Annotated in this window: 46 protein-coding genes, 1 other RNA gene and 1 pseudogene (2 of these 48 only partly in view); 23 read left to right on the top strand and 25 right to left on the bottom strand. The window is 41.0% G+C overall.

Going from position 1 to position 57,671, the window contains the following annotated elements:
* On the top strand, nucleotides 1-3,424 hold the 3' portion of the coding sequence (locus ACM0OW_RS09120; RefSeq protein ID WP_414549723.1) for a hypothetical protein. The gene continues 62 nt to the left of window position 1, outside the view; 3,424 of the gene's 3,486 nt are visible here — the last part of the coding sequence; the start codon falls outside the window, past its left edge; it ends in the stop codon at nucleotides 3,422-3,424.
* Nucleotides 3,425-3,579: 155 nt separating this feature from the next.
* On the opposite strand, the gene ACM0OW_RS09115 is transcribed toward ACM0OW_RS09120, so the two are convergent.
* Nucleotides 3,580-3,786 (bottom strand): hypothetical protein, encoded by a 207-nt coding sequence (locus tag ACM0OW_RS09115; RefSeq protein ID WP_414549760.1) that lies wholly within the window; start codon nucleotides 3,784-3,786, stop codon nucleotides 3,580-3,582.
* A 55-nt stretch (nucleotides 3,787-3,841) separates the two neighbouring features.
* On the opposite strand from ACM0OW_RS09115, the gene ACM0OW_RS09110 reads away from it, so the two are divergent.
* Complete coding sequence (locus tag ACM0OW_RS09110; RefSeq protein WP_414549722.1) at nucleotides 3,842-4,081, top strand: UPF0175 family protein; 240 nt, start codon at nucleotides 3,842-3,844, stop codon at nucleotides 4,079-4,081.
* 2 nt (nucleotides 4,082-4,083) lie between these two features.
* A complete protein-coding gene (locus tag ACM0OW_RS09105; RefSeq protein ID WP_414549721.1) occupies nucleotides 4,084-4,572 on the top strand; it encodes a DUF3368 domain-containing protein in 489 nt (162 codons plus the stop codon).
* 42 nt (nucleotides 4,573-4,614) lie between these two features.
* Here ACM0OW_RS09105 and nifJ read toward each other — a convergent pair whose 3' ends face one another.
* Entirely contained in the window at nucleotides 4,615-8,205 is a 3,591-nt protein-coding gene (gene nifJ, locus ACM0OW_RS09100) for a pyruvate:ferredoxin (flavodoxin) oxidoreductase (RefSeq protein ID WP_414549720.1), read from the bottom strand.
* 270 nt (nucleotides 8,206-8,475) lie between these two features.
* The gene (locus ACM0OW_RS09095) at nucleotides 8,476-8,916 is read right to left on the bottom strand and encodes a YidH family protein (protein WP_414549719.1); all 441 of its coding nucleotides are present in this window, start codon (nucleotides 8,914-8,916) and stop codon (nucleotides 8,476-8,478) included.
* A gap of 142 nt (nucleotides 8,917-9,058) precedes the next feature.
* Here ACM0OW_RS09095 and ACM0OW_RS09090 point away from each other — a divergent pair, with 142 nt between their 5' ends.
* From ACM0OW_RS09090 to ACM0OW_RS09080, 3 genes are all read left to right on the top strand, one after another.
* Nucleotides 9,059-9,292 (top strand): hypothetical protein, encoded by a 234-nt coding sequence (locus ACM0OW_RS09090; RefSeq protein ID WP_414549718.1) that lies wholly within the window; start codon nucleotides 9,059-9,061, stop codon nucleotides 9,290-9,292.
* Nucleotides 9,293-9,894: 602 nt separating this feature from the next.
* Nucleotides 9,895-10,635 (top strand): cytochrome c biogenesis protein CcdA, encoded by a 741-nt coding sequence (locus tag ACM0OW_RS09085; RefSeq protein ID WP_271923179.1) that lies wholly within the window; start codon nucleotides 9,895-9,897, stop codon nucleotides 10,633-10,635.
* A gap of 3 nt (nucleotides 10,636-10,638) precedes the next feature.
* Complete coding sequence (locus ACM0OW_RS09080; protein ID WP_414549717.1) at nucleotides 10,639-12,012, top strand: cytochrome c biogenesis protein; 1,374 nt, start codon at nucleotides 10,639-10,641, stop codon at nucleotides 12,010-12,012.
* Nucleotides 12,013-12,112: 100 nt separating this feature from the next.
* Here the strand turns inward: ACM0OW_RS09080 and queF are convergent, their stop codons facing one another.
* From queF to ACM0OW_RS09055, 5 genes are all read right to left on the bottom strand, one after another.
* Entirely contained in the window at nucleotides 12,113-12,499 is a 387-nt protein-coding gene (gene queF / locus ACM0OW_RS09075; RefSeq protein ID WP_414549716.1) for a preQ(1) synthase, read from the bottom strand.
* A 68-nt stretch (nucleotides 12,500-12,567) separates the two neighbouring features.
* Nucleotides 12,568-12,975, bottom strand: coding sequence for a hypothetical protein (locus ACM0OW_RS09070; protein WP_414549715.1), 408 nt, complete (start codon nucleotides 12,973-12,975; stop codon nucleotides 12,568-12,570).
* A gap of 115 nt (nucleotides 12,976-13,090) precedes the next feature.
* Nucleotides 13,091-13,492, bottom strand: coding sequence for a phasin family protein (locus ACM0OW_RS09065; RefSeq protein WP_414549714.1), 402 nt, complete (start codon nucleotides 13,490-13,492; stop codon nucleotides 13,091-13,093).
* 27 nt (nucleotides 13,493-13,519) lie between these two features.
* Nucleotides 13,520-13,616: signal recognition particle sRNA small type (gene ffs, locus ACM0OW_RS09060), an RNA gene on the bottom strand.
* A gap of 38 nt (nucleotides 13,617-13,654) precedes the next feature.
* The gene (locus ACM0OW_RS09055) at nucleotides 13,655-13,921 is read right to left on the bottom strand and encodes a YciI family protein (RefSeq protein WP_414549713.1); all 267 of its coding nucleotides are present in this window, start codon (nucleotides 13,919-13,921) and stop codon (nucleotides 13,655-13,657) included.
* A 188-nt stretch (nucleotides 13,922-14,109) separates the two neighbouring features.
* Between ACM0OW_RS09055 and ACM0OW_RS09050 the strand changes: the two genes are divergently transcribed.
* The 3 genes from ACM0OW_RS09050 to ACM0OW_RS09040 all read left to right on the top strand — a co-directional run bounded on the left by ACM0OW_RS09050 (nucleotide 14,110) and on the right by ACM0OW_RS09040 (nucleotide 18,143).
* Nucleotides 14,110-14,658, top strand: a complete 549-nt coding sequence (locus tag ACM0OW_RS09050; protein ID WP_414549712.1) for a 2'-5' RNA ligase family protein — start codon at nucleotides 14,110-14,112, stop codon at nucleotides 14,656-14,658.
* Nucleotides 14,659-14,782: 124 nt separating this feature from the next.
* Nucleotides 14,783-16,186 (top strand): glycoside hydrolase 100 family protein, encoded by a 1,404-nt coding sequence (locus tag ACM0OW_RS09045; RefSeq protein ID WP_414549711.1) that lies wholly within the window; start codon nucleotides 14,783-14,785, stop codon nucleotides 16,184-16,186.
* A gap of 76 nt (nucleotides 16,187-16,262) precedes the next feature.
* A complete protein-coding gene (locus ACM0OW_RS09040; protein WP_414549710.1) occupies nucleotides 16,263-18,143 on the top strand; it encodes an ABC transporter ATP-binding protein in 1,881 nt (626 codons plus the stop codon).
* A 142-nt stretch (nucleotides 18,144-18,285) separates the two neighbouring features.
* Here the strand turns inward: ACM0OW_RS09040 and ACM0OW_RS09035 are convergent, their stop codons facing one another.
* From ACM0OW_RS09035 to ACM0OW_RS09000, 8 genes are all read right to left on the bottom strand, one after another.
* Entirely contained in the window at nucleotides 18,286-19,263 is a 978-nt protein-coding gene (locus tag ACM0OW_RS09035) for a sucrase ferredoxin (RefSeq protein WP_414549709.1), read from the bottom strand.
* 1,026 nt (nucleotides 19,264-20,289) lie between these two features.
* On the bottom strand, nucleotides 20,290-20,829 hold the full coding sequence (locus tag ACM0OW_RS09030; RefSeq protein ID WP_414549708.1) for a hypothetical protein: 540 nt from the start codon (nucleotides 20,827-20,829) through the stop codon (nucleotides 20,290-20,292).
* 60 nt (nucleotides 20,830-20,889) lie between these two features.
* A complete protein-coding gene (locus ACM0OW_RS09025) occupies nucleotides 20,890-21,513 on the bottom strand; it encodes an exopolysaccharide biosynthesis protein (RefSeq protein WP_414549707.1) in 624 nt (207 codons plus the stop codon).
* 305 nt (nucleotides 21,514-21,818) lie between these two features.
* A complete protein-coding gene (locus tag ACM0OW_RS09020) occupies nucleotides 21,819-22,952 on the bottom strand; it encodes an SAM-dependent methyltransferase (protein ID WP_414549706.1) in 1,134 nt (377 codons plus the stop codon).
* 227 nt (nucleotides 22,953-23,179) lie between these two features.
* On the bottom strand, nucleotides 23,180-24,106 hold the full coding sequence (gene murQ / locus ACM0OW_RS09015) for an N-acetylmuramic acid 6-phosphate etherase (protein WP_414549705.1): 927 nt from the start codon (nucleotides 24,104-24,106) through the stop codon (nucleotides 23,180-23,182).
* Nucleotides 24,107-24,164: 58 nt separating this feature from the next.
* The gene (locus ACM0OW_RS09010) at nucleotides 24,165-24,617 is read right to left on the bottom strand and encodes a DUF3110 domain-containing protein (RefSeq protein ID WP_414549704.1); all 453 of its coding nucleotides are present in this window, start codon (nucleotides 24,615-24,617) and stop codon (nucleotides 24,165-24,167) included.
* 272 nt (nucleotides 24,618-24,889) lie between these two features.
* The gene (locus ACM0OW_RS09005) at nucleotides 24,890-25,921 is read right to left on the bottom strand and encodes a DUF1350 family protein (RefSeq protein WP_414549703.1); all 1,032 of its coding nucleotides are present in this window, start codon (nucleotides 25,919-25,921) and stop codon (nucleotides 24,890-24,892) included.
* A 228-nt stretch (nucleotides 25,922-26,149) separates the two neighbouring features.
* A complete protein-coding gene (locus ACM0OW_RS09000) occupies nucleotides 26,150-26,860 on the bottom strand; it encodes a hypothetical protein (protein ID WP_414549702.1) in 711 nt (236 codons plus the stop codon).
* Between the two features lie 363 nt (nucleotides 26,861-27,223).
* Here ACM0OW_RS09000 and ACM0OW_RS08995 point away from each other — a divergent pair, with 363 nt between their 5' ends.
* The gene (locus ACM0OW_RS08995; protein ID WP_414549701.1) at nucleotides 27,224-32,878 is read left to right on the top strand and encodes a translocation/assembly module TamB domain-containing protein; all 5,655 of its coding nucleotides are present in this window, start codon (nucleotides 27,224-27,226) and stop codon (nucleotides 32,876-32,878) included.
* 456 nt (nucleotides 32,879-33,334) lie between these two features.
* On the opposite strand, the gene ACM0OW_RS08990 is transcribed toward ACM0OW_RS08995, so the two are convergent.
* Entirely contained in the window at nucleotides 33,335-34,420 is a 1,086-nt protein-coding gene (locus ACM0OW_RS08990) for a Rieske 2Fe-2S domain-containing protein (protein WP_414549700.1), read from the bottom strand.
* Nucleotides 34,421-34,769: 349 nt separating this feature from the next.
* Here ACM0OW_RS08990 and ACM0OW_RS08985 point away from each other — a divergent pair, with 349 nt between their 5' ends.
* Nucleotides 34,770-35,180, top strand: coding sequence for a heavy metal-responsive transcriptional regulator (locus tag ACM0OW_RS08985; RefSeq protein ID WP_414549699.1), 411 nt, complete (start codon nucleotides 34,770-34,772; stop codon nucleotides 35,178-35,180).
* Nucleotides 35,181-35,425: 245 nt separating this feature from the next.
* Here ACM0OW_RS08985 and ACM0OW_RS08980 read toward each other — a convergent pair whose 3' ends face one another.
* Both ACM0OW_RS08980 and ftsH read right to left on the bottom strand, forming a co-directional pair.
* On the bottom strand, nucleotides 35,426-36,124 hold the full coding sequence (locus ACM0OW_RS08980; protein WP_414549698.1) for a BON domain-containing protein: 699 nt from the start codon (nucleotides 36,122-36,124) through the stop codon (nucleotides 35,426-35,428).
* Nucleotides 36,125-36,438: 314 nt separating this feature from the next.
* Nucleotides 36,439-38,307, bottom strand: a complete 1,869-nt coding sequence (gene ftsH, locus ACM0OW_RS08975; protein ID WP_414549697.1) for an ATP-dependent zinc metalloprotease FtsH — start codon at nucleotides 38,305-38,307, stop codon at nucleotides 36,439-36,441.
* 367 nt (nucleotides 38,308-38,674) lie between these two features.
* Here ftsH and ACM0OW_RS08970 point away from each other — a divergent pair, with 367 nt between their 5' ends.
* Complete coding sequence (locus ACM0OW_RS08970; protein WP_414549696.1) at nucleotides 38,675-39,220, top strand: NADPH-dependent FMN reductase; 546 nt, start codon at nucleotides 38,675-38,677, stop codon at nucleotides 39,218-39,220.
* A 197-nt stretch (nucleotides 39,221-39,417) separates the two neighbouring features.
* Here ACM0OW_RS08970 and ACM0OW_RS08965 read toward each other — a convergent pair whose 3' ends face one another.
* Nucleotides 39,418-40,377: a glycosyltransferase family 9 protein gene (locus ACM0OW_RS08965; protein ID WP_414549695.1), complete on the bottom strand. Its 960-nt coding sequence runs from the start codon at nucleotides 40,375-40,377 to the stop codon at nucleotides 39,418-39,420.
* Between the two features lie 245 nt (nucleotides 40,378-40,622).
* Between ACM0OW_RS08965 and ispD the strand changes: the two genes are divergently transcribed.
* From ispD to ACM0OW_RS08950, 3 genes are all read left to right on the top strand, one after another.
* Nucleotides 40,623-41,363, top strand: coding sequence for a 2-C-methyl-D-erythritol 4-phosphate cytidylyltransferase (gene ispD, locus ACM0OW_RS08960; protein WP_414549694.1), 741 nt, complete (start codon nucleotides 40,623-40,625; stop codon nucleotides 41,361-41,363).
* A gap of 34 nt (nucleotides 41,364-41,397) precedes the next feature.
* Nucleotides 41,398-41,937 (top strand): SMC-Scp complex subunit ScpB, encoded by a 540-nt coding sequence (gene scpB, locus ACM0OW_RS08955; RefSeq protein WP_414549693.1) that lies wholly within the window; start codon nucleotides 41,398-41,400, stop codon nucleotides 41,935-41,937.
* A 157-nt stretch (nucleotides 41,938-42,094) separates the two neighbouring features.
* Nucleotides 42,095-42,442 carry a DUF760 domain-containing protein gene (locus ACM0OW_RS08950; protein ID WP_006195363.1) on the top strand — a complete coding sequence of 116 codons (348 nt, stop codon included), beginning with the start codon at nucleotides 42,095-42,097 and terminating at the stop codon, nucleotides 42,440-42,442.
* 12 nt (nucleotides 42,443-42,454) lie between these two features.
* On the opposite strand, the gene ACM0OW_RS08945 is transcribed toward ACM0OW_RS08950, so the two are convergent.
* Nucleotides 42,455-43,663 (bottom strand): HhoA/HhoB/HtrA family serine endopeptidase, encoded by a 1,209-nt coding sequence (locus tag ACM0OW_RS08945; protein ID WP_414549691.1) that lies wholly within the window; start codon nucleotides 43,661-43,663, stop codon nucleotides 42,455-42,457.
* Between the two features lie 333 nt (nucleotides 43,664-43,996).
* On the opposite strand from ACM0OW_RS08945, the gene ACM0OW_RS08940 reads away from it, so the two are divergent.
* Complete coding sequence (locus ACM0OW_RS08940; RefSeq protein WP_414549690.1) at nucleotides 43,997-44,875, top strand: peptidoglycan DD-metalloendopeptidase family protein; 879 nt, start codon at nucleotides 43,997-43,999, stop codon at nucleotides 44,873-44,875.
* A 41-nt stretch (nucleotides 44,876-44,916) separates the two neighbouring features.
* Here ACM0OW_RS08940 and ACM0OW_RS08935 read toward each other — a convergent pair whose 3' ends face one another.
* Nucleotides 44,917-45,942, bottom strand: coding sequence for an isochorismatase (locus tag ACM0OW_RS08935; RefSeq protein ID WP_414549689.1), 1,026 nt, complete (start codon nucleotides 45,940-45,942; stop codon nucleotides 44,917-44,919).
* Between the two features lie 160 nt (nucleotides 45,943-46,102).
* On the opposite strand from ACM0OW_RS08935, the gene ACM0OW_RS08930 reads away from it, so the two are divergent.
* The 4 genes from ACM0OW_RS08930 (at nucleotide 46,103) to ctpC (ending at nucleotide 50,756) form a co-directional block, all read left to right on the top strand.
* Nucleotides 46,103-47,161: a ParA family protein gene (locus ACM0OW_RS08930; protein WP_414549688.1), complete on the top strand. Its 1,059-nt coding sequence runs from the start codon at nucleotides 46,103-46,105 to the stop codon at nucleotides 47,159-47,161.
* Nucleotides 47,145-47,894, top strand: coding sequence for a HEPN domain-containing protein (locus tag ACM0OW_RS08925; RefSeq protein ID WP_414549686.1), 750 nt, complete (start codon nucleotides 47,145-47,147; stop codon nucleotides 47,892-47,894). Before ACM0OW_RS08930 ends, ACM0OW_RS08925 begins: the two co-directional genes overlap by 17 nt.
* Before the next feature lie 114 nt (nucleotides 47,895-48,008).
* Nucleotides 48,009-49,235, top strand: coding sequence for a (E)-4-hydroxy-3-methylbut-2-enyl-diphosphate synthase (ispG, locus tag ACM0OW_RS08920; protein ID WP_414549685.1), 1,227 nt, complete (start codon nucleotides 48,009-48,011; stop codon nucleotides 49,233-49,235).
* Between the two features lie 234 nt (nucleotides 49,236-49,469).
* Entirely contained in the window at nucleotides 49,470-50,756 is a 1,287-nt protein-coding gene (ctpC, locus tag ACM0OW_RS08915) for a carboxyl-terminal processing protease CtpC (protein WP_414549684.1), read from the top strand.
* 363 nt (nucleotides 50,757-51,119) lie between these two features.
* On the opposite strand, the gene ACM0OW_RS08910 is transcribed toward ctpC, so the two are convergent.
* Together ACM0OW_RS08910 and ACM0OW_RS08905 are read right to left on the bottom strand one after the other, a co-directional pair.
* Nucleotides 51,120-52,262 carry a cytochrome P450 gene (locus tag ACM0OW_RS08910; RefSeq protein WP_414549683.1) on the bottom strand — a complete coding sequence of 381 codons (1,143 nt, stop codon included), beginning with the start codon at nucleotides 52,260-52,262 and terminating at the stop codon, nucleotides 51,120-51,122.
* 181 nt (nucleotides 52,263-52,443) lie between these two features.
* Complete coding sequence (locus ACM0OW_RS08905; protein WP_414549682.1) at nucleotides 52,444-53,103, bottom strand: TetR family transcriptional regulator; 660 nt, start codon at nucleotides 53,101-53,103, stop codon at nucleotides 52,444-52,446.
* Between the two features lie 124 nt (nucleotides 53,104-53,227).
* On the opposite strand from ACM0OW_RS08905, the gene ACM0OW_RS08900 reads away from it, so the two are divergent.
* The gene (locus tag ACM0OW_RS08900) at nucleotides 53,228-54,235 is read left to right on the top strand and encodes a zinc-dependent alcohol dehydrogenase family protein (RefSeq protein ID WP_414549681.1); all 1,008 of its coding nucleotides are present in this window, start codon (nucleotides 53,228-53,230) and stop codon (nucleotides 54,233-54,235) included.
* Between the two features lie 81 nt (nucleotides 54,236-54,316).
* On the top strand, nucleotides 54,317-56,536 hold the full coding sequence (locus ACM0OW_RS08895) for a pentapeptide repeat-containing protein (protein ID WP_414549680.1): 2,220 nt from the start codon (nucleotides 54,317-54,319) through the stop codon (nucleotides 56,534-56,536).
* On the opposite strand, the gene ACM0OW_RS08890 is transcribed toward ACM0OW_RS08895, so the two are convergent.
* Nucleotides 56,524-57,354: a hypothetical protein gene (locus ACM0OW_RS08890; protein WP_414549679.1), complete on the bottom strand. Its 831-nt coding sequence runs from the start codon at nucleotides 57,352-57,354 to the stop codon at nucleotides 56,524-56,526. The two genes, ACM0OW_RS08895 and ACM0OW_RS08890, sit on opposite strands and share 13 nt — an antisense overlap.
* A gap of 69 nt (nucleotides 57,355-57,423) precedes the next feature.
* Between ACM0OW_RS08890 and ACM0OW_RS08885 the strand changes: the two are divergent.
* Nucleotides 57,424-57,671: pseudogene (locus tag ACM0OW_RS08885) on the top strand (pentapeptide repeat-containing protein) (its annotated part continues 584 nt past the right edge of the window); the annotation flags it as partial.

Here is a 57,671-nt window from a genome sequence, read left to right as displayed (position 1 = left end):
TTACACTCTAGATTTAGCCACAGGTAAAACTAGTTTAGTTGGCGAGATAGTTACAGAAGTATCTGACATTGCTTTTGTCGGGAATGAACTATACGGACTAGATGCAGAAGGCGATAAAACAACATTAGTCAAAATAGACTTCAATACAGGGGATGCCGTCTCAATTGGTAATATTGGCTTTGCCACAGTAGGTTTAGCATACAATCACCAGCGTCAGACACTCTACGCTACAACTGCCAAACAACTGATTACCATTGATATCAAAACCGGAAAAGGTAAGCCAGCCTTCACGGTCGCTGATAAAGACCACAACTGCGGTGAAGTTGCCTTAGATGCAGAGGGTAAAGCTTACATAACATTGATTGGTTACGACAAGAAAAAGTTGTTAGCAACCTGCAACTTAGATACAGGCAAGGTCAATATTATTGGTGATATAGGCTTTCCCGATGTTGCCAGTATTGAATTTGTAGATGGAATACTATATGGAGTCACAGGCAACTTCTTCCAATTAGGTAAAGACGGTCAGTTAATCCGGATAGATATCAAAACCGGTAAAGGAACCTTAATAGCCATGACTGATCCTATCGGTCGTTGGGCAGGTATGGCTATTTATGCACATAAAACAGCAGGAGTAAGCGTAACTACTTCAAAATCAAAACCAGGCAAAAAATCAGAAAATATCAAGGTTTCTCAAGTATCCCAAGTCACTAAAACTAGCAAAAAAGAGGAATTGATGAGTACTTTAACAATCGATACCAAAACAAATTGTTATGTTATTGATGCTAGTCAAATGAATCATTTGCAAGAGAAAGTTGCAAGTGCTTTTACCTTTGAAAAAGGTACTTTTGAGATCAGAATTACTGGAGGTCAGTATACCTATAGTAAGACAAAAAGTACAGGTGAACCTTTTGTTTTACTATGGATATACGGCGATAACAACACTACTTTTATCAACAAAAATACAGGATTTGAAGTAGGTGCCACCTGGACAACTTTAAATGGATATAACGATAAATTGACAATAGAAGTCAAAGAAAGAACAGTTCTTAATGCCTTGTTCTTTGATTTTAGCAATGAAGATAATGGCGGTTCAATTGACTTATTAATTACCAGCACTAAGCCATTTTTTAATCCTGTAAGTTTAACAGTAGATAGTAAAAAAAATTGTTATTTACTAGATGAAAACCATTTATCTAGTATTAGCCAATCAGGAAATAATCTCATTGAAGTGAACCCTGGTAATTATCGAATTAAAATTCGTGAAGGTAATGCCAGCTATTGGTCAGATAATAAGAAATTTGATGTAGAACCTTGGTCTATTATTTTAGTCAAAGGCGGCAAATTTATTACAAAACTGACTGGTATTGAAGTTGAAAAAACTTGGTTTTCATTAAACGGTTTCCAAGATGAAGTAATTTTAGAAGTCAAAGAAAAAACTACATTAACCGGGTTATTCATTGACACCTACAAAGAAGATAATGAAGGCCAAATTATTTTGGCAATAGAACCAGTACAGGCAGCCGAAATAACTGAAAGATATAAACAGTACGGAACAACTGTTATCAACGAATCTCTCACTGGTGTCACTGTTCAGAATGTTAGCAGTAGTCAAAGCAGTAGTCAAAGTAGTAGTGCATCTACCCAAACTGGTGTAGCAGCATTTCAAAATAGTGGTAGTTCTACACAATTCTCCTTCCGTCTGAATGAAGAAGAATTTAAGAAAAAGTGGGAGGAACAGTTACAGCAGATTAATGCTTCTATCAAAGTAGTGGATAAAGCCGATGTCGCTCTAGAAGCTAAGTACTGGGATCAACTGGAACAATGGTTGCTAAAAAACTATGAAAAGCACTTCAAGAACCTATCTGTAGAAGTTGCGAAAGTTCGATTTTCAATGGATGCTTATCAACAGCAAATAGAGTTTAGCTTAAACCAGCATCTACAAGGTTGGTCTAGTTATCTAGAGCGGATGCTGGAAGATAAGATTAACGTTGAAATATCAACTAGAGTTAACCAGCAAATTACCCAATACGTAGACCAAATCTTTGAACAAAGAGTCCGTAACGTTGTTGTTAATCGTCAGGAAATTAGCCAAATTGTCAATCAGCAAATTGATAGCCTATTTGAGCAAAATATCCGCAACAATATTGGTCTCCTGACTCAGAATATGATCAATAACAACACTGAGCTAAATCAGTATGTGAGTCAGCAAATCGGACAAAACTTTGAGCAGAACATTCGTAACAACATCACTCTGCTAACCCAAAGCATCGTCAATAATAATACTGAGCTAAATCAGTATGTTGACCAGAAGATTGACCAGAGCTTTGATCAAAACATCCAAAATCACATTCAAGTGATTACCCAAAACATCATCAATAATAATGGAGTCTTCAACCAGTACTTTGAGCAACACTTACAACAGGTTGTTAACAACAACACAGAAGTTAACCACAATATTGTGAATATCGTTGCCAATAGTACTGAAATTAACAACAAACTAGAACACATCCGTAACGAATGGAAACAATCATTCATCGGTTTAGTTACAGAGCGAGTTAATGAACTGATTAACGTTTTTGGTGAAAGAGAGGAATTTAACCAACTAATCACGCAGAAAATCACTGAGAACAATACAGCAATTAATGAGTACGTAAGTCAGCAAATTGATCATACCTACGAACAAAAATTACACAGCTATGTCACTCTTATAACTCAAAATATTATCAACAACAACGAGACATTAAATCAGTACGTTGACCAACGCTTACAGACTAATGTAACTAACAACAATATTGTCATTCAGCAAATTTTTAATAATGAGCAAATGACTCAGAAGATTCAAAACCTCTTGGTTGAGAATTCCCAAATTCATCAAAAGATTGAAAGTGTTGTCATCAACAGTGCGGAAATTAACAACAAGATTCTCAACTTTGTGGTGAACAGTAATGAAATCAACAACAAGATTAGTAATGTCTACAAAGATATAGATGTTAAAGTTGAGAACCTCCGCAACGAGTGGAATCAGTCATTTATCACCTTGGTAGGACAGTATGTTGATGAACTGATTAATATCATCGGCGATCGCGAGTCATTTAACCTGCGAGTTGCTAACATGATTAACATCAAGGTGGATGAACTGCTCAACCAAATCTTGAGAATCAGAAACGAACTAACTGTAATCATTAACAACTCTGATAGACATCTTTATGAGTGGACTTTAGGCGAACTCATGGCTATCAAAGGATGCTTAACAGATCGACAAACTTTAGTAGAACAGTTAGTTACTTTCAGTTCTGAACTCAGAACCAAGTTAGATAGTACTGTTTGTGTAGATATCAACACCTTCCAGCCGTTCAAACCACTTTCAGCGAATCCTGCTCAATTTGCTCCCGTGCAACCACCGCAGTTACCAGAAACCAAATAATGAGATAGATTCAAGATTCAAGATTCAAGTTAAATTTTCCCTACTCTCGATTAACTAAAGAGAGTGGGGATTTTATTTATAGCGTTTCTCTCTTTAGTTAGGTACAGAAACCCCCTCCCCGCAAGCGATGAGGGGGCTATGACATACCTTAAATATTACCTATTTGCCAAATATTGATACATTTTCCAACGTGCATCTACTTCGGCTTGGGCTTGTTCTAAGAGACATTTAGCCACTTCTGGCTTACTTTTCGTCAACATTTTGAAGCGGTTTTCTTGATACATCGATTGTTCAACTGATTGCGTAGGCGATCGCGTTTGCGTAGCGTGTGCTTTGCACTCAGCGCTCCGTAGGAATCGCATATCCAATTGCCGAGGCGTTATAATTGTTTTAATCTCTATTTGTGGGAAAATAACCATGACTTTAGTCATTTCTGATGAGATTGTGCAAGCAAGTGGATTATCAGAACAAGAGTTAATGTTAGAATTGATTATTCTGTTATTCCAAAAAAATAATATTAGTATTGGTAAAGCATCGCAACTGGCTCAAATGCCTTTATTGCAATTTCAAAATGAATTAGCTCAGAGAAATATTACTATTCATTATGATGAAAGTGACTTGGAAATTGATTTACAAAACTTGGGTATGATTGAATAATTATGCCAATAGTTAGCAATACCTCACCTATTACTAATTTAGCTGCTATAGGCAAACTTGATTTATTAGAACAACTTTATGGGGAAATTATTATCCCATCAGCAGTTTTTCAAGAATTAACGCAATGGGGTGATTCTATCCCCGGAGCCAAAGAAGTCAAGACATTGAATTGGATTGAAGTTCAACCAATTAATGATAATAGTTTAGTAGAATCATTAAAAACTCAATTAGATCCAGGTGAGTCTTCAGCAATCATTTTAGCCTTAGAATTAAACGCAGATTGGTTGATTATCGATGAACAACTCGGCAGAAAAATAGCAATTGGATACGGCTTAAAAATTACTGGGATTTTAGGTATTTTGATTGATGCAAAGCGTCAGGGATTGATTCCATTAGTCAAACCCAGCCTTGATGATTTAATCTATACAGCTAAATTTTGGGTTAATCCGTCTCTCTACAATCGTATTTTATCAATTGTTGGAGAATCATGAATGATTATAGGTAATAGGTGAGAACCCATTACCCATTAAAAATTACCGATTTGCCAAATATTGATACATCTGCCAACGTGCATCTACTTCGGCTTGGGCTTGTGCTAACAGATGTTTAGCAACTTCCGGTTTACTCTTAGTCAACATCTTGAAGCGATTTTCTTGATACATTGATTGTTCTACTGATTGAGTAGGCGATCGCATATCTAATTGCAACGGATTTTTACCTTGATTTTGCAACTCTGGATTGTGGCGATACAACAACCAACGACCTGATTCTACCAGAGATTGTTGATGTTTCATCCCTGTAGTCATGTTAATGCCGTGGGCGATGCAATGGCTATAAGCAATAATCAATGAAGGACCATCAAAAGCCTCTGCTTCTAAAAATGCCTTTAGGGTATGTTCATCTTTTGCACCCAAAGCTACACTCGCTACGTAGACATTTCCGTAGGTCATAGCCATTAAACCTAAATCTTTCTTGGGTGCTGGTTTACCACTGGCGGCGAATTTTGCTACTGCGGCTTTGGGTGTGGCTTTGGATGATTGACCGCCTGTATTAGAATATACTTCTGTATCCATCACCAATATATTCACATTGCGTCCACTGGCTATTACATGGTCAATACCGCCAAAGTCAATATCATACGCCCAGCCATCACCACCGACAATCCAGACGCTTTTTCTCACTAAGTAGTCAGCGAGGGATTTGAGGTTTTGAAACGTCGATAAACGCCGATGAACGCCGATGTTTTTTGATTCTATGGTTGTGTGGCTGAGTTCATTGGTGGTGATTATTTCATCTAATTTTTGTTTGAGTAGCGCTACTCTTTCCCGTTGTTCCCAGATATCGGCTTCGGTTTTTTGTTCAGCAGTCAGGATAGAAGAGACTAGTTTTTCATCGAGTTCACTCCCCAATGTTTGCAATAATTCCGCCGCAAACTCAGCTTGTTTATCCAGCGATAAACGGTAGCCAAAACCAAATTCGGCGTTATCTTCAAATAAACTATTAGACCATGCGGGGCCTCGTCCTGCGGCGTTGGTTGTCCAAGGGGTGGTGGGGAGGTTTCCGCCGTAAATTGAGGAACAACCCGTAGCATTGGCAATAACTGAGCGATCGCCAAACAATTGTGTTAATAATTTTAAGTAGGGTGTTTCTCCACAACCAGCACAAGCACCGGAAAATTCAAATAATGGTTCTTGCAGTTGTTGTTGGCGAATTTGGTTGACTTTTAACTGTCTGCGGTCAGGATTGGGTAAACTTAAGAAGAAATCCCAGTTTTGGCGTTCTTGTTCCCGCAAAGGTAACTGCTGCGCCATGTTAATCGCTTTCTGGGATGGCTGAGATTTATTCTTAGCCGGGCAAATATTTACACAGATAGCGCATCCTGTACAATCTTCTGGGGCGACTTGAATCGTAAATTTTTGATTGCTAAAACTCTTGTCTTTAGCATCAATTGATTTAAAGCTACTCGGTGCATTAATTAACTCATCTGGTTGATAAGCCTTGGCGCGGATAGCAGCGTGGGGACAAACCATAACGCACTTACCACACTGAACGCAGACATCAGCTTCCCATACAGGTATCTCTTCTGCAACATTACGTTTTTCCCATTTCGCTGTACCTGTGGGAAATGTGCCATCGGCTGGTAATGCACTCACGGGTAAATCATCACCATGCCATACCATGATTTCACTGAGAACATCCCGCACAAATTCCGGCGCACTGTCTAATAATTGTGACTTTTGACTTTTGATTTTTGACTTTTGACTTGTTTTGGGGATGTCTACTTTATGTAAGTTAGTCAGGGTGTTGTCTACTGCTTGCAAGTTTTTCTGGACAACATCTGCGCCTTTTTTACCGTAAGTTTTTTCAATGGCTTTTTTAATTTTAGTAATTGCTTCTGCTTGGGGTAAAACACCCGCTAAGGCAAAAAAGCACACTTGCATAATGGTGTTAATTCTGCCGCCCATACCACTTTCACGGGCGACTTGGTTCGCATTAATGATGTATAATTTTAGTTGTTTATCAATAATTTGCTGTTGTACTTTTGGGGGTAAATATTCCCAGACTGTATCCGCATCATGAGGACTATTTAACAACAAAGTTCCCCCACAAATCGCATCTTTCAAAATATCTATGCGTTCCAGAAAACCCCAGTGATGACAACCAATAAAGTTAGCTTTGTTAATTAGGTAAGTTGAGCGAATTGGCTGAGGACCGAAGCGCAGATGAGAAACTGTCATTGAACCGGATTTTTTGGAGTCGTAGACAAAATAACCTTGGGCGTAATTGTCTGTTTCTTCCCCAATAATTTTGATAGAGTTTTTATTAGCACCCACTGTCCCATCGGAACCTAAGCCATAGAACATGGCGCGAATTACGTTTTCTGGTTCGGTGGAAAAGTTGGGGTCAAATTTGAGTGAGGTGTGAGTAAGGTCGTCATTAATACCCACAGTAAAGTGATTTCGCGGTTGTGTTTGGGCGAGATGATCAAAAATTCCTTTCACCATTGCTGGGGTGAATTCCTTGCAGGAAAGACCATAACGACCACCAATGATTTTAGGCTTTTTTTCCCAGGCTTCATGGATAGCAGCGACTACATCTAAATATAAGGGTTCGCCGGCGCTTCCTGGTTCTTTGGTGCGGTCAAGGACTGCGATCGCCTGTACACTGTTTGGTAAGACTGCCACAAATTTATACACATCAAAGGGGCGATATAGTCGCACTTTCACCACTCCCACCTTTTCCCCTTGGGTGTTGAGATAATCTACTGTTTCATGGACTGTTTCACAACCTGAACCCATGAGAATAATTACCCGTTCCGCATTACTTGCGCCGTGGTATTCATAGATTTGGTAATGTCTCCCTGTGACTTCTCCAAATTCATCCATCAGGCGTTGGACTATGGCGGGAGTGGCTTGGTAGTAAGGGTTAGCAGCTTCACGTCCTTGGAAGTAGACATCAGGGTTTTGGGCTGTTCCCCGCAATAGGGGACGGTCTGGGGTGAGGGCGCGATCGCGATGAGCTAAAATTAGATTTTCATTAATGAGCGATCGCAATTGCTCATCTGACAATAACTTGATTTTTTGGACTTCATGTGATGTTCTAAAGCCATCAAAGAAGTGCATAAATGATACACGCGTTTCTAAGGTAGCAACTTGGGAAATCAGCGCAAAATCATGGCTTTCCTGGACTGAAGCAGAACACAGCAACGCAAACCCTGTAGCACGGGATGCCATGACATCGCTATGATCACCGAAAATAGATAAGGCGTGAGTGGCGAGGGAACGGGCGGCGACATGAACCACGGCGCTAGTTAGTTCACCGGCGATTTTGTAGAGGTTGGGAATCATTAATAATAATCCCTGGGACGCTGTGAAGGTGGTACTCAGGGAACCGGTTTGCAATGCGCCATGTACCGCAGCAGCAGCGCCTCCTTCACTTTGCATCTGGACGACGCTGGGGATAGTATTCCACAGGTTGGGCTGGTTTGCGGCTGACCAAGTATCTGCCCATTCACCCATTGCTGAGGAGGGGGTGATAGGATATATGGCAATTACTTCGTTTAATTTGTAAGCAACACGGGCTACGGCTTCGTTCCCGTCAATGGTTGCAAAGGTTTTGTTCATGTTTTTTGGGTTTTTGTTTGTGGCGGTCGCTTGGTTGCAATAAAATTAAATATATTAATTAGTAGCCAGTTTTTATATTTTATGTCTGAGGGATTTTTCTATCTATTTAATATTAGTTATGTACTCAGGATTTTTGGGCTTTTGTTGGTAAGGGTTTGAGGGGGGTTTTTCTGGTTTATGGGGTGGGGGGATGAGTGTTTTTTAAACGCAGAGGTTCGCTGAGGGAAGCGCAGAGGTACGCGGAGAATTTTTGAGTTTCTTTTGGAGAATTTAACGAAGATGGCGCGATTGTGGTTGATTGGGTGTAGAGGAGGGAGACGGAGAAATTGGATTTCGTAATAAGAGTAAGGGTAGGCTGAGAATACCGAGAATTATCACTACTCCGGTCATAATCCATACGGGTAAACGGTGAGGTCGATAATCGGCGCGTTCAATTTCCCAGAATACTTGATTGTATCGCCATGCTGCTAAGGCGATCGCGACAATTCCAAAGACTACAAACACAATTCCCAAGTTTTCGGAGTTAAATATGGGGTTGACTAAAGGTTCTTGTTGTGTAAGGGCAACATTTAATTGTCGCATAAATAAACCAAATCGGGCGATCGCAAACCCAAAACCAATCAATGAGATGGATGTACGTAGCCATGCTAAAAATGTTCGCTCGTTGGCTTGATGTTCCCTTTGACGGTCAATTTTGGGGATTCTACTCATAATTAAACGGCAGTTTCAGGACATAGGACTTTTTGCTAAAATGGTATATAACCTCAAAAATATGGGATTAAAAATATGCCTGAGATATCTTTTCAAACAGAACCAGCCTTTAAACGCATTTCCGCAATTATAAAAAATTTGATTGCTCATAACAGTTTGTATCAGGCAGGAAAAATTAGATCAAGAGCAGATGATTAATAAAATTTATAATTTGTTCATTCAGTCAAATTCAGCAGATGATGTAGATACCATTACTGAAGATGACTTAGCTAACCGCATTAATAAAATATTAGTGGTAGAATCAGTTTCTGGTTTATTAAACGATTTAACGCCAGAAGAAATGAGAATTTTTGATGAAGCAGTCAAGCGTAAATAAATGGGATATCTACTGGATACAAATATAGTCACAGCAATTATTAAGCAAAACGAAAAAGTTACTACTAAGCTAGCAAGTTTAAATCGTCAAAATCAGGGTGTTTTAATTAGTGCTATCACGTACTATGAAATAAAAAGGGGACTTTTAGCGATCAAAGCTAGTAGAAAGTTAGTTGATTTCTAGAAGTTATGCGATGAATACCCTGTTTTACTATTAGATGATATGGCAATATTTAAAAAAGCCACCGAAATTAATGCTGATTTAAAATTAGAGGATTGGTTGGAAGTGATTCAATGAAGTAAAAAAGAATTTATGTTGTAGAGACTTTCCATGTAATACCAATTGTATGAGAGGCGGTACATAATCCAGAAATACCTTGGCTAATCCATCTTTATCTGCGTCCATCTGTGTCCATCTGCGTTCAATTATGCTTGATATTTTATTCCATGCAGCTTCATACTAATTTAATATAACGTCTCTACAAGTGTTTTGAAAAAAGCATATTTAAATTCGGTCGATATCTATTCCCATCCTGTTTAAATATCTCTCAAAAATACGTTAGAATTCTAAATATAACAAGCATTTGCCGCTTAGAAATTCCCATGCTGGAGACTCTACAAACACGACTTTACGAACTAGAACAATTTGCCAACACTCTAGTATCTAACCAACTAACGCACCTCAGCTTACTCAGTATTGGCATTATTTTCACCGCCGGCTTACTCACCAGTCTTACCCCTTGTATGCTGTCCATGCTACCAATTACCATTGGTTACATCGGGGGTTATGAAGCCAAAGGTCGTCTCCAAGCAGCCGCACAATCGACATGGTTTGCTTTGGGTTTAGCAACTACTCTAGCAGGGCTGGGAATTATAGCAGCTTTTGTGGGAAAAGTCTATGGCCAAGTGGGAATCGGCTTACCAATTATCGTCAGTATTATCGCCATTCTCATGGGGCTGAACTTACTAGAAGCCTTACCTATACAATTTCCTTCCCTGGGCGAAACTAATTGGATTTCCCCAGATTTACCGCCGGGTGTGCGTTCCTATTCCCTGGGGTTAACTTTCGGCTTGGTCGCTTCTCCTTGTAGTACCCCGGTTTTAGCCAGCTTACTGGGTTGGGTTGCGAGTACACAAGATTTAATTCTGGGCGCTATTTTGTTACTATCCTATACGGCAGGGTATGTAGCACCATTGATTTTAGCTGGGACTTTTACGGCTTCAATTAAAAAGCTGCTAGAACTGCGACGTTGGTCTGGTTGGATTAATCCAGTTAGCGGTGTGCTATTAGTCGCATTTGGTGTATTTTCTTTAATTTCTCGATTCCCTTTGGGAAGTTTTTAAGCAATGACTGTAGAAAATTCAGCGTCCACAGAATTAAATTGGTGGTCATTACCTGGGCGATTCTTACGCAGGGAGATTTTACCTGTACTGACTAATTTACGACTAGCGATCGCACTCTTATTAATTATCGCTGTTTTTAGCATCAGTGGCACGGTCATTGAGCAAGGTCAGTCACCAGCATATTATCAGTCTAACTACCCCGAAAGTCCAGCTTTATTTGGTTTCCTGACTTGGAAGGTAATTCAAGTAGTTGGGTTAGACCATGTATATCGCACTTGGTGGTTTCTCGGTTTATTAATTTTATTTGGTACGAGTCTCACAGCTTGTACATTTACCCGTCAGTTACCAGCTTTAAAAACCGCCCGACGCTGGAAATATTACGAAGAACCCCGGAAATTCCAAAAATTAGCCTTGAGTGCAGAACTAGATACTGGTTCCCTCAATTCTTTAAACGAACTCTTACAAAATCGCCGTTATAAAATCTTTCAAGAACCAGAAAAAGAAAATATTCTTTACGCGCGGAAGGGAATAATTGGACGTATCGGACCGATTATTGTCCATGTGGGTATTGTGACTATTCTCCTGGGGGGAATTCTCGGCGCGATGACTGGATTTATGGCTCAAGAAATGATATCTAGTGGTGATACATTTCAAGTCAAGAATATTATAGATGCTGGTCCCTGGGCAAATTTCCAAATTCTCAAAGATTGGTCTGTGCGTGTAAATCGTTTTTGGATTGATTACACACCAACTGGTGGAATCGACCAATTTTATTCAGATATGTCAGTCTTGGATAAACAGGGAGAAGAAGTTGACCATAAGAAGATTTTCGTTAATCAACCCCTGCGTTATCATGGCGTAACTTTTTATCAAACTGATTGGGGAATCTCCGCAGTTCGTATCCAATTTAATAACAGCCCGATTTTTCAGTTACCGATGGCTTCATTAGACACCAACGGTAAAGGACGCATTTGGGGAAGTTGGATTCCCACCAAACCTGATTTGAGTGAAGGCGTTTCTGTGATTGCCAAAGACTTGCAAGGAATGGTATTAATATATGATTCCGCCGGGAAGTTAGTAGACACAGTACGCACGGGAATGTCAGCCAAAGTCAATGGCGTGAATCTAAAAATTGTCGATGTTCTGGGAAGCACTGGCTTACAAATCAAATCTGATCCAGGTATACCCCTAGTTTATACAGGATTCGCCTTATTAATGTTAGGCGCAACCATGAGTTATTTCTCACACTCGCAAATTTGGGCATTAAAAACAGGCGATCGCTTGTATATTGGTGGTAAGACTAACCGCGCCCAAGTTGCATTTGAACAAGAAGTTTTAGAAATCTTAGATGGTCTGAGTTCTCAATCTGGAGTTTAACGCCAAGGTACGCGGAGAATTGCAAAATTACAGGTATTTTCAAAATATACCACGCGGTAGGGGCGCAAGGCCTTGCGCCCCTACTTCTATGCGTTGACATCTATTTCTGATGACGCACTTCCACTACAGTATGGACATTACCACGGGGAGTAAAATCTGCCTTGACTGTGACTTCTAAAGGATCACAAGCAGCCACAAAATCATCTAAAATTTGATTTGCAGATTCTTCGTGAGAAATATAGCGATCGCGATAACTATTAATATACAGCTTCAAAGCCTTCAATTCTACCACACGCTCATCAGGCATATAGGTAATATAAATTGTCGCAAAATCAGGATAACCCGAAAAAGGACACTTACAAGTAAATTCCGGTAAAGAAATACTCACATCATAACGCCTACCCACACGCGGATTAGGGAAAGTAATTAACTTACCCTCAGTAATCTCACGTTCACCATACTTCATCTCAGGAGAAGAACTACTCATACTTCTTTTTTCAATATATAAGCTTTTAAATCAAAAAAAAATCCGCTTACCTTAGCGCCCCTCTGCGTTTAAAACCTTTCCTCTTCCTTTTCCCAATCAGGACAATTTTGATCATCCCACCCATGAGGATGCATACCACACACTAACAGATTACCACCATATACCTGACCGTGGTAATGTTGACAACCCATACAAGCCGCATTTTTTTCTGCTGTTGGTTCTACCCCATAAGGAAAACCAGGATCTCCATCTCCCACGACATCTTCCAGTTCCCAGTATAGTTCCAAAACTGGTTCAGTCAGTTCCTGTAAATATTGGTCAATTTCAGTAGCGATGGAATTTTGTACCTGATCAGAAAATTCTTCGCTGAGTTCAAAAAATACATCTACCATTTCACTCATTCCCAGGAAGAAACGTTCTACTTCATCAGCCACGGTTTCGACCATTTCTGCTAAATCTTTTTGCCATTGTTCCATAAACCTAGGCCTTTACCGAATACAAACAGGACGCTTAGTGCTATTAGGCTTGCAGCACTGTACTACATCCTGGGCAATGTATATTATAAAGCTATATCGACACACAGCTAACTGCTTATTGATCTTTTTGCAGGTCTTGTAGTTCTCTTTGCAGTTTTAACACTTGTTCACGCAAGTTATCAACATTATCTGCTGAAGACTCTGCTGATTTTGGGGAATCTTTGACAGTTCCCGTTTCATCTTCTTCTAAAATTTCAATGCGGCGGGGTTCAGAAGCTGGTGATTTATCCTGCGTTTCACTAGGTTTTGGCGGCTGTTGAGCTTGTTTCATCATATCTTCGACAAAACGGCGGGCTTCTTCTGTGTTCATTTCGCCCTTCGCCACCATTTCATCCGCCAGTTTTTGGACTTGCGATCGCAGTTCGCCCAACTTTCCTCCTGCTTTCTCACCTGCGTAAGAAGCTAACCCAACACCGAGGTAAAAAGCTTTTTGAACAATATCTCCAAAACCAGGCATTGCTGCTGAACGCTCCTAACAAAATAGGGCGACCCGGAGACTACGCCTACTATAAGCATCCCGTATTGCTGCTACCTTCCGGTTCTGACAAGATTTGGGCGTTACAGTCGCGTAGATCCAGGTCTAGACATGAGTATAACATGAAAACTCTGTAAGTGTGTGTTACTCCATAACAATTTTCCATTCATAAAGCTGATAACTCACACAATCGTTCTGCACTAATGGATCAAGAGCTACAATTGCTTCAGCTTCATCCCTAGAAGCCGCCTCAAATATCAACATTCCGCCCCTGTCTTCTGCCCAATAGCCTGTTCTGGCTTTGTGTCCTTTGGCAATCAAATCTTCAACATAGGCTTTGTGGGCGGGTACGTATTGGTCAAAAATTGGTTTATCGACTTTACCTGCTTCAATTTTGACAAATAAGGGCATTTATCTGGACACCTCTCAATTTTTAGTAAGTAGGTCAACCTAATTAAACATAAAACCTTGACGCTATAGATCCCCGACTTCTCAAAGAAGTCGGGGATCTGGATATTACGTTTTTTAAGTTTGAGCTACTTAACTATACATATATATTTGTAATATTCTTGAGGCTTCGCTGTTCAACATCAACTAAAATGAGCCGTTTTTTTATCGCCCTTTTACCACCACAGCATATTCAGGATTACGCCAACGAGATTAAACAGCACTTCGCTGATCATTATGCCAGCCGTGGGGCGCAAAAGTCACCGCCTCATATTACCTTGCAACCCCCGTTTGAATGGTCAGATGCTAACATTCCACAGCTAGAAGCATCCCTGAAAGAGTTTGCTAATCAACAACAGCCAATCCCAATCACACTCAACGGTTATGCAGCTTTTCCTCCCCGTGTTATATACATAAATGTAGTTAAAAGTCAAGAACTTTTGACATTGCAAGCTGATTTAATGGCTTATGTCGAAAGTAATTTAGAAATAGTGGATAAAACATCTCAAACTCGCCCCTTTACACCCCATCTGACTGTAGCGTTTCGGGATTTAACAAAGCAAAACTTTAGACTTGCTTGGCCAGAATTTGTCCAGCGTTCGTTAAATTTTGATTTTGCTGCTGAGAAGTTAACGCTGCTGCTACATGACGGTCAGCGTTGGAATATCAAATCAGAGTTTGCTTTCTGCTCAAATGTCTAAGAATTCTGGCAGTGATATGCTCGGTAGTGAGTGCGATCGCTCTTGATAGCGTTTCCTCGACTGCTGAAGTCTGGATTTATCCGTCGGATCAATCCAACATCTAACATCCCAAATCCAAAATTGTATGACTCGCGCAATTGACAAGAACGACCTGCTAGATACACAAGCCTGGAAGCTGCTGGAAGAATCGATAATTTATTACCAAGGTCAACCCATTGGTACAATAGCCGCCCATGATCCGGAATTAGACGCACTCAACTATGATCAGTGCTTTTTTCGTGATTTTGTCCCTTCGGCTTTGGTGTTTCTCATGGCGGGTAAACCAGAAATCGTCCGTAACTTCTTAGTACAAACACTGAAATTACAAAGTCATGACAAGCAAATGGACTGCTTTGAACCCGGTGCAGGATTAATGCCTGCTAGTTTTAAAGTAGAACACGAGGGTGATGAAGAATTTTTAGTAGCTGATTTTGGAGAACAGGCGATCGCTCGTGTTCCTCCTATAGACTCTTGTATGTGGTGGATTATCCTCCTCCGGGCTTATGAAAAAGCTACAGGCGATGTGGAACTAGCACGTCAACCAGAATTTCAGGAAGGAATCAAGCTAATTTTGGATCTGTGTTTGGTGCATCGGTTTTCCATGTACCCGACAATCTTGGTTCCCGATGGCGCATTTATGATTGACCGCCGCATGGGAGTCTACGAACATCCACTGGAAATACAAGTATTATTTTACGCTGCCCTCATTGCTTCCCGTGAATTGCTGTTACCAAATGAAGATAGTGATAGCTACATCAGTAAAGTAAATGGGCGATTGGGCGCTTTGAAATTTCACGTCCGCAACTATTATTGGATCGACCTCCAGCGATTGAGCGAAATTTATCGCTATAAAGGTGACGAGTTTGGTAAAGAAGTTGCCAATAAGTTCAATATTTACCCAGAATCAATTCCCCATTGGTTAACCGAGTGGCTACCTGAAGAAGGAGGCTATTTAGCCGGGAATCTTGGCCCTGGAAGAATGGATTTTCGTTTTTTTGCTTTAGGAAATCTCATGGCCATTTTGGCATCCTTAGCCAGCGATGCTGAATCTGAAAGCATCATGAATTTATTTGCTGAACGCTGGCACGATTTAATGGGTTATATGCCTGTTAAAATCTGTTATCCCGCCTTAGAAGGTGCAGAGTGGCGGATGACTACCGGCTGTGACCCCAAAAATACCGCTTGGTCTTATCATAATGGCGGTAACTGGCCGGTTTTACTGTGGTTATTTGTGGCAGCTGCTCAAAAAGTTGGTCGTGTAGAATTAGCGCAGAAGGCGATCGCCATTGTGGAAAAGCGGTTAATTGCCGATAAATATCCTGAATATTACGATGGTAAAAATGGTCGTCTCATTGGTAGAGAAGCCAGATTGTATCAAACTTGGAGTATCGCCGGATTAATCGCCGCTAAACAGTTTATCTCCAACCCTGAACAAATAAAACTCATCAGTTTTGCTGAAATTAGCGATAGTTTAGGTTGTAGCCTTTAATATTCCCCATTCCCTACTTTGCTACATTAAAAAAACGTGTTTCTCCTGTTGAAAAAATTAATATAATGCTCTTATTATGAGCAGCTACCAATCTTTAAACAAATCCGATACCAACAACCGCGCGAATAGCAGCGATTGGCGGTTATTTTTACGTCTATTGCCTTACGCCCGTCGCAGTGGCAAACTGCTGACACTGGCACTAGTGCTACTGATACCAATAGCATTAGCCAACGCAGTCCAACCACTGCTGATTGGACAGGTGATTTCTCTGATTCGCGATGAACCCAACACATATCAATTTCTCAGGAATTTTCCCTTGCCGCAAGGGTTAAATATCCTGCAAGTATTAATCCTGATTGCCATTGTGATTAGACTGATACTAACTGGTGTTCAGGGTTATCTACTACAAAAGCTAGGGCAAAAAATCACGGCTGCAATTCGCCAAGATTTATTTCATCATGTCACATCTTTAGCGGTGCGTTTTTTTGACCGTACACCCATAGGTAAAATAATTACTCGACTGACCAGCGATGTAGAAGTATTGGGAGATGTCTTTTCTACTGGGGCGATTGGCATTGTCTCCAATGTGTTGACCATGCTGGTGATCATCGGGATCATGCTTTCCATTGAGTGGAAACTTGCTTGCTTACTGCTAGTGATGCTACTGCCCATTACTTGGTTGATTATTTACTTTCAGCAACAGTACCGCAAAGCCAATTACAAAGCACGAGAAGAACTTTCTGGCTTAAATTCCCAGCTACAAGAAAATGTAGTTGGGATGAACATCGTGCAATTATTTCGACGAGAAAGTTTTAATGCTAACTTGTTTCGCCACGCCAACCAACGCTACACCAACCAAGTAGATCAAACCATTCTTTATGATTCGGCTGTTTCCGCCACTTTGGAATGGATCGGACTAATTGCGATCGCTGGAGTACTTTTACTAGGTGGGTGGTTACTTTTAGATCAAGCCCTCACCTTTGGGGTATTAGCTGCCTTTATCTTATATGCCCAGCGATTATTTGACCCTTTAAGAGATTTTGCCGAAAAATTCACCGTCATTCAAGCAGGTTTTACTGCTATTGAACGCATTACCGACATTTTAGATGAACCCATAGAAATCCGCGATGGTAGTAATCCTCGCTTTTCCATATTTGATTCCAGTCTCGGCTATATAGACGAAATAGTTCATAGTATGGAATCCCAAGAGTTCGATCCGACTCCAGAATTAGGAGAAATTCGGTTTGAACACGTCTGGTTTGCCTACAAAGACGATGATTATGTGATTAAAGACTTAGACTTTGTAATTCATCCCGGTGAAAAAATCGCCTTAGTCGGTCCCACCGGTGCAGGCAAAAGTTCGATTATTCGGCTTTTGTGTCGTCTTTATGAACCAACCCAAGGACGCATTCTAGTAGATGGTGTAGATATCCGGGAGTTACCACAGTCAGATTTACGCCGCTATATGGCAGTAATTTTGCAAGAAGGCTTCTTGTTTGCTGGTGATGTCAAAAGCAATATTACTTTAGGCGACCATTACACCTTGGAGGAAATTCAACAAGCTGCTAGTAAAACCAATGTAGCTGAGTTTATTGAAAATTTACCCCAAGGCTACGATACTCAACTGCGGCAACGGGGGACTAATATTTCTAGTGGTCAAAAGCAACTTTTAGCCTTTGCCCGTGCCGCCATTCGTAACCCACAAATTTTGGTACTGGATGAAGCTACTGCTAGTTTAGATGTAAGTACAGAAACTTTAGTGCAAGAGGCATTAAACCAAGTCTTGGTGAAGCGTACAGCTATTATTATTGCTCACCGCTTGTCTACAATCCGCAATGTCAATCGAATTTTTGTGTTGAAGCGAGGTGAATTAATAGAACAAGGTAGCCATGACCAATTGTTACAGCAAGGGGGACTATATGCGACTTTACATAATTTGCAAATGTTGGGTTCTTAAGTACAGCTTTGTGTGAAAATATCGAATTTTTCAACGTAGAGGGGTGCGAAGGTAACGCCAAGTAACGCTGAGGTTGTTGTTAAATATTTGAGGGCTTGTTTTGGTAGATAGCAACCTCTGGGATGATGATGTTTATTAATATTTAACTACTGCAAGTTGCCACTTTATTACAGACAAGCCCGATACTTTCTACAGCATATTTGACAAACACGGAACTATCTTTGGCATTACAAGAACCTTTTATTTCCAGTGTCTTGGTTGTATCTTTCACAAGTTTTGCTTGATAAATAGATAGAGAACCACAGGGTTCTTCAACACTTAACTCAGCTAATATAGTATCGTTATCTAAACTTTGCTGAATGATTTTCCCCGCCACTTTATAATTAAACCAATTCCATCCGTGGTGCAGCATCAGTTCTCTTTCTAATATTTGCACCGCAGTCGGTAGAATTCCCCAGCCTCTATACACTTTTCTCAAACCTTGGATATCACCTGTACGGGTCAAAATTGACCGAAATGATTCTTGATTGAGAACACCATAATATCTACCATCTGGTAAATCTATCGCTGTTGGTGCAAATCGATGTCCACCAAAATGGCTGGATTTCCAAATTCGCACATCATCCAATTCTAAATCAGCAATAATAGCGCCAGCTTGAAAATAAAAAGGACTACCATATCTAGCACAACATTGATCATGGCTACCGTGGGTACAGACTAAAATATCTCTGGTGATATTTGTCTCTATTTCATGTTCGGGTATTTTGCCCCATAAACATTTTTTTACTACTCCTGCTACTTGTTCAATATGTGGTAACTTGAACTCGTATTTTTGGTATCCATGACTCAAACCCTCTTGTTTGCGATATATCAACAGGGTTGTGTAGTCTACTTTATGAGAATAATTATTAGCAATTAACAGAAATCTCACAGATAATTTAGCACGGCGGACTTCTTCTACTAAAAGCTGTAAATTATTAGGTACCCATTTAGATTGAAAAGCATCATAAGCCCAGGGTTGAGGACATTCAACCAAAATATATGTGTCGTAATTTGTCGCACTACTAATAATATCTTCTCCTACTTCTCGCGCATGGTCAGAACAAAAAAAAGTATTCATCGAAATTTACTCATTAATGAATTTTATGGACAGAAGGCTTTGATACAAAGCTAATGTAATTTTGGCTACGAAACTTCAACCCTGAGAAATAAACGAGAATAATCTGCATTTACTAGTGAAAAGCAGGTAGCCACTTTATAACATCATTTTTAATAAACGTCTTTCTGATTAATAAAATCTCCAGATTAGAGTTCACTAATCGCAAGAGAGATATTAAAGTGATTTCAAGCAGAGTTTTGTATTGTTTTTTATCTAGGGAGACAAAAAATTGTCCTAGCTGAAACTGAGTTTGTCTGAACTTATTTCCCGAAATTAAACTCAGCCAGTCCTGAACAAGAAACAATCCTGATCTTTGCCTATAATCATCTACGAAAACGGCTTTGTTAGTCTCATGGCTGTTTAAGGTTTCTATGACACTACTTATTTTTAATATATCAAAAAAGAAATACATATTGCAAAAAATTCTCAATTAATAAGGAAAAAATAAGACATCAAGCTGAAAGTAAGATTACTTTCGGCAGATGAATTTTATCAATAGGCTTAGTAACAAAACATAATCAGTATTGTTCTTGTTTCTGAAGCTGATGTTGTCCTTTCACCTCATCTAAGCCACTGAAAGTTAGATATAGCAACCGCCAAGAAGTTTAGGACATTGTTGATTATTGAAAGCCTTAAATCAACTTGGTTTGATACTAACAACTCGCAGCCATGACCGCAGGGCTTTACAGCACTTAGCACTTTGCTATATATCTAAAGTATTTTTTAGACTAATAATTTTACTTTAACTGAATTCGATCTGAAATGCAAGTATTTTTTCAGGTTTAGCACTTTGATTAATTTTTATTTTTTCTGATATTTTGTGACAATTTTAGGTTAATTAACATAAAGATAAAGCTAGACTTAAGACAATAAGTATCGAAAGTTTCAATGATATATATAGGGCTGTTCAAAGTTAGATAATTGGAACACAATTTCAGGTCATAAATTTTATGACTAGATCAGTAATGCCGAGTGAGTTTTTGACGGTTAATTGAGGTTTACGTCTGAGTTTTGGTTTAATTCCCAGCCCAACAATCTGGGTAGCTGTGATACATTTAAGGCATAGTTACCAGTCCAGAGAATAATTTCTAAAATTAACAAATTTTGCACCCACCAGAGTTGCTTGGCAGAACCTAATATTGTCAAACCTTCATACATTTGCCAGATGCGGTAAGGCACATACAAATAGGGAACCATTACCCAAACGACACTGTGAAAAAGTTTGACTGAGATGCTTTCGGAGAGGATTTGTAACCCTAACATGACAAAGTACCAAGCAATTACTGCTAGTACAGAGGTATAGCTCCACAATACACCCCATAAAACCATTACCAGCAAAGGTAGGAATACTCCCAGTATTTGCACGGTGCTAAACCACAGTTTAAACCATCTCGGCAACGGTTCTGGAATCCTGTAGGGTTTTGCGTGTTTCCACGCCCAACCCACCACAATCAAAAAAGATGTTACGGAGAAGAAAAACAGCAGGTTTTCCAGAAATAAACGCAGGTTAATGTTTAAGGCAGTCATGGCAGTATTATCTACTGTTAGTAATTTTATGCCATACGCCTCTAGGGGTATTTTTGGAGATTAACGCCCCAGCCAAGTCTTGAGTAAATCCAGCAGACTAGAACCACCCCAAATCACTGCAACTAAAATAGAAATACTGGAAATCCCCCCGATTAAACAGATAACTAAACCTCCTAAGCTAATCGCACCATCATCTTCAAGTAAACCAAAGCTAGTCACGAAAACTCCGATGGCTGGGAGGGTATTGGTTCCGGGAATGGGAATGATCATGGAAATGGCCATTAAGGCGATCGCAATCCCAATGGTGAGTTTACCTGGTAGAGTAGTACAAATATAGGTCAAACGTGGCCGAGCGATCGCTTCAATCTTTTGCAACCAAGGATTTCCCGCCTTCAAAAATTTCTGGACTGTTTCTAGCTTAATGGGATGATTGAGCATTTTTTGGGGTAGCCAGGGAATGTTAGCCCCAACAATCAGCTGTATAGCCAGCAAAAAAATCAGAATTCCAAAAGGAGTCGAGTATCCAGGTGCAGGAACTGGTAAAGCGGACGGAAGAGACAAAATAACCAGCAAAAACCCAAAAACTCGTTCCTTGGCTAGCAGCAGAATCTCTGCCAAAGTTACGTGTGCAGTGCGGTCTTCATCAAAAAAATAGCGTTGTAACTCGTGGGATAGTCTAGCCATAGATTACTGATTTTAATTGCAATTTAGCACTTTGAAACATCAAACCTTGAAGATATGCGTATCTTCCCGGCTTTGTCAATAGTTTTGTCTAAGTTCTGATCTTAGCGATCGCATTCAAAGCAGAAGCGTCCTTCTTAGAGGATGTTTATAAGGTCTAATTTATTACTAGCGACTAGAAGTCGCAGTTATACAGACAAAACCCACCTGCGCGGGTTAAAAATCTTAATTCTTCGTTAGTCCGCCTCCGCGGACTTGGCCTGTGTAGTAGCTCTAGTCACCCATAGCGTAGCTTTTAAAACTTCTTCTTAAGTATGCACCATTAAATATTGACCATTCCCATTATATTCACCATCACAACTAGCAAAATTGCTAATAAACCAGATAAGATAAAACCGCCATAATCGGCGGAATTTAGCATAATTCATGCCATAATTTAAGTTCTTTATGGTTTCTTGATTATTATCAAAATTATCTAACCAGTTAGCAAATGTTTGTGAGTAGTTAGAACCATTAAGATACCATCTCTTAACGGTTTTAAGATTTTTATTATGGCTAGGAATTGCATCATAGTTCCAATATCTACCGTGGGGAAAAATGTATTTATGCGTGTAAGCACTAGAGATATTGTTAGGGGTACGAACTGTAATAATATGAATAAAAACCTTGCCATTCTCTTTGAGAAAAGAAGCTAACTTTTGAAAGGAGTTAGTTAAATTACCCACATGCTCCCAAACGCCAATAGACAGTATTTTGTCAAAATTTGTCTCAAATTCTGCATCATTTAAATCTCCTTCAGACAAGATGAATCTGCCTGAACTGAGATAGCTTTCAGGGTCTTGCATCTTCTGGCGCATATATTGACATTGTTCGTGGCTCAAATTCAGTCCAGTTACCTTGACATTGGGAAATTTAGCAAGAATATAATTGGGAACACATCCCCAACCACAACCAAAATCTAATATATGGTCTCCATCGTGGATATCTAATTTCTCAATCACATCATCGATCATATCTATCTGTGATTGTTCCAGGTTTAATGCTCCTTTTTCCCATAATCCCATACTGTACTTAGGATAAATTAGTTTTCCTTCACCTAACATTTGATTCAGCATGGCTTGAGGCAAATCATACTGAAGTTTCATTAAATCCCTTGACCCTTCCGCAAGATGATCGGTTTCTTTCAATACCCATTCATAGGGTACTAAAAGCGAAGGAAAATATTGAAAGAAAACAGGCATACAAGTATCAAAAAGTGTTTGCAGAGTTGAGTCAGGAATTTCTAATCCGTTAATGTAAGCCTCTCCTATAGCCATTTGGAGGGTGTTCACTATCTCAACCGCTCCACGGGTTGCTTGATATGCCAATGGATTTTTATTATTTATATCTCCTATTAGAGGGATATGTTTTTGAATTTCTTGTAATTGATGGCTATTAATCATGCTTATACTCCTTGTATAAAAATGAATGGTTGTATTGTGAATTTACAACCAATAATAGTTATCATTTACTCGCTTATTCACCTATATTTAGGTAGATGGAAAATCCATAATTTTTCATAACTACTATCTATTAAATAAAAAATATTCAGACAATATATCTATTTCCAAAGATTAATAAAGGTTAATTGATTATTAGCCAATTAACCTTAAATAGTAATTACAAATTCTCAAAGTTGTTTGTAATTTTTGTAAGTAGCAACAGCTATTCTGAGATTGCCTTGGTGTTCTGCAAGTAAGCGATCGCCTGCTTCCTGATCTAAACCAGTCCAGTGCATCAGCAACGCCAGCTTCACCCACTTCCCACTGCGTTCGAGTAAAAAACCAGCAGCTTCCCGACTCAAACCTGTTAAGTCTTGCAACATCTGCAAAGCGCGATCGCGTAACTTTTGATTTGTCACCGCCACATCTACCATGCGATTGCCGTAAACTTTGCCCAGCTTCACCATCACCCCAGTGGAAAGGATATTTAAAGCTAGCTTTGTGGCTGTACCAGCTTTTAAGCGAGTTGAACCAGCCAGGATTTCTGGCCCAGTTAACAAGCGAATATCAACATCAGCATCACAGCGCACCTGTTCTTTAGGTACGCAAGCCATAAAAATAGTTTTAGCACCCCTTTGACGAGAGGCATTGAGCGCTCCGTGGACAAAAGGAGTTGTCCCCCCGGCAGTGATTCCCACTACTACATCTAACTGCGTAATCTGTCGTTGGGCGATCGCCGCTTCCCCATCTTCAGTCCGGTCTTCTAAATCTTCAGAACTGCGTACCAATGCACCAGCACCACCAGCAATAATTCCCTGTACCAACTCCGGGGGTGTGCAGAAAGTAGGTGGACATTCAGACGCGTCTAACACCCCTAACCTGCCACTTGTCCCCGCACCCACATAAAATAAACGTCCTCCCTGGCTCAAACGTTCTGCGGCCACATCAATCGCTTCAGCCAACTGGAGTTGAGCCGCCGCCACCGCCGCCACGGCTTTTTCATCTTCACGATTAAACAAATCCACCAACTCAACAGAGCTGAGTTGGTCTAAGTTAAGACTATCAGGATTTACCTGTTCAGTTAAAAGATAGCCCCGTTCCTGTAAATTTGGCATAGTTTACTAAATAGCTGGATATTTTCCCCCATTCCCCATTCCCTATTTCCCCATCACATCACAACAACCCTTCAAATTTGCGCCGCATATTTTCTAATTCAGAATCAGACATTTCTGGTGCAGCTGGTGGCACTTGGTTAGATCGATAGCTATCGTCATCATTATCCTCTGCTTGAGCATCACCTTGCCAGTCAGTATTTTCCAAATTCAGTTCTGGAGGTAAAATTAAATCGCTGTTGGCCGGAACAATTTCCCATTCATACCCAGCACTTTCACAAAACCCCTTAATTTCCTCAGCATCGAGCATTTCCACTGTAGGGGTAGGGAAATCCTGAGCTTCCAGTAACAGGGCAAAGCGCAGAGCGTCATCTTCTGACTCAAACATCAAAATTTTATTGCGTACAGCCCCTGACTGCGATGACGAAGTATCTGCCACCCGAATTGAGTGAATGCCCTCATTTTCTGTGTTAGCGTTGAATATTAGCACAAAAACACGCATTGGTGTAATCATCTTTCCTTCTGTTTTGCGGTCTATCTCATTATTATTAAAGTTTGAAACTGTGCAAAGAAGAAAAACCCACAGCTACAACTTTCACTTTACAGGTATTTTTAGGTGTAGCAAAGTGCTGAGTTGTAGGGTGGGTTAGGACGATAGTCCTTAACCCACCATTATCCCTTCAGTTTATGATGGGTGACGCGATCGCTTTAGCGGAGGCATACCCCCTGAGCTATACCCACCTGACAATTTTTGGGGAATTAATTTTTGGTGTTCCCTAAACCCAGTTAATTCAGAGTTTTCAGCAATTTAATCAGATGAGATTCAAATCCGGCGGTGCGTTTCTGAGTTAGTTCAATCACCGGAATTGATAATGTATCAGGAAAATTAAGCACAAAATTGCCTATTTGTATACCTAGAGGGCGTAAATGTCCACCTGGTAATTCTTGCCAAAAGTCTTGCGGTGGTTTTTTCAAAGTATGAATAAACCAATTAGAAGTATCACGAGCCAGATTATCTGACTTAAAGCGCAATAGACCCAGCAAATTAAATAAATTACTATTTTTAATTAAAGCATAAGTTTCTTGCGGTGTTGGTTTGACATCAAAACCAAGCCGAGTCATGAATTCAGCTAAAAACTTAGGTTGAATAGCACTATCAAGACCTGTATTTACAGGAGCTAATAATATAGATGCCTGTCCTTTAATAAAAAGACTGTTAATGGTAACTTTTGTATTATCTAAACCTGGTTGCTCAGAATCAATATTTTGATTGAGGTAATATTTCACCAATTCAATAGTTTTGTCCCGTTTTTGCCGAACATCATTAATTAATATTTCTAAGTCCCTCAGTATATTGGTGATTTTTTGCTCATTCTTTTGAATATTTGATGTAGGCGATGTTTCTAAAACCAACTGGCGAATGAATTGTGCTAATTCTTTCGTCTCGGTAGGCAGAGCAGTAAACCCTTCTAAGAGAGAAATGTATTTACAGCCAATGCTATGTCCTATCCATGAAAAATTAGCATCATTTAAATAAGCTTGATAGTCATAGTTTAACAGTTGAGCTATTCTGACAATTTCGGGAATAATTTCATATTGTTCTCTGATGAGAAATCCGGCTTCTGCATAATGATTAAAAGTAAAATTGAAGGGAAGAATAACGATGGTATACTGCTGGTCAAATAAACTTTTCAATAAATATCGATAAAACAGCATAGGAACAAAAGTACCGAAAAAAGCACCCCCAATAAATTGGATGACTCCTTTAGGTTGGGGATGTAGCGCTACCCAACTGTGAGAAACTGGTCTAAATTTCATTTTTGATTTCATAATCTTTCTGGTTAGGTATTTGTACGACAAGATATTATTGTTGTATTGATTAATAACAACAATCAGAGACTTGATATGAAGCTAAATAGCTGAAGAGTATATCTAAGCCAGGAAGCCACCCTCCTGACTTAAATATTTAGTTAGCTTATATTTTGGTAAAATCTTACTTATCCGCGAACTTCTCTAGAGAAGTCGGGTATATACCTTCTAAAGGTTTTATTCTTGATCAAGCAGTTCTGCCAACTCTAGATTTTCAATGCGTTCAAACATTAAGTTTAATAACTCTTGTTCATCATTTGTAGCCGGAGAATTATCGCTTAGTGGAGACTTAACAAACTTGTCTGACACAAATAGAGATTTTAAACTAATAAAACTGCCACCACTAGCTGTGGGAACATTGTAAGCGATTTGATCAAAATCAGGAATCCTATCATTGAGATCATTAGGTAAGAAAGTCCCCCGTTGCTCAGGAGTCACTAATAACTCATAAGTAGGGCCTCTCAAAGCCAATCTAGAGATTTTCACATAGCCACGGAGTTCTAAATCTTTTCCTCCTTTTAAAAAATCTAGATTACCAAGATCAGGTAGTAAGGTAACTAATCCCGTATCGTGAGCCGGAATCTTAAAATCGAAGGTAAATTTTCTAGGATCACTTGGTACTTTTTTCAAATCACCAAATTCATTCTTTCCTGTAATATCCAATGCTATAACCGTGTCATCTAAATTTAAATCTGGTGTTGTGGTTATAAATTCCAGCCTTAATACGGCAACAGAATTAGTAGTATTAGCAATGGTTAAAAAGTAACCTTGAACAACTCGACGCGCAACTTCTTCGAGTTTTTTTGCAATAGCTGGGGGTAAAGCACCTAAGTTATCTATGGGAGCAATTCTCTTGACAACTAATTCAAATGTTGAAACTAGTGGCATAATTAATTCCTCAGTTAAATGTGATTTTTGCCTTCTAATTCTGTAATAGCTACTATTATTTACAATATTGCAGATATACAGAATTAAATATGATTCGCAAGCTGAAAAATTCTTTTTTAGCTGCTAATTATTCCACAGGTTTTTAGTTTTAATTTACGCAAGATGCTTGACATTTGTAACATTTCTTTACAAACGACTTTACCCAAAATGGATGGTGACTCATAGCGTTTATTGGCTGTGGACGTGCGAAACCCCTGTCCCAAAATCTCAAATAGGTCTGTATCCTGGAATAAGTATCAGAATAATAGTTATCAGTTACTGCTAGTAGTCAGCCAACTACACCCAGTTATAAACGAAACCATAATGACTAAATCTCCTAATGAAAACCATCATTCCCATTCCTCAGCCCACAAGCGTTTGTGGCTGCTGGTGTTGAGTCGTGGTGGTATTGCCCTGGGCGGACTGTTGCTAGTGGGAATGGCCGGCGGTATTTGGCGATTGTGGAGTTTTGTACAAAAAGAATTAACACCGTTAGCCCAAAGCGGGATCACCAACACACTCAACCGTCCGGTAAACTTGGGCGAAGTTACAGGCTTTTCCTTGACAGGTGTACAATTTGGGGCTTCAACTATCCCAGCAACACCCACAGATCCAGATCGGGCAGTTGTGGATGCTGTAGAAGTGGGTTTTAGCCCGTGGCAATTAATTTTTAACCGTCAACTTAAGCTGGATGTTACCTTAGTTAACCCAGATATTTACATTGAACAAGATAATCAAGGGCGCTGGATTACGACTAAAATCGCCCCACCAGGTGAAGCAGCGCTGATTAAAACTGATTTAGACCAACTGCGGTTTCGCAATGGCAAGCTGCTATTGATACCCCAAGCAGGTGATCAAAAAGTAATGTCTACCGTCACCCCTGTAGCATTTTCACAACTTAATGGCACAGCCCAACTGCTAGAGAAAAATCAGTTAGTGAAGTTTAATGTCAGGGGTGAAGCGGGTAGTGGGGGAAATCTGGCTATTCAAGGAGAGGTAATTCCTCAAACATTAGCAGCCAAATTACAACTGCGATCGCAAGATTTATTAGCTTCCAAAATTACCAGCATCATTAAGTTACCCTTCGACTTACAGGCGGGTAGAGTTAATGGCAATGTACAAATTCAACTCACACCAGAACAGCCAACTCTGTTATTTGGCAACGCTGACTTGCAAGGGGTAAACCTGCAAATTCCCAAATTACCCCAGGCTTTTCTCAATACCCAAGGTAAAATCAGCTTTCAGGGAACAGAAGTACAGTTAGATAATCTGGTTGGCAGTTATGGCAAAATTCCTCTGGTGGCTACAGGCATTATCGACCCACGGACAGGCTATAAGTTAGCAGGTCGTGTTGATGCCGTGAGTGTGGCTAATACTCAAGAAAGTCTCAAAATCAAATTGCCAGTACCTGTAACCGGGGATTTACAAGCTAACTTACAAATGGTTGGTTCTATTACCAAACCCGTTCTCTCAGGCTCAATTGCCACTATTAAAACTGCCCAAATTGATAAAATTGATTTTAATAATATTACTAGTAAATTTGAATTTGCTCCTAATGCTAATTTAATTAGTTTCAGAGATATTCAGGGAAAAGCCGCAGTAGGGGGAGAAATTACGGGTGTTGGTAATATAAAACTGGGGACAACCCCCGAATTAGATTTTAATTTCGCAGCGAAAAGCATTCCTGGGGATGCCGTAGCTAAAATTTACGAAACCACACCCCCAATTCAAATTGGTACTGTTTCCGCCACAGCTCAATTGACAGGCATAGCAGATAACGTCCAAACAGTGGTCAGATGGCAAGCACCAGAAGCTACCTATCCCGGTACTGGTGAAACCGTCATCGCCGCAGACCGTACCCTCACCTTCCGCAATGTAGCGTTGAATGTCGCTGGTGGGATGGTGCGAGGTTCTGGTAGTTTTGCGAACCAGCGTTGGCGAGCCGTTACCCAAGCTTCTGGTGTAGGTTTAACACCTTTTGTAGACCAAAACCAACTGCAAAATATCTCTTTAGCAGGGGCAGAATTCAATGGTCGTGTCATCCTGGAAGGTCGGGCGGAACCATTTCAAATTGCCAGCATTCGCACTGAGGGCGCAGGAGTAAATATTGGTGGTGGCACAGTTGCCGTTTCTCGTATTCAGTTCCAAGACCAAAACTTTTCGGCGCAATTGGTGGCTAATAATGTCAGGCTAGGGCGCATCTTAAAAGAATCTCCCCCAGCTTTGGATAATCCCTTGGCGGGTACGTTTCAAATCGCCGGGAATACAGCAAATTTGGGACTTAATACCTTACGCGGGACTGGTGAGGGAAGGCTGAATATAGCCGGTGGGACTGTGACAGCTTCTAATATCCAATTAGCTGAGGGTGTATATCAAGCCCAAGTACGAGCCAATAATGTGGCTATACAGCAGTTAGCAACAGTTCCAGAACAATTTAAAGGTGCGTTAACTGGTCAATTTAACGTTGCTGGTTCGGTGGAATCTTTCTCCCCATCTGCTATCCAAGCTAGTGGTCAGGGACGGCTTAATGTTCCAGGTGGAACTATTACAGCCTCTAATATTCAATTGGCTAATGGTCTATATCAAGCGCAAGTTCAAACGAATAATCTCCCTCTGCAACAGTTGGCAGCAGTACCACCACAATTCCGGGGTGGGTTAACCGGTCAATTGAATGTAGCAGGGTCGGTTGAGTCTTTCAGTCCAGAGACTATCCAAGCTAGTGGACAGGGACGCTTGAATGTGGCTGGGGGAACCATTACAGCCTCTAATATTCAATTAGCTAATGGTCGCTATCAGGCTGTAGTTGATGCGGCGGGAGTGGAATTAAATCGGTTAAATGAGCAGTTACGGGGTGATTTGGGCGGTAATTTGCAGGTAGCTGGTATTTTGGGATCTGCCCAATTAGCTGATGTGCGGGCGGCGGGACAAGTACAATTATCTCAAGGTATCCCCGGTCTGGAACAACCTTTAATTGCTGCACTAACTTGGACTGGTGAAAAAATAGCTATTGAACAAGCTGTAGCGAATGGGTTAAATGTCAGTGGTGATATATTAACTAATGCCAAAACCTCAGCTATCCCGGAAATTACACAGTTAAATCTCAACGTCCAAGCGCAGAATTACAACCTAAAACAGTTACCAATCAATCTGCCGAATCAGTTTGATGTGGCGGGGAATGTCGATTTTGATGGACAAATTACTGGAAATTTGCCTTTGCCCAATGTTACAGGAAAAATTGGCTTGAGAGATTTGGTTGTACAAAATATTGCTTTTGAGCCTTTGTTAACTGGAAATATCCAGTCTGGAACAGGTCAAGGTTTTAATTTAGATGTGACAGGTAATAGAGATAGAATTGCCTTAAATCTTGATGCCCAAAATCGCCCCCAATCGTTCCTAGTACAGCGACAAGACGCATTCGCTACAGGTCAAGCACAAGGAGATGATTTGGCTATTAAAGTGGCAAACTTTCCTTTAGAGATTCTAAATTTAACACCACCACCGGATCTGCGTTTAGGTTCTGGGACAGTGGCTGGGCTGTTGACTGGAGATGTGCAGGTGAATCAGCAGACATTAGCCGCAAGTGGAAATTTAGCGATCGCCTCTCCAGAAATTGGTAGAATTACAGGCGATCGCTTGGCTGCTCAATTCCGTTACAGTGATGGTAAAACTACACTCACCAACAGCGAATTTGTCAAAGGCGACAGTCGTTATGCCTTCGCTGGTAATTTTGGTCAAACGCCCCAAGGACCGCAAGTACAGGGGAAATTGAATGTCAATCAGGGTAATATCCAAGATGTGCTAACAGTAGCGCAGATATTTGAATTACAGGATTTTCAGCGTGGCGCAGCAGAACCAACCTATGGCACAGCCGGGGATCTGGCAACTACATCTCGTGGATTACCCGAACAGCCTTTATTAACCCAACTCAAACGCTTTTATGAAATTGATGCCCTAGTAGCCGCACAAGAACAACAACGGCGCGAATCCAATCCCATCCCCGAATTAGCAGATTTGCAAGGGTCTTTTAACGGAGAAATTGCTGTAGATACTGCCACCGCTAACGGTTTATCAGTAGGATTTGATTTAAGAGGTCAAAATTTCACCTGGGGGAAAGAAACAGACCCCAATCGTTTCTATACTGCTAATAATATAGTTGCCCAAGGTCAATTTGAAAATGGGATTTTGCAATTAAGACCATTCCGAATTGAGTTAGAAAATAGCCGTCTCGTTTTTGCAGGTAATATTGGCGGTGATGATCAATCGGGTCAGTTGCGGGTCAGGAATTTTCCAATAGCATTACTGAATAATTTTGTCAACCTACCAGTGGGAATTTCAGGTAATCTCAATGGTACAGCCGCAATAGCCGGTAGTATTGCCAATCCCCAAAGCAGAGGAGAGTTGGAAATTATCGCAGGAACCTTAAATCAGCAGCCAGTTGAGTCAGCGATCGCCAGTTTCAGTTATGCTAATGGGCGTTTCAACTTTGGTAGCTCTGTCTCGGTTGTGGAAACGGAACCCATCAGTATTAATGGTAGTATCCCTTATCAGTTACCTTTTGCTTCTGTAGCCCCAGAAAACGAGCAAATTAGTTTGGATATCAAGGTGAAGAATGAGGGATTAGCAATATTAAATCTCTTGACTAATCAGGTAGCCTTTGAGAAGGGTGAAGGAGATGTAGATATTGAAGTGCGCGGAACACGAGAAAAGCCGATAGTAAATGGCATTGCTACAGTTAATAATGCTACATTTAACGCCCAAGCTTTACCAGAACAAATTCGAGGTGTCACCGGAAAAGTACTGTTTGATTTTGACCGCATTTTAGTAGAAAGCTTAGAGGGTCGGTTTAGCCGAGGTGATGTAGTAGCATTTGGAGAAATTCCCATATTTAACAACGGCCCAGCGAACCCGGAAAATCCCCTGACTGTTAACATCAGTGAACTAGCTTTAAATCTTAAAGGCTTATACCAAGGAGGCGCTAGTGGGAATTTACAAATTACAGGTTCAGCTCTGAATCCAGAAATTGGCGGTCAAGTGAATTTATTCAATGGTCAGGTTTTACTTGCAAACGCGGCCAACCCAGAGCCACCGACTAATACTACTGACTTGTCATCCTCTAAAGCCAACAAGCAGATTCAACCTAATGGCGAGGATGCAGCTGTGATGTTTAATAATTTAGATATAGAACTGGGTAAAAACGTAGAAGTCAATAATCCACCAATTCTGAGCTTTCAAGCTACAGGGAACCTCACCGTTAACGGTTCCTTTGCTGAACCCATACCCGATGGTACTATCACACTAGAGAAAGGTGGAGTGAATTTGTTTACTACACAGTTCAACCTCGCTCGTGGTTACAAACATACAGCTACCTTTAAAGCCAGCCAACCCCGTGACCCCGAATTAGATGTGAGGTTAGTCGCCAAGGTATTAGATGTAGTTCAAAGTAGTAATTTTACTAGAGCAAATACTGCTGGGTTAGCAGCCTTAGAAAGTGTCCAAGTTGAAGCAAATGTCCAAGGTTTTGCCAGTCAAATTAATGAAACACTAGAACTAACAAGCAGTCCAGCCCGTTCAGAAACTGCAATTGTCGCTTTGTTGGGGGGTGGATTTGTAGATGGCCAGGGAGGTGGAGATAGCACTTTGGGTATAATTAACATTGCTGGTTCGGCTGTATTCAGCAACTTGCAGTCAGCCTTTAGTCAAATTGGTAGTTCTGTCGGTTTAAGTGAACTGCGGATATTTCCGACAATTGTTTCTAATAGTCCCGAAGCAGGACGTAGCAGTTCCAGTTTGGAATTAGCCGCAGAAGCCGGGATTGACGTTTCTCCCAGATTTTCTATTTCCAGTATCAAAATTTTGACAGCAAATGATCCATTTCAGTGGGGTATCAATTACCGGATCAACGACGAAATTCGTTTGCGTGCTTCCACCAATTTAGACGATGATAGTCGGGCTGTAGTAGAGTTTCAACGGCGATTCTAAGAGTGCTGAGTGCTGAGTGCTGAGTGGGGAGAGTAAGGAGCGAAGAAAGTTATAAGTTAAGTTTCTTTCCTTCTCCCACCTGCCCCCTGCACCCCTGCCTCTTCCCCCCTTGCCTCCTACGGTGTACACACAAGTGATCTGATCCCCCTAAATCCCCCTAAACCCCTTCGGGGATGCGCCTTCGGCGTAGAAAAAGGGGGACTTTGATTCTAGTTCCCCCCTTATCAAGGGGGGTTAGGGGGGATCGAAACGCTCTTAGGCAACTTGATAAGACTTGTGTGTACACGGTAGCCCTTGCCTCTTTTTCAAGGTTTCCTCACCCAGAAAGTAAAGAAAACAGAAAAAATAAATAAATCAGTGTTAATTTATACTATTTATAATTTGGATAGTGCTTATACTCATTTTTAGGTTCTACCTGGGAATTATGAAGTGGCAATGCCACTTCATTTTTATCTTTCAATCATTAGACTTTGTATCTTGCCATTTTTCGCGAGTTTCTTTAATCTCTACATTTTGCGATCGCGCTAATTGCCAAGTCTTTAACATCAGGGGTTTTTGTCTTTCCAGATGGTTGACAAACTCCATAATTGAGTGGTCTGCCTTAATGGGGGTTTTTAAGTCAAAGTTAATTGTCTCAAAAATCTTCAGGTCATCCTGAACAAAATTTTTACCCACCATTTTAGTCAACCACAACACGAATCGATTATAGAACCAACCAAAAATTCCCTGATGTTTCTTACTAATGAGTATGATTTGAACTTCAGATTTTCCCCCTTCCGTGAGGCGTATGGCAACCATAACATGAATATGGAAGCAATCAGGCCCAAATGTTACTATGTTAGTACTACCATACCAATAGCAAATATTATAAGTACTATTTTTGCTGAAGGGACGCATCAGCTTCTCTAAAAGTGAATTCCCATTGTTAGGTGTATTATTAGTGAAGACAATAGCATTCTGATTGAGTTCCTGTTTTTCAAAATGAATGTCTGATGTTAATTTATGAACTGTATTTAAGTGTTGAGCATCGATAGGATTAATCATCACCGCGTTAGGGTGAGAGTTGATGAAGTAATAAGAACCAAATACAGCATCACATTCCTTGTGTTCTAACTCTAGAACAAAGGGTAGGGGTTGTTTAGGTACTTCTCCAGTCCACACCCAAATCATCCCATACTTCTCAGCCGTAGGCCAAGTTTTTAATTTAACAGGAATAGGCTCATTTAAACATGGAATTTCAACACAAAATCCTTGGTCATCAAACTTCCAATGATGGAAAAAACAACGCAGTTCGTTACCTTCAACTTTGCCTTCAGCCAAGTGAGCGCCCATGTGAGGACAGTAGGCATCAACGATAACTGCTGTTTTATTTTTACCACGGTAAATAGCTAATTCTCGACCCAAAACTGTGACAGCCTTGACCTTCCCGACCCGGAGATGTTTTGATGGCATAACCCAATACCATCCCTCAACAAAACGTTCAGGATTATTAAAAATTCTCGGTTTAGGGTTTGAGTTAACGTTCTGCAAATTAACATTCATTTTCAGAGTTTCACTTGAAGTGAAGCGGTTAATCTAGAAGTAACATGATAATCTTCAAGAAACGGTTACTTTTATTACTGAGAAAGATAGTTGCAGAACTAATTCATGAAAATCTTCAGGATTAATATTCAATTAATCAAATATAATTATCTATTTTTTGTCAATTAAATAATGTTTAATATAGCCTTATTTTATCATATAAGGTCTATGATAAACCCCTCCTCGCTTCCAGAGTAAGGGGTAGGCGCAGGGGTCGAAATTATATGCAGCCTCACAAATAATTTGTATAAGATGTGTTATTTATTGATTAAATATGTCAGAATAAGTACAAGAATTAGGGAAATCTGCCGTGTTAACTCAGGATAAAAAACTGTTTTTAATTGGTCAGGTAACAAATTTAAGCGGAATTCCGATTAGGACAATCCGCTATTACGAAAGTTTAGGTTTAGTAGAATCATCAGGACGCACAGAGGGAGGGTTTCGCCAATTCTCCAGAGATGTGCTAACTCGATTAGCTTTCATTAAAAGGGTGCAAAGTTTAGGCTTGAGTTTGGAAGAGATTCGAGATATTCTTCAGGTCTATGACCAAGGTCAACCCCCCTGTGGCGAAATTAAAGAAAAGTTAGAAGACAAGCTTTCGCAGATTGATAGCCAAATTACTCAGTTGCTGATTTTACGCGCCGAAATTGGGGAATTACTTGACGGTTGGAATAACAAAGCTAGTCAGCAAGAGGATACAATCTGCCCAATTATCCAGTAAAATGGCTGAGTGGCGCTATACCCCAGGGCTTTACAGCACTTTGCACTCGGTGTGCGGGCGGGTTTACTAAGGATTTCGAGGAACCACAGACTGACTGCTTTAACCCGCCTCTACCCACTTTGCACTCGGTATCCGGGCGGGTTTGCTAAGGATTTCGACGAACCACAGACCCACTCCTTAAACCCGCCCCTACCCACTCAGCACTCTCCGCACTCAGCACTCAGCACTCAGCACTTTTAATTCAGTTATTCTTCAGTTAAAAATTCTTGTTCCTCTAGGTAACGAATAGCTAATCCATCAACTACCTTAATCACCCCTTTAGTATAGGTAGCGGCGTTATGTGCGGCTCTCCAAGCTGCCCAATTAGGAACAAAGCCTGTGAGGGTGACTCTGCCATTTTCTACTACGACGTTGACATCTTCAGCTTCTACAAAGGTATTATGCTCTAAGGCGTTCTCAATGCTTCTGGCAATTTCCTCATCTTCAGGTCTCTTAGTAGGCACAACTGCTAATTCATTGATAATATCAATTACCCCGGTAATCCCATAACCTAAATCTTCTACCTGAAATTTTTTCCAATAAGCATCTACTGTACCGCGTAAAGTCAACATTCCACCGATGACACTTACATCAATTTTATTGGCATCAATATCTGTGTCCCAAGTGAGAGCATTGGCCACATTTGAGGCGATTTCGTCATCTATGGGAACAGGAATTTCGGCAGGATATTTGACCTGTAAGTGATTAATTACCTCAATAATTCCCTGTATTTCTTTAGTATCTTGTTCTGCTATAGTTTTGGCTCGATAGCTAGGCACTGTTCCCCGCAAAGTGACTTTGGCATCATCAACAGTTACACCAATATTCGCTGCGTTCACACGGTCGTCCCAGTGAAGTCTATCAACAACTTTAGTTTGGAGTTCTTCGTCTGTCGCTACAGTCATGATTACACCTGTTTGGTTGTTTTTTTCTCATCTGTGCAGGAACGATAATATCAGGTTCGGATCTTCAGTTATGTTTGCCATACTCATTGAGTTGTATATCCCATGCTTCAATGAAGTAGAAAAGAGGATACAAAACGTACCTAAAGTTTACTATTAATCACATTTTGCCTACCTCTTTCTTGAGTGATGAGTCTAAAATTTGGATTTATATACTTCGGAAGGATGTTGTTTTTAATTTAGAGTTTGGCAAACAAAAGGTATTGAATATTGATAACATCCTCTCAGCTCGCCCAGGCGAGCTGAGTTTGGTATGGCTAATGAGATACAACTAATGTTTCATCAGTTACTTGGGTATATTCCGTTACAATTTCACGGAATCGTTCACCCTCAATTGTTTCCTGGTCTGCCAACAAATCAACTAAATACTCCAAAGCAGCACGGTTGTTTTCCAATAGTTCTTTTGCTTCTATGTAGCAATTGTTGATGATTTCCCGGACTTGGGAATCAATTTTAGCGGCAATTCTTTCAGAATAGTCTGGTTTATTCATCCAGTCGCGTCCCAAAAATACTTCGCTATTCTGAGCTTCTAAAGACAATAAACCTAAATCAGACATCCCGAATCGTGTGACCATTTGCCGTGCCATACTTGTAACGTGTTGCAAATCATTACTAGCACCTGTTGTGACTTCCGGCTTACCGAAAACAATTTCTTCGGCGGCGCGACCACCCAAAGTAGAAGTAATTTTGGCTCTGATTTGAGAACGAGAGATTAAGCCCTGTTCTTCGTTGGGAGTAAACCAAGTTAATCCTAGTGCTTGACCCCGTGGAATGAGTGTAACTTTCTGCACTGGGTCATGGCCTTTGAGTAATGTGCCAACTAAGGCGTGTCCGACTTCATGGTAGGCAATTAAGCGCTTGTTCTTGCTATCTACCAAGGCTGTGCCTTCCATACCTGCTACGACTCGATCTATGGCATGATCGATTTCGAGGATGGTAATTGCTTCTTTGCGCCTTCTGGCGGTGAGAATTGCGGCTTCGTTGAGTAAGTTGGCTAAATCTGCACCAGTGAAACCAGGAGTACGGCGTGCGATCGCATCTAAAGATATACTGGAGTCAAGTTTCTTATTGCGTGAGTGGACTTCTAAGATTTCGGCTCGTCCTTTGAGGTCTGGTGCATCCACCATTACTTGTCTGTCAAAGCGTCCTGGTCGGAGTAATGCCGAATCTAAGACATCTGGGCGGTTAGTAGCAGCAATAATAATAATCCCTGTATTACCTTCAAAACCATCCATTTCGGTGAGCAGTTGGTTGAGAGTTTGTTCTCTCTCGTCGTTACCGCCACCGATACCAGTTCCACGTTGTCGTCCCACTGCATCGATTTCATCGATAAAGATTAAGCATGGCGCACTGTCTTTGGCTTTTTTAAACAAATCGCGCACACGGGATGCACCCACACCCACAAACATTTCTACAAATTCTGAACCGGAAATGCTAAAGAACGGTACACCGGCTTCCCCGGCGATCGCTTTTGCAAGTAAAGTCTTACCAGTCCCTGGAGGTCCGATTAATAACACACCTTTGGGAATGCGTGCGCCCACAGCCGTGAATCTTTCAGGCTGCTTCAAGAAGGTAACAACTTCTCCTAATTCCTCTTTCGCCTCTTCCACCCCAGCCACATCATCAAACTTCACACCCGTTTTAGCCTCCATTTGGAAACGAGCGCGAGATTTACCAAAGTTCATCGCTTGGTTAGAAGCATTGGTAGAGCGTCGGAGAAACAACAGCATTAAAGCTACCAGTGGTAAAATCCATAGCAGGTTAATCAACAGCCCCACGGCCACAGTGCTGTTAGCAGAGGAAACCCGACCAAAATCAACGTTTTGTTCTTTGAGTGTGTTAATTAACTCAGTGTTTTGTGCTAAAAGCCTGACTTCTATGGGTGGTTTTTCTGGGTCTTGTCCCTTGAGATAAACCTTGGCTATCTGTTGAGTTTCGTCCAACTCTACTTTTTCTACTAATCCTGCCTTAGATTTATTGATTAATTGCCCATAAGTGAGGTTTTCGCGCTCTGCTTTTTGCGCCAAAGCGGGAGTACCCATGAAAATACCCGGCAACATGAGTAGACTTGCGGCTAGAGCTGCTGTACGCTGTTTGATCAATGTCTTTTTTCCGAAATTTTGCATAATAATTACCTTTTGTCTAGTGGCATCAGCTGAGAGCTGGTTTTATGCCTATTCTTCTAACAAAAATTACTCTAACTGGAAATCACTATTTTCTCATCTAGTCTAACTTCTAGATAAAGCTATTCTCCAGTTTCTTTCCCCTGCTATTCAATAGTTCCCTAATTATTACTTTACCAACCAGGGAAAAATGAAAAAAAATTAGATCATCGCCCAGAGAGAGGGGATATGGGAGATTAAGTGCTAAGGTACACCCATTCTCTTAATCTTGATTGACGATAAAAATATAACTCGCTAATATAAAATCGTAATGACTCCGCCTTTTAAAGATCCTGGTGGTGGAGCGAAATATTGAGTTGATGGGTGAATTATGGTAAAAATTGTTGGACTTGGTGGTAGTTTAAGACCTGATTCCTACACCCAAATAGCTTTAAAAGTAGCAGCACAAAGGGTAGAAGCCCTGGGTGCAGAGGTAGAAATTTTAGATTTGCGGCAATTGAATTTACCATTTTGTCATGGTGGAAAAGAATATCCAGAATACCCAGACGTTCAACGGTTGCGTGATACCGTGAGTGGTGCTGATGGATTAATTTTAGCGACACCAGAATATCACGGTGGTGTGAGTGGTGTTTTGAAAAATACTTTAGACTTGATGAGTTTTGATGAACTGTCTGATAAAGTCACAGGAGTACTGAGTGTATTAGGCGGTCAAGTTAATAGCAATGCCCTGAATGAGCTACGGCTGATTGTCAGATGGGTACATGGCTGGGTAATACCAGAACAAATTGCGATTGGACAAGCCTGGGGCGCTTTTAGTCCTGAAGGAAAGCTATTAGATGAAAAGCTATCGGAAAGGTTTGATAAATTTGCTCAGAGTTTAGTAGACAATACTCGAAAGTTGCGAGGAGTTAATTAGATATCGCCAGAAATGAGTAAATAGTCTCAGTAGTGCTTAATGCTGAGTGGAAGGTTTTTTCTAAGCATTCTCGATACTATCTTGATTTAACACTCAACACTCAATACTCGGTGTCCGGGCGGGTTTACTAAGGATTTCGACGAACCACAGACTCACTGCTTAAACCCGCCCCTACCCACTCAGCACTCAGCACTGATTCACCCCCCCCAAATTTTATCCAAAACGGTTTGGGGTGAAATATCAGCCATTTGACCTGTTGGTGATATAATCGGCAGGAATTTATCGCTTTTTGGCAACACCTTCGCTGGATCTGTAGGGCCAAATAGGGCGATAGTATAAGTTTGCACTGCCACACTGAGGTGCAGTAGTGGATCATCGGTTGATAACATCAAACTCGCGCCGCCAATCATGGCAGCTAATTTGCCAATATTATCAGGAGAAGTCACTTTTATACCTGGAGTCCTCTCTAAGAGTGATGATCGCCTAATTTGCTCATTTTCAGATCCTTGAATCACCACCACAGGTAAATCCGGCTGCTTTTGTTGACATTCCTGAATAATTTGCTGCCAACTTTTCAGTGGGTAGAGTTTATCCAAAGCGGTTAGAGATACTTCGCTAGAACCAGCATTAATCAATATGTAGCCTGTTTCATTTACCCCCAAGCGTTTTTGTTCATTTTGTGACCACTGAATATCCGGTTTCAGTATATTCACTGCCAACTCTGGGCAAGGGGTTTTAATCCCGAACGGTTGCAGCAAATCGTGGTAAACTGCCGCCACGTATTTGTTTGGTTGGAATGGTACAGAATCAGTGAGGAAACCTGCTCCTTTGCCTTTATAGCCAACGCGGGTAGGAATCCCCATTAACCAAAGTAAAAGACCCATTAACCAGCTTTGTCCCACAGTGATGACGGCATCATACTCGCGATCGCGAATCGTGCCAACCAGATTGCTCCAATCCGCCAAACTGTTGCGGTCTTTATAATCGAAGGTCAGAACATCATTAACTGATTTGCTCACCCGGTAGGCAGCCTTTGACCGGGGTTCCACAACGACATCTAATTGAGCGTTAGGGTAGGAACGCTTCAGATCATCTAGTGTCGGGAAGAAAAGAATTTGGTCGCCAATTCCACCAGGAACAAGGGCTACTACTCGCATAATATTTATTGACGCGTACTCGCTCTTAATTTTAGGTGAATATAGTCATTAGTATTGCTAATTGGTTATTAGTCCTTCGGCTACGCTCAGGTTATTGGGAGGATCTCAGTTTTGCCCATGTATTCTAAATCAACCCGCCTACTTAGAAAGTAAACAAAATTCTGGCTCTCTCTCCTTACTAACTAGTGGGTTGGGGTGAGGTTCTATATTATTGGTTATTAGTCGTTAATGTCTTGAGGTTTTCTGTGTATTTACTCATTCCATCGGCGGGAATCGGCAAAAGAATGGGAGGAACCCGTAATAAACTCCTCCTGGAAGTGCGATCGCAATCAATCATTGCTTGGACTCTCAAAGCGGCGGCAGCAGCCAGTAAAATCAAGTGGATCGGGATTATTTCTCAACCCTGTGATTGGCCTGAGTTTAAGGACATTATTGCTGGTTTAAATTTGACTAAACCAGTGGAATTTATTGCAGGTGGCTCCACCCGTCAAGAATCGGTTTACAATGGCTTGCAAGCGCTCCCAGCCACCGCAGAACAGGTATTAATCCATGACGGCGCTCGATGTTTGGCGACCCCAGATTTACTCAACTCCTGCGCCGAAGCTATTCGCCAATGTTCTGGTTTAATTGCGGCTGTACGAGTAAAAGATACGATTAAAGTTGTGGATGATCATGGAATTATTCAAAGCACACCCGACCGACGGCAATTGTGGGCAGCGCAAACACCTCAAGGGTTTAATGTCAAGTTATTGAAAGAGTGTCACGCCCAAGGTGTGCGTCATGGTTGGGAAGTTACCGATGATGCGGCTTTATTTGAAAGATGCGGTATTGAAGTCCAAATTGTCCCCGGAGAAGAGACTAATTTAAAAGTTACCACTCCTCAAGATTTAGCGATCGCCGAATTTATCCTCAGTAACCGAGAAGAGGTAGGGAGCAGGGAGCAGGGAGCAGAAGACGGTAACTTCCCAATGACGAATGACCAATGATTTACCCTGAGCGTAGCCGAAGGGCTAATGACCAATGACTATAGCAACAAAGATAGAAGCGATTCTGTATTTAAAAGGTAAGCCCTTATCCCTGAGCGAAATAGCCGAGTATGCAGGGTGCGATCGCGCCACAGTCGAAGAAGGCATAATGGAACTAATGGATAACTATGCTCACAGAGAAACTGCCTTAGAAGTGGTAGAAACTCCCACTGGTTATAGTTTGCAACTGCGGTCTGATTTTCAGGACTTAGTACAAACACTAATTCCTGTAGAATTAGGCTTGGGAGCATTAAGGACATTAGCAGCGATCGCATTACATAATCCCATACTCCAAACTGATTTAATTGAACTGCGCGGGTCAGGAGTATATCAACACGTCCCGGAACTGGTGGAACTCGGTTTTGTGCGGAAACGCCGAGACAATGAGTCTCGCTCCTACTCGCTACAAGTCACACCGAAATTTCATCAGTATTTTCAACTTGAACAACTGCCCCAAATATTAGAATATAGCCACCAAGAAGAACAACTAGAATTAGACCTCACACCCAAAGAAGAAGTAAAACCTGCTAGGTGAACAAAATCTCATCCACAAAAGTTTTTGATGCAAAATTTCTCTGTTGTAGATATAGACAGGGCTTTCCTAGATTAAAGTCCAACCTATACCAATAGAGAATGCAATAGGCTTGTACTATGGTTTAGAGTAGAATCAGCAACTAAGCTAAAATTTGCCAATGGTGTTTGACCCTGACTTTTTGAATGATAACTCCGAGGAAAATCCTAATCAGCTTCTGAACGACCATTTTGAGGAAAATCCTAATCAGTTACTCAAATATTTACAGCATCAGCCTCCTGAAGTTCTAGCCCGTGTCGCCCAGTCCGTCAGCCCGGAAATTAAGCATATAATTTCGCAAAATGTCCAAGGGCTAGTGGGAATGCTCCCCGCCGAGAATTTCAACGTGCAGATTACCACAGATAGGGATAACTTAGCTGGGCTTCTAGCATCGGCGATGATGACGGGATACTTCCTCCGCCAGATGGAACAAAGAATGCAATTGGAGCATTTGTCTAATAATCATTAGTCAATCACCCAACTACTTCTGATCAGGATAGGAGCCTGATTCCACTTTCAAAGTTTGGACTTTACCATTGCGGTTAACTTCAATTTCCAGGATATCCCCAACAGTGCTGGATTCTACCAGCTTCTGGACTAGGGCTGCTATTTTCACTGGTTTACCGTTGATTTTTTGAATCACGTCCCCAGGAAGCAGCCCCGATTCTTCTGCGGGTGAATTTTCCATAACTCCTGAAATCACAACACCAGTTTGCGGCTGAATGTTGAGATTTTTCTGTTGATTCAGCTCTTGTCTATTGGTAGGAGTTAAATCAGTCATTTGAATCCCCAAAAAAGGATGTTCTGCGCGTCCTTTGGTAAATAATTCATTAGCAATACGAGCCGCAGTTTCAATCGGGATAGCAAAGCCCAACCCTTGAGCATCGGCGCGGATAGCAGTGTTAACCCCAATCACTTCACCTTGGGCATTTAACAAAGGACCGCCAGAGTTACCAGGATTAATTGCGGCATCAGTTTGGATAAAACTCACCCGCTTATCTGGGACACCAACTTGAGCGCTGGTGCGACCAGTAGCGCTGATAATACCGATAGTGACAGTATTATCTAAACCTAAAGGATTGCCAATAGCGATCGCCCATTGTCCGGGAATTAAATTTTGTGAATTGCCTAACTTCACCACAGGCAATTTATTTTCGGGAATTTTCACCACAGCGACATCGGTAATCGGATCAACTCCCACCACTCTCCCCTTAAAAGTCCGACCATCTTTGAGAGTGACTTGTACAGTATCTGTATCTGCCACCACATGGGCATTAGTCAGTAATAGGCCATTTTCTCTTAAAATAAATCCTGACCCCGTACCGCGCTCAATTCGTTCTCTAGGAATAGGTTGCTCATCATCCCCAAAAAAGCGCCGCAGGAGGGGATTTTTTAAAGCGTCTGAGATTGGATTGGGAACTTTACGGGTAGCATTAATCCTGACTACAGCCGGGCCAACCTTCTGCACTGCGGAAGCAATAAAATTCAGGTTATCACCCCCAGCAGCGCCAATAGCTCCGCCTACAGGATTAGAAACCACAGAGTCTGGAGAAGATGACACTGTAACATTTCTTAATTCTTTAAACGAGCGATTATGTGGCAAAAGATAACTACTGCCCAACACACCTGCACCACTACCAATCGCTAGTAGAGATAGATAAATAGCTAGTTGCTTTAAAGGTAAATTCATAATCATGAGGTTTAACACAGCAGTGCAGTTGCTAATTTCTAAGTGTAGTCAAGCTAACGGCAATTTGACAGATTAAATTTACATAGAAAAAGACAATAATTTCCAGACAAATCGGGATCAGACTCTAGACAAGGGTACAAGGAAGAAGAGGGGGGGAGCAGGGAGCAAGGGGGAGTTAGAAATTACTTTAAACTTCCGGTTACTTAACAACCGTTTCTCTTCTCCCCTGCACCCTGCCCCCTGCACCCGTTCCTCTTCTCCCCTGCCTCTTAACTCCCCACAAACCGATTCGCCAACTAAAATCTAAAGTTAGCGCTCTGTTGAGTTTTATATATGAATTTTCCCTATCGTCTACTTTTGCTCTGTAGCCTAGTTGGTACTGTCGGGTTAACATCCACACCCCTGAACTCAAACAGCGCCCATGCTGCCCCTAGTTGTCCCACTCCGGCGTTATCTCGCTTCCAGCGCCATAAAGTTAATCGTGGTGAAACTTTGGAGAGCATAGCACAGCGTTACAATCTCACGCCGTCAACGCTAATCAACATGAATCCTGCGGTCAGAAATGGTAGCGTGACTGTTGGTAGCGAGCTACAAATTCCTCCCTTTAATGGGTTTGTGGTAGAAGTGCCTCGTGGACAAACTTGGCGAGATGTGGCAAAAAAATATGAAGTTCGTGCTGATACGCTGTTTGAAATCAATGGTTGTCAACAAAACCTCAGCGTTGCTTTTATTCCAACAGGAAATGTCTCTCCCCGTAGCCCTATAACTGCGTCTCCTGCCCCTGCGGATAGTCAGCCTATATCCATTTCTGGCTATCCTTTCCAGAAAAAGGCATCTGTCTTACTTGCTTATGGCTGGCAGATTCATCCTACTAATGGTGAGGTGTTTTTCCATAGTGGTGTGGATTTGTTAGCTGCTGTGGGTAGTCCTGTACAAGCGATCGCACCGGGAACTATAGTGTTTGCGAATGACCAAGGGACTTATGGCCAGTTGGTCATTATTAATCATGGTAGCGGTCTACAAAGCCGTTACGCCCATCTGGGGGAAATTAAGGTTTCTGTAGGTCAAAAAGTGAATGAAGGCGACTTGCTGGGAACCGTAGGTACTACTGGAGAACCGACTGGAGGTCAGCCACACCTCCATTTTGAAATGCGCTCTAGCTCTGATTTGGGTTGGGTGGCTGAAGATCCTAAAAGTTATTTGCAGCCGTGAGGACTTTAACGCAAAGGGGCGCAAAGGTACGCGGAGGAGGTTTAAAAGGTGTGACTGGATTTGATTATTTGCATTCCGGCTTCTGCAAATTTTTTAAATGCTGTGTCTGCTTGTTCTGTGTAGTCAACTACACCAGGGACGACTACAGGAGATGTGCAATCTTCTAATAAATAAATTTTTTGGCTCAGGGTGCTATCTATCTGTTTAATTTCTGTGAGCAAATCCTCAATTGTCCAAGCTACGCAGTGGCTTTTGGCTTGACCTGCAATGATTACAACATCAAATTCTAACAGTTGTTTAATTAGGCGGGTGTTTTTTTGGGCGAGTGGGTTTTGGTTAAAATCTGTTAAAACTTCTGGACTTAAAACTGAGTAGTTTTCTGTTAGAGGGTTATCTCCTTTGATTTCAAATTGTGTCTGAGTTTGACGCGCAATGCTATGAAAAAATATTGCTTCTTCAACTGATGAAACTAAGGCATGACCAATTCCGCCTAACATGGAATGATAAGGCCAAACTGTGAGAGGATATTTACCATTTTGGCTGAGTTGTTTAACGTAATGGTAAGCGTGTTTTTTTAATAGGTCATAATTGCTATTAGTAATACTGTGCGCTACTGCTGGGTTAACTTTCCAAATACCGTTTTCTATATCGTCTGGGGTAATGTTAGTTGCGGCTGGGGTCGGGTGTTCACCTGCATCGTTTATCCAAAATATAGGATGAAAAATTTGTGTTGCTGTGTGGGTGTCTAAGGTGGGAATAATTTTGGTAATTAATCCTAAATTGTGATAGATAAACTCACATATTCGTCGATTATCATCAACTGCCCCAGTTCCAGTTTTTCCTCCTACAAATAATTCAAATCCAGGGATACAGAATGTGTTCTGCACATCAATTAAAAGTAAGCAAATATTGGTTTTATCTGAAGCTGCTGGTTGAATATGATATTGTTCTGCCCAAGCTTCAGATGCTGCGGCTATTTCTTGGTAGGGTACGCGCCAAACTTCGCCAACTTTTCCAGTTTTGAAGTGAGGAGGAATTGGGAGTTTATTTTTTTTCCGGGTATTCATAATTTAATTGAAGCCTGGGACTAATGTAAATACAGATGCGTTAAGAAACTCAACTCTTTTGTATCTAGTCTGCTGACTGTTGACAAGCTATAATAATTAATACAGGTTTTTCTACTATACCTGTATTCAACCGTGTTTATAATTATCAAAGGCAAAAAATATGGTTCAAAAGATTGCCTTATTCAATCACAAAGGTGGTGTCGGTAAGACCACCACTACTTTTAACTTAGGTTGGATGCTTGCTTCAAAGGGTAAGAGAGTTATCCTTGTAGATACTGATCCTCAATGTAATCTTACAGGCATAGCACTAAAAGAGGAAACCGAAGACGACGAAGCCAGAATAGAAAACATCTACAACACACATTCAAATATCAAGACTGCCTTGGCTCCTGCGTTTGAGTCACAACCAAGGCCAATTGAAGCTGTAGATTGTATTCCGATAGAAGGTCAAGAGGGTTTATTTTTGTTACCTGGTCATGTGGGCTTTACTGAATACGAAGTAATATTAAGTAAAGCCCAAGAAATTAGTGGTTCAATACAGAAACTCAAAAACTTGCCGGGTGCGATTTCGGATCTCTTGGAAAAAACTGCTAATAAATTTAATGCTGACTACATTTTGATTGATATGAGTCCAATTTTAGGAGCAATCAATCAAAATTTATTAATGACAAGTGATTTTTTTTTAGTACCTACAACAACTGATTTTTTCTCGGAGATGGCAATTGATTCTCTTTCTAAAATTTTATCAAAGTGGTGTACTTGGGCAAAAATTGCTAGTACAAATCCTGTATTAAGAGAATCTGCTTATCCTTTTCCAGAATTTAGATTGAAATTTTTAGGAATTATTCTACAAAACTATATTTCTTTTAGAGGTAAAGAAACAGCAGCATTTCAAAAATGCATAGAAAAAATAGAAATGACGGTTAGTAGTAAGTTAAAACCTATTTTAGAACGAAACAATTTGTTATTACCCAATCAACTTTATACTGAGCAGGGAATGAATAGTAGTTTCACTTTGACAAAAATTTCTAATTTTAACAGTTTAATAGCTCTCTCACATGAACACAATACACCAGTTTATGCGTTAACACGTCAACAATTAGGGCATGGCATATTAGGTGAGCAAAATCAAATGAAGCAGGAGGAGTTTAAAACGACTTTTTCTGAATTAGCAGATAAAATTATTGCCCTATCATCCAGTTATGCAGTCAGCACTTAACCAATTTCGTATTAGTATTCAGCGTGTTCGGGATCTGATTGCTCTTCATAACTCAGTTAAGGCTCAAGCTACTGCTGCTTTGGATATTTCAGACATTTTACGCTCTGCCCTAGTTTTAGGCGTGAGTGCCTTGGATTATTATATCCATGAGGTTGTTACATTGGGTATGCTGAAAATTCATCGAGGAACACGTCCTGAACCAGCAGTTACACGTAACACAACTCAATCATCTTTTTCAGGATTTAAGGTTTCTTTAGGAAGTGCGCGTGAAGATAGAAAAATAGCTATAGATATTGCTTCCTGGGTAATTGGTGAATTACAGGAGAGTTATGGTGATGAATTTTTACAACAATCTCATGATATTTCCAGTTTAATTCCAATTATTTCAAATAGTATTTTGAATCAACTAAACAATACTTCTTGGTTAGAAACGGAAATCAGGAAAACTTTCAGCTATAAAAGTTTCCAGGAACCCGATAAAATAGCTGACGCAATTAGATATATTTCCAATAAAAAATTATGGCAAGAAGTTGCTGATAAACTCGGTAGGAGTGATCAAGATATTAAGCAACAACTAAAATTAATTGTAGATCGTAGAAATAAAATTGCTCATGAAGCTGATATAGATCCTACTCTTAGCTTAGGTAATCGCTGGGATATCGATGAATCAATGGTTAATGATGCAGTTGATTTCATTGAGCAAGTTGTTGAGAGTATTCATCAAATTTTGTAGACTTGTCCCCTTTTTTTCGATTTTCTTGTCCAAAAATACTCTGAATGTGGCAATCTGAGAGACAGAGACTTTCAATCTGATATTTTAACTACAGCAAATTTACCTAATTAGGTTATGCAAACTCTGCCAACTCCTACAACCATTGACACCAAAGCAGATCAACCCATCTTTGACACCAAAATTCAGAGGCGTAAAACCCGACCTGTAAAAGTGGGAAATGTCACTATTGGGGGTAACTACCCGGTGGTAGTGCAGTCAATGATTAACGAGGATACACTTGATATTGATGGTTCCGTAGCAGCGATTCGTCGTTTACACGAAATTGGCTGTGAAATTGTCCGCGTCACAGTCCCAAGTATGGCTCATGCTAGAGTCATGGCGGAAATTAAACAAAGATTAATTAAAACTTACCAAGATGTGCCGATTGTGGCCGATGTGCATCACAATGGCATGAAAATCGCCTTGGAAGTCGCCAAGCACATCGAAAAAGTGCGAATTAATCCAGGGTTGTATGTATTCGAGAAACCCAACTCCAATAGAAGCGAATACACTAAAACCGAATTTGATGAAATTGGCGATAAAATCCGCGAAACTCTAGAACCTTTGGTAGTTTCCTTGCGAGATCAAGGTAAAGCCATGCGAATTGGGGTAAATCATGGTTCTCTGGCTGAAAGAATGTTATTTACCTACGGCGACACCCCAGAAGGAATGGTGGAATCTGCCTTGGAATTTATTCGCATTTGTGAATCTTTAGATTTCCGTAACTTGGTAATTTCCATGAAAGCCTCACGGGTTCCCGTGATGATAGCCGCTTATCGGATGATGGCTAAACGCTTGGATGAACTGGGTATGGATTATCCCTTACATTTGGGTGTCACAGAAGCAGGTGACGGTGAATATGGACGCATTAAATCCACAGCCGGAATTGCCACATTACTAGCTGATGGTATTGGCGATACAATTCGCGTCTCACTGACAGAAGCCCCAGAAAAAGAAATTCCCGTCTGTTATAGCATTCTGCAAGCTTTGGGATTGCGGAAAACAATGGTTGAGTATGTTGCTTGTCCTTCTTGTGGGCGGACTTTATTTAATTTAGAGGAAGTTTTACACAAAGTTAGGGAAGCCACCAAACACTTGACTGGGTTGGACGTAGCCGTGATGGGTTGCATTGTCAACGGCCCTGGAGAAATGGCAGATGCCGACTACGGTTATGTTGGTAAAACACCAGGTTACATTTCTTTATATCGTGGCCGAGAAGAAATTAAAAAAGTCCCAGAAGCCCAAGGAGTAGAGGAATTGATTAACCTCATTAAGGCAGATGGACGTTGGGTAGAACCATAGAAGAGGCAGGGGAGCGGGGAGCAGGGAGCAAGGGGGAGTTAGAAATTACTTTAAACTTCCAGTTACTTAACAACCGTTCCTCTTGTCCCCTGCACCCTGCCCTCGTTCCTCATTCCCCCCGGATTGTCAAGTATTTTAATGAAATTAGTAACATGAGCTTGGTCTGTACAGTGTAACCCTGTGTTAGATTGGGCATACTGACTATATATTCCTCCCTCTGACGCAGCTGTCATTATGGTGATAACAAAAAGTAGACTTGTTTTGGGTGCTACGGCCGTGACGCTTTCCACGATTGCTGTCACTAGCTTAGGCATTCACTCGCGAGGTCAGGCTTTATTTAAAGCAAGTCCCAAAGAATTGGTAGATGAAGTTTGGCAAATTGTTCAGCGCCAATATGTAGACGGTACTTTTAATCAAGTAGATTGGTTGGCTGTGCGGAAGGAGTACTTAGGCAAGTCCTACAGTAGTCAGGAAGATGCCTATACATCCATCAGGGAAATGCTGAAAAGGCTGGATGACCCCTACACCCGGTTTATGGACCCCGATGAGTTCAAGAATATGCAGGTGGATACCTCTGGGGAACTCACAGGTATTGGCATCACCATCAGTCAAGATGAAGAAACGAAAAAGATTGTGGTGATTTCGCCCATTGATGATACACCCGCATTTAAGGCGGGCATTTTGGCGAAGGACATCATCATCAAAATTAATGGTAAAAGCACTGAGGGGATGGATACCAATGCAGCAGTATCCCTGATTCGTGGTGAGCCAGGAACAAAAATCAACTTGACAATTGAACGTGACGGTAAACCGAAACAGTTTGAAATCACACGCGCCCGCATTGAAATTCATCCCGTTAAATATTCCACACAGCAAACTCCAGCAGGTAAACTCGGTTACATTCGCCTGAATCAATTCAGCGCCAATGCTAGCCGGGAAATGCAAAGCGCTATCAGAGATTTAGAAAGGCAACGAGTAGACGGATATATTCTGGATTTACGTGGTAATCCAGGTGGTTTACTCTTCTCTAGTGTAGAAATTGCGCGAATGTGGCTGGATAGAGGCACAATTGTTTCCACTATTGACCGCCAGGGTGAACAAGAACGGGAAGTTGCTAGGGGTCGGGCTTTGACGAATAAACCTCTGGTAGTATTAGTTGATAAAGGATCAGCTAGTGCCAGTGAAATTCTCTCTGGAGCTTTGCAGGATAATAAACGTGCCGTTTTGGTGGGTTCTCAAACTTTCGGTAAAGGTTTAGTGCAATCGGTGCGTCCTTTAGAGGATGGTTCAGGTTTAGCCGTAACAATTGCTAAATATCATACTCCCAGTGGTAAGGATATTAATAAACATGGGGTTGACCCTGATGTGACCGTAGACTTGTCTGATGAGCAGCGTGAAGAATTGTGGCTGAAGCAGCGTGAAAAATTAGCTACACTCGCAGACCCTCAATTTGCTAAAGCTGTGGAAGTCTTGGGTAAGGAAATTGCGGCTAAAAGTATAACGAGTTCAGATAAGAAATAGAAAAAATCATTAGTTTTTTCAGGTGCGTTATGGCGTTTTGTCTAACACACCTTTTTGTTATGGGGGAGTAGGGAGATGGGGGAGATGAAAAAAGCTGGGGAAGCAGTGCGGTCTTGAGGTCTCCCCAAGTGGAGCAACTGCCGTGAGGCTGGGGGCTAAGGTGTACACACAAGTCTAAAAACCTTTCATTTGGTAGTGGACTGACAAGCCTAAAATAGTGCATTAAACGTAGGTTGGGTTAAGCGTAGCGCAACCCAACGCTGCCAATGATGTTGGGTTTCCTTTCGTCAACCCAACCTACAATTTTTTGCAACATTTTAGCCTTGTCACGCCAGTAGGGTGCGTTATGGACTAATGACCTATTTACAAAAGCACAGGCAAAGATTTGACTCCATGTATTCCCATTGAGGGAAGAAATTCTAGCGTGGCGTTTGGGTCAAGACGCAAATTTGGGAGACGTTCCAACACTGCACTTAGCATGATTTTTCCTTCTAGCCGAGCTAAGGGCGCACCCAAGCAAAAGTGAATGCCGTTGCCAAAAGATAAATGTGGATTTGGGTTACGATCAATGACAAATTCATCTGGGCGATCAAATTGAGTCTCATCCCGATTTGCCGCTCCTATCCAAACCAATAGCATTTGTCCTGCGGGAATCATCTGTCCCGCCAGTTGGGTTTCGACTTTGGTAAACCGTTCCATCCCCTGCACCGTTGAGCGATAGCGCAACACTTCCTCAATCGCCAGTGACAGCAATTCGGGCGATCGCTTCAATTTTTCCCATGCTTCTGGATACTCGTTGAAGCAAAGAATAGCGTTCCCTAACAGATTAGTTGTAGTTTCATTTCCGGCGACTAACAGCAAAATACAGAAAGCCACCAGTTCTTGCGCTGTCAATGTTTCACCTGCTTCATGGGCTGCAATCAAATCACTGATCAAGTCTTTACCAGAATGTTGCCGTCGTTGTTTTAGTAGATGCCGGAAATAATCTCCCATTGCCTGCAATGCAGCCGGATCAGACACAATAATGCCATCTGACCAATGTTTGAAATCAGTACGGTCTTCAACCGGAACACCGAGAATTTCCGCGATGATAATCACAGGTAGGGGAATTGCCAAGTCATGTATAAAGTCAATGCGATTTTGTCCTTGAACTTTGTCGATGAGTTCATTGGTAATTTGCGTAATGCGTGGTGCTAGTTCTTCTACCCGACGGGCAGTAAAGACCTTAGCCACTAGAGAACGCAGCGATTGATGCTTGGGTGGGTCAGTATAGACGAGACTTTGAGTTAAATCTGATTGCTCTGATGGATAGGGAATTTGAGACGAAAATGTTTGCCAATCTGCAAAGACTCGTTTCACATCTTCATAGCGAAATACCATCCAACTTTTTTGCTCTGCATCATAAAATACAGGTGACTCACGTCGCATCTGGGCATACCAGGGAAAGGGATTACCAATAAGCACAGAGTTTTGCTCTTTCATCGCCGACTCATTATCTGGTTGCATAAAAAATCTCCTGATGTCAATTCGTAGTTTTGAAACTTAGATACAGTCAACGTTTTGTCACTGATACTTGTGGTCTAATTGGGTAAATTTGGTGTAAATTATGAGTAATTTGCAGGACAAACTGGCTGAATAAAACTGAAAATTCATCAGCGTTCTAAAAACAGGTTGTGATCAAACTAATTTACTTAGTAGTTACCCGTGTCATGGCAAACAACGCTTCTAAAACTTGGGTGCGAAGAGGTTCTTCGGGTGCGCCAATGTGAAACATTTCCGATAGCCACAAACCATCAATTGCCAACAGAATCAGGGTTGCTTGAATTGGATTAAGACCATCTGTTTCAATGCGTTGTTGCCACTGCTGCTGATATGCATGGGCAGATTCAAAAAGCTGGGGTGAATTTGCTGCAATTGACGAAAGTCGCGCAATCAGTGCCAAAGTTTGTTCGCTAATTTGCAATGATGCGCGAATGTATGCTCTTACCCACTGTCCTGGAGTCCCTGGCGCATCGTCTTTGTTATATTCGGCTTGCAGTGCTGTTTCAAAATCTTGAATCAGTTGCTCAACCATGCCCTGCATTAATGCATCTTTGCTAGGAAAATGGTAAAGTAGCCCTCCTTTGCTGACTCCAGCTTGTTGAGCCACTGCATCCAAGGTTAACGCCTCAATGCCTTTGTCAATCACAACTTGGCTAGCAGACCGCAGAAGCAGTTCACGAGTAGCTGAACGTTTTGATTTATTGTTAGCACCCATAGGAAGAAGCAAGAAAGTAGTAGAGGATACAGGCACATTACACACTTCGACAATCAATATATAGATTGCCAGCACTGTGCTAACTCTCATTAATTTACTATACCGTCTGGACGGTTTTTGTCAAGTAGTGAGTGGTGGCATGAATAAGAATGTTCTGTGTCCCTCTTGATTGCGGTAAAGTTGCAAATAATCGTGCATCTGGGAGGAAATATTTGTGAAAGCAGTTTTAATGACAGCAGCTGGTAGTCCTGAAGTTCTGCAATTACAGGAAGTGCCAAAACCTACTTTACCTTTAGGAAATAGTGAACTTTTAGTCCGTTTAGTAGCGGCTGGTATTAACCCCATTGATACAAAACTCCGTCAGCGAGGCACTTTTTATCCTGAACAAATGCCGGCGATTTTAGGCTGTGATGGTGCTGGAATCGTTGAGGCGGTGGGTGTTGGTGTTGAAAGATTTCGCGTAGGTGATGAGGTATTTTTTTGCTATGGTGGTTTGGGCGCACATCAGGGTAATTATGCAGAATATACTGTTGTGGATGAAAGGTATGTCGCCCGTAAACCTGCTTCAGTTCCTTTTGCAGAAGCAGCCGCAGCACCTTTGGTATTAATCACTGCGTGGGAAGCTTTGTATGAACGGGGGAGGTTAGCACCTGGGGAACGGGTTTTGATTCATGGGGGTGCTGGTGGTGTTGGTCATGTAGCAATACAATTGGCAAAACTTAAAGGTGCTTTTGTCTGCACTACTGTGAGTTCTCAGGAAAAAGCCAATTTTGTCAAAGAACTTGGTGCTGATGAGATAATTTTTTATCAAGAAACAGATTTTGTGAATGCGGCGTTAAATTGGACTGGTGGTGAAGGTGTAGATTTAGCTTTTGATACTGTTGGTGGCGAAACTTTTCACAAAACTTTTCCGGCTGTGCGGGTATATGGGGATATTGTGACAATTCTGGAACCAAAGGCTGATACTGTTTGGAAGGCGGCTCGATTACGTAATCTCCGGATTGGGTTAGAATTAATGCTGACTCCTATGTTGCAGGGTTTGTCAGAAAGTTTGAAGCATCAGGCGGAAATTCTCGAACAGTGTGCTGTGTGGATGGATGAAGGGAAGTTGAAAGTTGAGGTTAGTCATCGGTTTCCTTTGGCGGAGGCGGTTCGGGCGCATCAAGTTTTGGAGTCTGGTGCGATGATTGGTAAGGTTGTTCTGTTGATGAGTGATGAGTGATGAGTGATTGAATTTTTTTTTAAACGCAAAGGGGCGCGGAGGTCGGCGCAAAGGGGCGCGGAGGTAAGTTTTTGTTTATCTATGCGTTTGGTTGGTCTATATGTCTGCGTTGTATTGGCTTGGTTTTTCTTTTCCTTACCTGCTGGGGCTACCCAAACCCAGCCAGAACGCATTCCTTTAAGTCTGGAATTGTTACAGGAACGTTTGCATACTCCGATAATTCGTGAGGGCAATTTGACTGTGGATTTACGGGAGATGGTGATTGATTTGCGACCGGAAAATTCGGAATTTCGTGATCAGTTTTACCAATTGCTGCGAAAGGAGTTACAAAAGTCGGGGACTAAGCCTTTGGGTTTAGATTTGAGTAATTCTTTGATTCGGGGTAATTTTGTGGGTAGCGATTTGGGTTTGAGAACTCCTCTCTATGCCCCGGTTATATCTAATGAACAGCCTGTAAGTGTTTATGCGCCTACTTTGACGAGTAGCGAACAGGAACAACTTGCACACTTGCGTTCTGTTTGTTTGCAGTCTTTAGCGATCGCGAAGCGTTCCGAAGGAATCGCTTTACCTAATTCTAAGGACTGTCGCGCACTTTTGGGAAGTCAGCCGACTGCATCTAGTGAAATTAACATCTTTCGTGGTTCTTTAACTCTGGTGCAAACTCGCTTTAATGGGGAAGTGCAGTTCCCAAATACATTCTTTTTTCAGCCGGTGAATGCCAAAAATGCTATTTTTCTGCAACCGACTAACTGGGCTGAAACTAGATTTAGTCGTTCTGTGCGCTTCACTGGTGCTAATTTCCAACAATTGAGTAATTTTAAGACGAGTGTTTTTTTTGACAAAGTGAATTTTCAGAAAGTGCAATTTCAGGAAACGGCTGATTTTCAAGATAGCGCTTTTGAAGAGACTACTAAATTCAATGAAGCTAGTTTTAAGCACTCAGCTAAATTCAGTCGGGCGCAATGGCAAAGGAATGCTGATTTTTCTAGTGTCCGCTTTGCTGATACAGCACAGTTTACTAAGGCGAATTTTCATCAGTATATCTTTTTCACAGAAGCTATTTTTGAGCAAACTGTAAATTTTAGAGAAACTATTTTTAATCAAGCTGTAAATTTACATGGTGCTAGTATTTTTAACCAAGCCGATTTTAGTGATGCGCGGTTTGCTAAAGAAGCTTTTTTAAATGTCCCTGGTTTAACTTTTAATTCTAACCAAGGGAAGATTTTAGGTAATCCCGGTGAAATTGGCAGGATGTTTCGCGTTCCTACTTCCCAAGGTAATCAAAACATTTTGCGGAATTTGGGACAGAATTTCCGTCAGCAGCAGCAAATAGCGGATGCTAATCAGTTGGAGTATACAAAGCAAAAACTGCGATTGCGAGAGTTAACCCATCGTTTGATGGATAGGAATATCAATAGTGCTACCCGAAAAACTTTGATTAATTTGGGTTTTAGTGCAACTCAGGCGGAAGCGATCGCACAACGTCGGATCATCGAACCATTTCGCAATAGTAGCAACTTACTCAGTTTAGCAGATATTGATTTAGAAACATACAACCAAGTGAGCGATCGCTTGGTGATTGCTGAACCTCTTTCCCCTGGTGTCTGGTTATTACAAGCTGCAAGATGGTTAGCTTTAAGTGTACTGTTGTTGCTGAGTGGCTATGGTACTAGCTTTTGGTTAGTATTTGGCGTGGGCGGAGTAGCGATCGCTTACTTCGGCTGTTTATTTTGGCTAGTAGACCGCTATCGTCGCTTACATCCAGTTCCAATTATTCCCACATATTACGAAACTACATGGATATTAGCAGGTTTTAGCTTTTTAACACTATCTAGCTTATTAGCCATCTTTCGTAATGCTGAACAGCCTTGGCTAACGCTAGGGTGTCTTTTGATAATTATTGTCCCCTTACCAGTAATTTTATTAATTCGACTGTACCAACAAGGCCGCTATCACAATTTAATGGATGTTTCTTATTTCACAGAAGACGGTACTTTTCGACAATTAAGATTATTAATTGGGCGATTACCAGTCATACCCAGAAATCAGACATTCCGCGAACGATATATGCCCCTTTTATGGAATCGCCGTTGGAATTGGCTGAATTACTACGACTTTAGCTTGAACAATTTAGTCAGATTAGGATTTAACGATATTCGCCTGCGAGATGAACATTTACCAGGTATTATCGCCACACTTGCTTGGTATCAGTGGAGTTTGGGTATACTTTACATTACCCTAGTCTTGTGGACTCTTTCTCGCACTATTCCCGGATTGAACTTACTGATTTATCTTAAGTAATTAATATATTGACCTTTGCGTTTTAGTGCCACACTAATTAAAGCACAGCTAAGAATTAAAGCAAATCTACTCGAAGGTTCATCAACTGTAGCTTTAACTTGAACTTGACTCTGGTTAAACCCAATTAAAGTTAAGGTAGTTTCATAAGTAAAAAAATGTTCTATAGAACCATTAAATGAAGCTATAGAAAGTTCTTCCTTAGCACCAAGGACAGAGTTAACAAAGGAATTTTCACGAAGTGTGACATGACCTATAGCTTCATATTTGATCAAATCATTATTAGCTTTTGTTGTTAAATCACCAGTGAGACTAAAAGAGGTTAAAAGAATATTGTTAATTATATCAAACAAGGCAAAAAATATCTTTCCACTGGCTTTTGCACTTTCTATTTCAAAATTGTCTACTGATGTAAATAAAGTTAAATTACTGCCAAAATTAAAAGAGAAACTACTATTTTTTTTTATATTAAATAAACCTTTGATTGTTGCTTCACTTTCTGCAAATCCTAAGTAACTTTGATTTTCACCCCAACCCAGGCTGGATGTTATACTTGATGCTTCTAGAGGTGTAGTTCCAAAAAATGCTTTTGGGTCAGATTCAACAAATACATTACCTCCTTTATTCAAAACCATTCCGTCAACTTCAGTATTAACGAAAATATCCGTAGGACTCTGACTAAAGTTTGTAAAATCTAGTTGACTATTAGATATAGCTAAAGTTGCAGCCAGACTAGGCGCAGTTGCTAAGAATGCACTAGCTAAAAGCGGAGTAAATAAGAGCAATAAATTCTTGGGTAATTGCAGATATTGTTTTATCATGTTTTTTACTACTAATTTTTATTTGCTCAGTCTTTAGTAACTATCTCCATAACTATGTCATCATATCATTTGGCGAAATTTAGTGCAAATTTCCTTGAGCAGCAGCAAATCGCGGATGCTAATCAGCTAAAACACACAAAATAAAAACTGCGATTGAGGGAATTAAACTATCCTTTGGTGGATAGGAATATCAATAGTGCTACCCGAAAAACTTTGATCAATTTGGGTTTTAGTGCAACTCAGGCGGAAGCGATCGCACAACGTCGGATCATCGAACCATTTCGCAATAGCGGTGGGCGGAGTCGCGATCGCTTATT

The sequence above is a fragment of the Anabaena sp. CCY 0017 genome (assembly GCF_963920885.1).
Taxonomy (GTDB): domain Bacteria; phylum Cyanobacteriota; class Cyanobacteriia; order Cyanobacteriales; family Nostocaceae; genus Nodularia.
Note: the sequence above shows the minus strand (reverse complement) of the source record. Positions and strands in the feature narration are given on the sequence as shown.

What these genes read in the sequence shown, in the direction of transcription:
- ACM0OW_RS09115 (WP_414549760.1), bottom strand. Translation starts at nt 3,786, where the DNA reads ATGCGATTCCTACGGAGCGCTGAGTGCAAAGCACACGCTACGCAAACG.
- ACM0OW_RS09110 (WP_414549722.1), top strand. Translation starts at nt 3,842, where the DNA reads ATGACTTTAGTCATTTCTGATGAGATTGTGCAAGCAAGTGGATTATCA.
- ACM0OW_RS09105 (WP_414549721.1), top strand. Translation starts at nt 4,084, where the DNA reads ATGCCAATAGTTAGCAATACCTCACCTATTACTAATTTAGCTGCTATA.
- nifJ (WP_414549720.1), bottom strand. Translation starts at nt 8,205, where the DNA reads ATGAACAAAACCTTTGCAACCATTGACGGGAACGAAGCCGTAGCCCGT.
- ACM0OW_RS09095 (WP_414549719.1), bottom strand. Translation starts at nt 8,916, where the DNA reads ATGAGTAGAATCCCCAAAATTGACCGTCAAAGGGAACATCAAGCCAAC.
- ACM0OW_RS09085 (WP_271923179.1), top strand. Translation starts at nt 9,895, where the DNA reads ATGCTGGAGACTCTACAAACACGACTTTACGAACTAGAACAATTTGCC.
- ACM0OW_RS09080 (WP_414549717.1), top strand. Translation starts at nt 10,639, where the DNA reads ATGACTGTAGAAAATTCAGCGTCCACAGAATTAAATTGGTGGTCATTA.
- queF (WP_414549716.1), bottom strand. Translation starts at nt 12,499, where the DNA reads ATGAGTAGTTCTTCTCCTGAGATGAAGTATGGTGAACGTGAGATTACT.
- ACM0OW_RS09070 (WP_414549715.1), bottom strand. Translation starts at nt 12,975, where the DNA reads ATGGAACAATGGCAAAAAGATTTAGCAGAAATGGTCGAAACCGTGGCT.
- ACM0OW_RS09065 (WP_414549714.1), bottom strand. Translation starts at nt 13,492, where the DNA reads ATGCCTGGTTTTGGAGATATTGTTCAAAAAGCTTTTTACCTCGGTGTT.
- ACM0OW_RS09055 (WP_414549713.1), bottom strand. Translation starts at nt 13,921, where the DNA reads ATGCCCTTATTTGTCAAAATTGAAGCAGGTAAAGTCGATAAACCAATT.
- ACM0OW_RS09050 (WP_414549712.1), top strand. Translation starts at nt 14,110, where the DNA reads ATGAGCCGTTTTTTTATCGCCCTTTTACCACCACAGCATATTCAGGAT.
- ACM0OW_RS09045 (WP_414549711.1), top strand. Translation starts at nt 14,783, where the DNA reads ATGACTCGCGCAATTGACAAGAACGACCTGCTAGATACACAAGCCTGG.
- ACM0OW_RS09040 (WP_414549710.1), top strand. Translation starts at nt 16,263, where the DNA reads ATGAGCAGCTACCAATCTTTAAACAAATCCGATACCAACAACCGCGCG.
- ACM0OW_RS09035 (WP_414549709.1), bottom strand. Translation starts at nt 19,263, where the DNA reads ATGAATACTTTTTTTTGTTCTGACCATGCGCGAGAAGTAGGAGAAGAT.
- ACM0OW_RS09030 (WP_414549708.1), bottom strand. Translation starts at nt 20,829, where the DNA reads ATGACTGCCTTAAACATTAACCTGCGTTTATTTCTGGAAAACCTGCTG.
- ACM0OW_RS09025 (WP_414549707.1), bottom strand. Translation starts at nt 21,513, where the DNA reads ATGGCTAGACTATCCCACGAGTTACAACGCTATTTTTTTGATGAAGAC.
- ACM0OW_RS09020 (WP_414549706.1), bottom strand. Translation starts at nt 22,952, where the DNA reads ATGATTAATAGCCATCAATTACAAGAAATTCAAAAACATATCCCTCTA.
- murQ (WP_414549705.1), bottom strand. Translation starts at nt 24,106, where the DNA reads ATGCCAAATTTACAGGAACGGGGCTATCTTTTAACTGAACAGGTAAAT.
- ACM0OW_RS09010 (WP_414549704.1), bottom strand. Translation starts at nt 24,617, where the DNA reads ATGATTACACCAATGCGTGTTTTTGTGCTAATATTCAACGCTAACACA.
- ACM0OW_RS09005 (WP_414549703.1), bottom strand. Translation starts at nt 25,921, where the DNA reads ATGAAATTTAGACCAGTTTCTCACAGTTGGGTAGCGCTACATCCCCAA.
- ACM0OW_RS09000 (WP_414549702.1), bottom strand. Translation starts at nt 26,860, where the DNA reads ATGCCACTAGTTTCAACATTTGAATTAGTTGTCAAGAGAATTGCTCCC.
- ACM0OW_RS08995 (WP_414549701.1), top strand. Translation starts at nt 27,224, where the DNA reads ATGACTAAATCTCCTAATGAAAACCATCATTCCCATTCCTCAGCCCAC.
- ACM0OW_RS08990 (WP_414549700.1), bottom strand. Translation starts at nt 34,420, where the DNA reads ATGAATGTTAATTTGCAGAACGTTAACTCAAACCCTAAACCGAGAATT.
- ACM0OW_RS08980 (WP_414549698.1), bottom strand. Translation starts at nt 36,124, where the DNA reads ATGACTGTAGCGACAGACGAAGAACTCCAAACTAAAGTTGTTGATAGA.
- ftsH (WP_414549697.1), bottom strand. Translation starts at nt 38,307, where the DNA reads ATGCAAAATTTCGGAAAAAAGACATTGATCAAACAGCGTACAGCAGCT.
- ACM0OW_RS08970 (WP_414549696.1), top strand. Translation starts at nt 38,675, where the DNA reads ATGGTAAAAATTGTTGGACTTGGTGGTAGTTTAAGACCTGATTCCTAC.
- ACM0OW_RS08965 (WP_414549695.1), bottom strand. Translation starts at nt 40,377, where the DNA reads ATGCGAGTAGTAGCCCTTGTTCCTGGTGGAATTGGCGACCAAATTCTT.
- scpB (WP_414549693.1), top strand. Translation starts at nt 41,398, where the DNA reads ATGACTATAGCAACAAAGATAGAAGCGATTCTGTATTTAAAAGGTAAG.
- ACM0OW_RS08950 (WP_006195363.1), top strand. Translation starts at nt 42,095, where the DNA reads ATGGTGTTTGACCCTGACTTTTTGAATGATAACTCCGAGGAAAATCCT.
- ACM0OW_RS08945 (WP_414549691.1), bottom strand. Translation starts at nt 43,663, where the DNA reads ATGAATTTACCTTTAAAGCAACTAGCTATTTATCTATCTCTACTAGCG.
- ACM0OW_RS08940 (WP_414549690.1), top strand. Translation starts at nt 43,997, where the DNA reads ATGAATTTTCCCTATCGTCTACTTTTGCTCTGTAGCCTAGTTGGTACT.
- ACM0OW_RS08935 (WP_414549689.1), bottom strand. Translation starts at nt 45,942, where the DNA reads ATGAATACCCGGAAAAAAAATAAACTCCCAATTCCTCCTCACTTCAAA.
- ACM0OW_RS08930 (WP_414549688.1), top strand. Translation starts at nt 46,103, where the DNA reads ATGGTTCAAAAGATTGCCTTATTCAATCACAAAGGTGGTGTCGGTAAG.
- ACM0OW_RS08925 (WP_414549686.1), top strand. Translation starts at nt 47,145, where the DNA reads ATGCAGTCAGCACTTAACCAATTTCGTATTAGTATTCAGCGTGTTCGG.
- ispG (WP_414549685.1), top strand. Translation starts at nt 48,009, where the DNA reads ATGCAAACTCTGCCAACTCCTACAACCATTGACACCAAAGCAGATCAA.
- ctpC (WP_414549684.1), top strand. Translation starts at nt 49,470, where the DNA reads ATGGTGATAACAAAAAGTAGACTTGTTTTGGGTGCTACGGCCGTGACG.
- ACM0OW_RS08910 (WP_414549683.1), bottom strand. Translation starts at nt 52,262, where the DNA reads ATGCAACCAGATAATGAGTCGGCGATGAAAGAGCAAAACTCTGTGCTT.
- ACM0OW_RS08905 (WP_414549682.1), bottom strand. Translation starts at nt 53,103, where the DNA reads ATGAGAGTTAGCACAGTGCTGGCAATCTATATATTGATTGTCGAAGTG.
- ACM0OW_RS08895 (WP_414549680.1), top strand. Translation starts at nt 54,317, where the DNA reads ATGCGTTTGGTTGGTCTATATGTCTGCGTTGTATTGGCTTGGTTTTTC.
- ACM0OW_RS08890 (WP_414549679.1), bottom strand. Translation starts at nt 57,354, where the DNA reads ATGATAAAACAATATCTGCAATTACCCAAGAATTTATTGCTCTTATTT.